The sequence below is a fragment of the Allobosea sp. P4_H5 genome (genome assembly GCF_056400825.1).
This window is the reverse complement of record NZ_JBFUKM010000007.1, coordinates 272577-328218: the sequence shown is the minus strand read 5'-3', so window position 1 is coordinate 328218 and position 55642 is coordinate 272577. Positions and strand designations below refer to the sequence as shown.

53 protein-coding genes and 2 pseudogenes (1 of these 55 running past the window's edge) are annotated in these 55642 nt (G+C 67.6%); 45 read left to right on the top strand and 10 right to left on the bottom strand.

What is annotated here, in order from left to right:
• The 4 genes from scpA to AC1DS0_RS17065 all read right to left on the bottom strand — a co-directional run.
• Positions 1-1975 carry the 5' portion of a methylmalonyl-CoA mutase gene (scpA, locus tag AC1DS0_RS17080; RefSeq protein WP_476815478.1) on the bottom strand. It extends 191 nt beyond the left edge of the window, so only the first 1975 of its 2166 coding nucleotides appear in the window; it begins with the start codon at positions 1973-1975; its stop codon lies beyond the left edge, outside the window.
• Entirely contained in the window at positions 1972-2799 is an 828-nt protein-coding gene (gene thiD / locus AC1DS0_RS17075) for a bifunctional hydroxymethylpyrimidine kinase/phosphomethylpyrimidine kinase (protein ID WP_476815521.1), read from the bottom strand. The genes scpA and thiD overlap by 4 nt, the downstream gene beginning before the upstream one ends.
• Positions 2796-4721, bottom strand: coding sequence for a methylmalonyl-CoA mutase family protein (locus tag AC1DS0_RS17070; RefSeq protein ID WP_476815477.1), 1926 nt, complete (start codon positions 4719-4721; stop codon positions 2796-2798). The genes thiD and AC1DS0_RS17070 overlap by 4 nt, the downstream gene beginning before the upstream one ends.
• Before the next feature lie 246 nt (positions 4722-4967).
• Entirely contained in the window at positions 4968-5354 is a 387-nt protein-coding gene (locus AC1DS0_RS17065; RefSeq protein ID WP_152017273.1) for a DUF2267 domain-containing protein, read from the bottom strand.
• Positions 5355-5504: 150 nt separating this feature from the next.
• Here AC1DS0_RS17065 and AC1DS0_RS17060 point away from each other — a divergent pair, with 150 nt between their 5' ends.
• The 12 genes from AC1DS0_RS17060 to AC1DS0_RS17005 all read left to right on the top strand — a co-directional run bounded on the left by AC1DS0_RS17060 (position 5505) and on the right by AC1DS0_RS17005 (position 15817).
• Positions 5505-7040 carry a helicase HerA-like domain-containing protein gene (locus AC1DS0_RS17060; protein ID WP_476815476.1) on the top strand — a complete coding sequence of 512 codons (1536 nt, stop codon included), beginning with the start codon at positions 5505-5507 and terminating at the stop codon, positions 7038-7040.
• A 71-nt stretch (positions 7041-7111) separates the two neighbouring features.
• On the top strand, positions 7112-7417 hold the full coding sequence (locus AC1DS0_RS17055; RefSeq protein WP_476815475.1) for a type II toxin-antitoxin system RelB/DinJ family antitoxin: 306 nt from the start codon (positions 7112-7114) through the stop codon (positions 7415-7417).
• Positions 7417-7710, top strand: a complete 294-nt coding sequence (locus AC1DS0_RS17050) for a type II toxin-antitoxin system RelE/ParE family toxin (RefSeq protein WP_476815520.1) — start codon at positions 7417-7419, stop codon at positions 7708-7710. Before AC1DS0_RS17055 ends, AC1DS0_RS17050 begins: the two co-directional genes overlap by 1 nt.
• Before the next feature lie 98 nt (positions 7711-7808).
• Positions 7809-9191 (top strand): M20/M25/M40 family metallo-hydrolase, encoded by a 1383-nt coding sequence (locus AC1DS0_RS17045; RefSeq protein WP_476815474.1) that lies wholly within the window; start codon positions 7809-7811, stop codon positions 9189-9191.
• On the top strand, positions 9188-9769 hold the full coding sequence (locus AC1DS0_RS17040) for an LOG family protein (protein WP_476815473.1): 582 nt from the start codon (positions 9188-9190) through the stop codon (positions 9767-9769). Before AC1DS0_RS17045 ends, AC1DS0_RS17040 begins: the two co-directional genes overlap by 4 nt.
• Before the next feature lie 1035 nt (positions 9770-10804).
• A complete protein-coding gene (locus tag AC1DS0_RS17035; RefSeq protein ID WP_476815472.1) occupies positions 10805-11203 on the top strand; it encodes a hypothetical protein in 399 nt (132 codons plus the stop codon).
• Positions 11184-12449, top strand: coding sequence for a DNA-packaging protein (locus tag AC1DS0_RS17030; protein WP_476815471.1), 1266 nt, complete (start codon positions 11184-11186; stop codon positions 12447-12449). The genes AC1DS0_RS17035 and AC1DS0_RS17030 overlap by 20 nt, the downstream gene beginning before the upstream one ends.
• A 32-nt stretch (positions 12450-12481) precedes the next feature.
• On the top strand, positions 12482-13654 hold the full coding sequence (locus tag AC1DS0_RS17025; RefSeq protein WP_476815470.1) for a phage portal protein: 1173 nt from the start codon (positions 12482-12484) through the stop codon (positions 13652-13654).
• Positions 13651-13851, top strand: a complete 201-nt coding sequence (locus AC1DS0_RS17020) for a hypothetical protein (protein WP_186418980.1) — start codon at positions 13651-13653, stop codon at positions 13849-13851. The genes AC1DS0_RS17025 and AC1DS0_RS17020 overlap by 4 nt, the downstream gene beginning before the upstream one ends.
• On the top strand, positions 13848-14021 hold the full coding sequence (locus AC1DS0_RS17015) for a hypothetical protein (protein ID WP_476815469.1): 174 nt from the start codon (positions 13848-13850) through the stop codon (positions 14019-14021). The genes AC1DS0_RS17020 and AC1DS0_RS17015 overlap by 4 nt, the downstream gene beginning before the upstream one ends.
• An 8-nt stretch (positions 14022-14029) precedes the next feature.
• Positions 14030-14542: an HK97 family phage prohead protease gene (locus AC1DS0_RS17010; RefSeq protein ID WP_476815468.1), complete on the top strand. Its 513-nt coding sequence runs from the start codon at positions 14030-14032 to the stop codon at positions 14540-14542.
• A gap of 33 nt (positions 14543-14575) precedes the next feature.
• Positions 14576-15817 (top strand): phage major capsid protein, encoded by a 1242-nt coding sequence (locus AC1DS0_RS17005; RefSeq protein ID WP_476815467.1) that lies wholly within the window; start codon positions 14576-14578, stop codon positions 15815-15817.
• An 18-nt stretch (positions 15818-15835) separates the two neighbouring features.
• Here AC1DS0_RS17005 and AC1DS0_RS17000 read toward each other — a convergent pair whose 3' ends face one another.
• Both AC1DS0_RS17000 and AC1DS0_RS16995 read right to left on the bottom strand, forming a co-directional pair.
• On the bottom strand, positions 15836-16690 hold the full coding sequence (locus AC1DS0_RS17000; RefSeq protein WP_476815466.1) for a S1 family peptidase: 855 nt from the start codon (positions 16688-16690) through the stop codon (positions 15836-15838).
• A 78-nt stretch (positions 16691-16768) separates the two neighbouring features.
• A complete protein-coding gene (locus tag AC1DS0_RS16995) occupies positions 16769-17542 on the bottom strand; it encodes a S1 family peptidase (protein ID WP_476815465.1) in 774 nt (257 codons plus the stop codon).
• A gap of 74 nt (positions 17543-17616) precedes the next feature.
• Between AC1DS0_RS16995 and AC1DS0_RS16990 the strand changes: the two genes are divergently transcribed.
• The 22 genes and pseudogenes from AC1DS0_RS16990 (at position 17617) to AC1DS0_RS16885 (ending at position 39970) form a co-directional block, all read left to right on the top strand.
• Positions 17617-18186, top strand: coding sequence for a head-tail connector protein (locus AC1DS0_RS16990; RefSeq protein ID WP_476815464.1), 570 nt, complete (start codon positions 17617-17619; stop codon positions 18184-18186).
• Positions 18186-18530 carry a phage head closure protein gene (locus AC1DS0_RS16985; RefSeq protein WP_476815463.1) on the top strand — a complete coding sequence of 115 codons (345 nt, stop codon included), beginning with the start codon at positions 18186-18188 and terminating at the stop codon, positions 18528-18530. The genes AC1DS0_RS16990 and AC1DS0_RS16985 overlap by 1 nt, the downstream gene beginning before the upstream one ends.
• Positions 18527-18937: a DUF3168 domain-containing protein gene (locus tag AC1DS0_RS16980; protein WP_476815462.1), complete on the top strand. Its 411-nt coding sequence runs from the start codon at positions 18527-18529 to the stop codon at positions 18935-18937. The genes AC1DS0_RS16985 and AC1DS0_RS16980 overlap by 4 nt, the downstream gene beginning before the upstream one ends.
• Positions 18938-19059: 122 nt before the next feature.
• Positions 19060-19470, top strand: a complete 411-nt coding sequence (locus AC1DS0_RS16975; protein WP_476815461.1) for a phage major tail protein, TP901-1 family — start codon at positions 19060-19062, stop codon at positions 19468-19470.
• 11 nt (positions 19471-19481) lie between these two features.
• A complete protein-coding gene (locus AC1DS0_RS16970) occupies positions 19482-19835 on the top strand; it encodes a gene transfer agent family protein (protein ID WP_476815460.1) in 354 nt (117 codons plus the stop codon).
• A gap of 32 nt (positions 19836-19867) precedes the next feature.
• Positions 19868-20077, top strand: a pseudogene (locus tag AC1DS0_RS16965) (phage tail assembly chaperone); the annotation flags it as partial.
• Complete coding sequence (locus AC1DS0_RS16960) at positions 20070-20678, top strand: phage tail tape measure protein (RefSeq protein ID WP_476815459.1); 609 nt, start codon at positions 20070-20072, stop codon at positions 20676-20678. The pseudogene AC1DS0_RS16965 and the gene AC1DS0_RS16960, both read left to right, overlap by 8 nt.
• 33 nt (positions 20679-20711) lie before the next feature.
• Positions 20712-21353 carry a phage distal tail protein, Rcc01695 family gene (locus tag AC1DS0_RS16955; protein ID WP_476815458.1) on the top strand — a complete coding sequence of 214 codons (642 nt, stop codon included), beginning with the start codon at positions 20712-20714 and terminating at the stop codon, positions 21351-21353.
• 10 nt (positions 21354-21363) lie between these two features.
• The gene (locus tag AC1DS0_RS16950) at positions 21364-22254 is read left to right on the top strand and encodes a DUF2163 domain-containing protein (RefSeq protein ID WP_476815457.1); all 891 of its coding nucleotides are present in this window, start codon (positions 21364-21366) and stop codon (positions 22252-22254) included.
• Positions 22251-22697, top strand: a complete 447-nt coding sequence (locus tag AC1DS0_RS16945; protein ID WP_476815456.1) for an NlpC/P60 family protein — start codon at positions 22251-22253, stop codon at positions 22695-22697. The genes AC1DS0_RS16950 and AC1DS0_RS16945 overlap by 4 nt, the downstream gene beginning before the upstream one ends.
• Positions 22697-26614 (top strand): annotated as a pseudogene (locus AC1DS0_RS16940) (baseplate multidomain protein megatron). The gene AC1DS0_RS16945 and the pseudogene AC1DS0_RS16940 overlap by 1 nt, the downstream one beginning before the upstream one ends.
• 52 nt (positions 26615-26666) lie before the next feature.
• Entirely contained in the window at positions 26667-26993 is a 327-nt protein-coding gene (locus AC1DS0_RS16935) for a PepSY domain-containing protein (protein WP_152017297.1), read from the top strand.
• A 46-nt stretch (positions 26994-27039) separates the two neighbouring features.
• Positions 27040-27702 (top strand): response regulator transcription factor, encoded by a 663-nt coding sequence (locus AC1DS0_RS16930; RefSeq protein WP_091830995.1) that lies wholly within the window; start codon positions 27040-27042, stop codon positions 27700-27702.
• Positions 27703-27710: 8 nt separating this feature from the next.
• Positions 27711-29087, top strand: coding sequence for a sensor histidine kinase (locus AC1DS0_RS16925; RefSeq protein ID WP_476815455.1), 1377 nt, complete (start codon positions 27711-27713; stop codon positions 29085-29087).
• Between the two features lie 76 nt (positions 29088-29163).
• Positions 29164-30267: a c-type cytochrome biogenesis protein CcmI gene (ccmI, locus tag AC1DS0_RS16920; RefSeq protein WP_476815454.1), complete on the top strand. Its 1104-nt coding sequence runs from the start codon at positions 29164-29166 to the stop codon at positions 30265-30267.
• A 41-nt stretch (positions 30268-30308) separates the two neighbouring features.
• Positions 30309-30782 (top strand): cytochrome c maturation protein CcmE, encoded by a 474-nt coding sequence (ccmE, locus tag AC1DS0_RS16915; RefSeq protein ID WP_476815519.1) that lies wholly within the window; start codon positions 30309-30311, stop codon positions 30780-30782.
• A gap of 10 nt (positions 30783-30792) precedes the next feature.
• Complete coding sequence (locus AC1DS0_RS16910) at positions 30793-32775, top strand: heme lyase CcmF/NrfE family subunit (protein WP_476815453.1); 1983 nt, start codon at positions 30793-30795, stop codon at positions 32773-32775.
• Positions 32776-32780: 5 nt separating this feature from the next.
• On the top strand, positions 32781-33242 hold the full coding sequence (locus AC1DS0_RS16905) for a cytochrome c-type biogenesis protein (protein WP_476815452.1): 462 nt from the start codon (positions 32781-32783) through the stop codon (positions 33240-33242).
• Between the two features lie 117 nt (positions 33243-33359).
• Positions 33360-34601: a trypsin-like peptidase domain-containing protein gene (locus AC1DS0_RS16900; protein ID WP_476815451.1), complete on the top strand. Its 1242-nt coding sequence runs from the start codon at positions 33360-33362 to the stop codon at positions 34599-34601.
• A gap of 189 nt (positions 34602-34790) precedes the next feature.
• The gene (locus AC1DS0_RS16895) at positions 34791-35474 is read left to right on the top strand and encodes a response regulator transcription factor (protein ID WP_152017303.1); all 684 of its coding nucleotides are present in this window, start codon (positions 34791-34793) and stop codon (positions 35472-35474) included.
• A 37-nt stretch (positions 35475-35511) separates the two neighbouring features.
• Positions 35512-36972, top strand: coding sequence for a HAMP domain-containing sensor histidine kinase (locus tag AC1DS0_RS16890; RefSeq protein ID WP_476815518.1), 1461 nt, complete (start codon positions 35512-35514; stop codon positions 36970-36972).
• 43 nt (positions 36973-37015) lie between these two features.
• Positions 37016-39970, top strand: a complete 2955-nt coding sequence (locus AC1DS0_RS16885) for a bifunctional [glutamine synthetase] adenylyltransferase/[glutamine synthetase]-adenylyl-L-tyrosine phosphorylase (protein ID WP_476815450.1) — start codon at positions 37016-37018, stop codon at positions 39968-39970.
• Positions 39971-39986: 16 nt separating this feature from the next.
• On the opposite strand, the gene AC1DS0_RS16880 is transcribed toward AC1DS0_RS16885, so the two are convergent.
• The 3 genes from AC1DS0_RS16880 to AC1DS0_RS16870 all read right to left on the bottom strand — a co-directional run bounded on the left by AC1DS0_RS16880 (position 39987) and on the right by AC1DS0_RS16870 (position 46875).
• Positions 39987-42257 (bottom strand): PAS domain-containing sensor histidine kinase, encoded by a 2271-nt coding sequence (locus AC1DS0_RS16880; protein WP_476815449.1) that lies wholly within the window; start codon positions 42255-42257, stop codon positions 39987-39989.
• Positions 42258-42562: 305 nt separating this feature from the next.
• Complete coding sequence (pepN, locus tag AC1DS0_RS16875; RefSeq protein ID WP_476815448.1) at positions 42563-45202, bottom strand: aminopeptidase N; 2640 nt, start codon at positions 45200-45202, stop codon at positions 42563-42565.
• Positions 45203-45420: 218 nt separating this feature from the next.
• Positions 45421-46875, bottom strand: coding sequence for a cation diffusion facilitator family transporter (locus AC1DS0_RS16870; protein WP_476815447.1), 1455 nt, complete (start codon positions 46873-46875; stop codon positions 45421-45423).
• Positions 46876-46954: 79 nt separating this feature from the next.
• Here AC1DS0_RS16870 and AC1DS0_RS16865 point away from each other — a divergent pair, with 79 nt between their 5' ends.
• From AC1DS0_RS16865 to AC1DS0_RS16830, 8 genes are all read left to right on the top strand, one after another.
• Entirely contained in the window at positions 46955-47404 is a 450-nt protein-coding gene (locus AC1DS0_RS16865) for a VOC family protein (protein ID WP_476815446.1), read from the top strand.
• Positions 47405-47461: 57 nt separating this feature from the next.
• A complete protein-coding gene (locus tag AC1DS0_RS16860) occupies positions 47462-47707 on the top strand; it encodes a type II toxin-antitoxin system VapB family antitoxin (RefSeq protein WP_476815445.1) in 246 nt (81 codons plus the stop codon).
• Positions 47707-48117: a type II toxin-antitoxin system VapC family toxin gene (locus AC1DS0_RS16855; protein WP_476815444.1), complete on the top strand. Its 411-nt coding sequence runs from the start codon at positions 47707-47709 to the stop codon at positions 48115-48117. Before AC1DS0_RS16860 ends, AC1DS0_RS16855 begins: the two co-directional genes overlap by 1 nt.
• Positions 48118-48141: 24 nt before the next feature.
• A complete protein-coding gene (locus AC1DS0_RS16850; RefSeq protein ID WP_476815443.1) occupies positions 48142-49188 on the top strand; it encodes an aldose epimerase family protein in 1047 nt (348 codons plus the stop codon).
• 5 nt (positions 49189-49193) lie between these two features.
• Positions 49194-50087, top strand: coding sequence for a PfkB family carbohydrate kinase (locus AC1DS0_RS16845; protein WP_476815442.1), 894 nt, complete (start codon positions 49194-49196; stop codon positions 50085-50087).
• Between the two features lie 124 nt (positions 50088-50211).
• Positions 50212-50556 (top strand): hypothetical protein, encoded by a 345-nt coding sequence (locus AC1DS0_RS16840; RefSeq protein WP_476815441.1) that lies wholly within the window; start codon positions 50212-50214, stop codon positions 50554-50556.
• 248 nt (positions 50557-50804) lie between these two features.
• A complete protein-coding gene (locus AC1DS0_RS16835; RefSeq protein ID WP_476815440.1) occupies positions 50805-51632 on the top strand; it encodes a DUF1003 domain-containing protein in 828 nt (275 codons plus the stop codon).
• Between the two features lie 109 nt (positions 51633-51741).
• Complete coding sequence (locus AC1DS0_RS16830) at positions 51742-52761, top strand: ABC transporter substrate-binding protein (RefSeq protein WP_476815517.1); 1020 nt, start codon at positions 51742-51744, stop codon at positions 52759-52761.
• A 71-nt stretch (positions 52762-52832) separates the two neighbouring features.
• Here the strand turns inward: AC1DS0_RS16830 and AC1DS0_RS16825 are convergent, their stop codons facing one another.
• Positions 52833-53876 carry an amino acid ABC transporter substrate-binding protein gene (locus tag AC1DS0_RS16825; protein ID WP_476815439.1) on the bottom strand — a complete coding sequence of 348 codons (1044 nt, stop codon included), beginning with the start codon at positions 53874-53876 and terminating at the stop codon, positions 52833-52835.
• 150 nt (positions 53877-54026) lie between these two features.
• On the opposite strand from AC1DS0_RS16825, the gene AC1DS0_RS16820 reads away from it, so the two are divergent.
• The 3 genes from AC1DS0_RS16820 (at position 54027) to AC1DS0_RS16810 (ending at position 55539) form a co-directional block, all read left to right on the top strand.
• The gene (locus AC1DS0_RS16820; protein ID WP_476815438.1) at positions 54027-54335 is read left to right on the top strand and encodes a putative quinol monooxygenase; all 309 of its coding nucleotides are present in this window, start codon (positions 54027-54029) and stop codon (positions 54333-54335) included.
• 23 nt (positions 54336-54358) lie between these two features.
• Positions 54359-55009, top strand: a complete 651-nt coding sequence (locus AC1DS0_RS16815; protein WP_476815437.1) for an urease accessory protein UreE — start codon at positions 54359-54361, stop codon at positions 55007-55009.
• Between the two features lie 98 nt (positions 55010-55107).
• The gene (locus AC1DS0_RS16810) at positions 55108-55539 is read left to right on the top strand and encodes a DUF3995 domain-containing protein (RefSeq protein WP_476815436.1); all 432 of its coding nucleotides are present in this window, start codon (positions 55108-55110) and stop codon (positions 55537-55539) included.
• Positions 55540-55642 lie beyond the last annotated feature (103 nt).

Sequence of the window (55642 nt, the reverse complement as noted above, 5' to 3'; positions counted from 1 at the left end):
CGAGTGCGGCTTTCAGCTCCGGCACCAGTGTCAGGTGGCCGGCCGCCAGCGAGGAGACGCCGACGATGTGGACGTCGTTTTCGACACCCTGGCGCGCCGCCTCGTCGGGCGTGGCGAACAGCGGGCCGATATCGACGTCGAAGCCGAGATCGGCGAAGGCCGAGGCGATCACCTTTTGGCCGCGGTCGTGCCCGTCCTGGCCCATCTTGGCGACGAGGATGCGCGGGCGGCGCCCGTCCGCTTCTTCGAAGGCCTCGCACATCAACTGCACGCGCGTCACGGCAGGGTTCATCTCGCCGACCTCCCGCTTGTAGACGCCCGAGATCGCCTTGATCTCGGCGCGGTGGCGCCCGAACACTGTCTCCATCGCCAGCGAGATCTCGCCGACGGTCGCCTTCGCCCGCGCCGCCTTGACGGCGAGGTCGAGCAGGTTGCCGCCGCCCTGCGCGCCATTGGTCAGCGCGGTGAGCGTCGCTTGCGTCTCCGCCTCGTTGCGCTCGGCCTTGAGGCGCCTGAGCTTGTCGAGCTGCTGGGCGCGGACCGAGGCGTTGTCGACCTTGAGCACGTCGATCGCCGCCTCGTTCTCCGGCTTGAAGATGTTGACGCCGATGATCGATTGCTGGCGGCCGTCGATGCGCGCCTGCGTCTTGGCTGCGGCCTCCTCGATCCGGAGCTTGGGGATGCCGGCCTCGATCGCCTTGGCCATGCCGCCGAGCGCCTCGACTTCCCTGATATGGCCCCAGGCCTTGGCGGCGAGCTCTGCGGTGAGCCGCTCGACATAATAGGAGCCGCCCCAGGGATCGATGATCCGGTTGGTGCCGCTCTCCTGCTGCAGCACGATCTGGGTATTGCGGGCGATGCGGGCGGAGAAGTCGGTCGGCAGCGCCAGCGCCTCGTCGAGGGCGTTGGTGTGCAGCGACTGGGTGTGCCCCTGCGTCGCCGCCATCGCCTCGATCATGGTGCGCGGCACGTTGTTGAACACATCCTGCGCCGTCAGCGACCAGCCCGAGGTCTGGCAATGGGTGCGCAAGGGCAGCGACTTTTCGTTCTGCGCCCCGAAATCCTTGACCAGCTTGGCCCAGATCAGTCTGGCAGCCCGGAGCTTAGCCACCTCCATGAAGAAGTTCATGCCGATGGCCCAGAAGAAGGAGAGCCGCGGCGCGAAGACATCGACGCCAAGGCCGGCGCGCTGACCGGCGCGGATATATTCGACGCCGTCGGCGAGGGTGTAGCCGAGCTCGAGGTCCTGCGTCGCTCCGGCCTCCTGCATGTGGTAGCCGGAGATCGAGATCGAATTGAACTTCGGCATGTTCGCCGAGGTGTAGGCGAAGATGTCGCCGATGATCCGCATCGAGGGCGAGGGCGGGTAGATATAGGTGTTGCGGACCATGAACTCCTTGAGGATGTCGTTCTGGATGGTCCCCGAGAGCTTGGCCGCCGGCACGCCCTGTTCTTCCGCCGCGACGATATAGAGCGCCAGCACCGGCAGCACGGCGCCGTTCATCGTCATCGACACGCTCATCTGGTCGAGCGGGATGCCGGAAAACAGCGTGCGCATGTCGTAGATCGAGTCGATCGCAACGCCGGCCATGCCGACATCGCCGCCGACGCGCGGATGGTCGCTGTCATAGCCGCGATGGGTGGCGAGATCGAAGGCGACCGACAATCCCTTCTGGCCGGCGGCAAGATTGCGCCGGTAGAAGGCGTTCGAATCCTCGGCCGTGGAGAAGCCGGCATATTGCCGGATCGTCCAGGGCTGGTTGACGTACATGGTCGGATAGGGGCCGCGCAGATAGGGCGCGATGCCCGGAAGCGTATCGACGAAGGGCAGGCCGTCGCGATCGGCAGCGGTGTAGAGCGACTTGACCGGGATGTCCTCCGGCGTCTGCCAGAGGTCGCCTGTGGCCTGGGGGGCGCTCGCGCCGGCCGCACCGTCGGCGAAAGCGAGTTTCGTGAAATCCGGGATCGCGGTCATGGCTTGCTCCCGTCTGGCCTGTCCCACCAATGGTGGAAATGATGCACTGGTCCGTGGCCGCGGCCAACCTTGACCGCGTCCGAGGCCGCGATCGCGGCCGAGATATAGCGTTTCGCCAACGCCACCGCCTCATTGAGAGCAAGGCCGTGGGCGAGGCCCGACGCGATCGCCGAGGACAGCGTGCAGCCGGTGCCGTGGGTGTTCTGCGTGGCGATGCGCGGCGCAACCAGGCGCTCGCGCCGGCCGTCCTTGCCGATCAGGATGTCGACGCTGTCGTCGCCCGTGCCGTGGCCGCCCTTGACCAGCACATTGGCCGGGCCGAGCGCGAGCAGAGCCTCCGCCTGCTCGGCCGCAGCATCTTCGGTCTCCGCCATGGCGGTTCCCAGCAGGGCGGCCGCCTCGGGTAGATTGGGCGTGACGATGGCGCAGAGCGGCAGCAGGCGGCGCTTCAGCGCCTCGATCGCGTCTTCGCGCAGGAGCCGGCCGCCGGAGGCCGCGATCATCACCGGGTCGAGCACGATGTTCTTCGCGTTGTGGCGCTCCAACCCGTCGGCGACGGTCTCGATCAGCTCGGCGGTGGCGAGCATGCCGATCTTCACCGCATCGACGGCGAGATCGTCGAAGACAGCGTCGAGCTGCGCGGCGACGAAATCGGCCGGGACCGGATGGATCGCGGTCACCGCAGTGGTGTTCTGCGCGGTCAGCGCGACGATGACGCTGGCGCCATAGACCTGATGCGCGGCGAAGGTCTTGAGGTCGGCCTGGATGCCGGCGCCGCCGCTGGAGTCGGAGCCGGCGATGGTGAGGGCGATCGGCATGCTTATCCCTTGCTGGTGCTGACAGGGGATATGGCGATCGCCAGCGCATCCTGCAGCACGGCGATGGCGTCGCCGCCCGCGAAGACGAAGTTCGTCACGCCTGCCTCGCGTAGCGCCGCTTCCTGCTCGCCCGGGCGGCCGGCGAGCCAAACAGTAGCGCCTGCCGCAGCCAGCGCAGTTGCGGCTGCGACAGCCTCGGCGGCATAGGCCTCGTCGGAGCCGCAGAGGCAAGCGAGCTTCGCCCCGGAAGCACGGAAGGCCGCGACGAGTGCGTCGAGATCGGTTGTGCCGGTCTTGGCGAAGCCGTCGCCGGAAGGCGCTGCGATGCCGCCGGCCTCGAACAGGTTGCGGGCGAAGCCGGCGCGGGCGGTGAAGCCGGCGATCGGCCCCAGCGTGGCGAGGAAGGCTTTCGGCCGCTCGCCGGCAGCTTCCGCGATATCGGCGCGGGCGCGCAGCGCCTCGAACGGCTCGGCCAAACGGATGCTCGGCAAAGCCTCGACCGTGATCGCATCACCGGCCGCATCGCTGCTCGGCGCAACTGCCGGCAGCGGCGCCAGCACCGAGACCGAGGCTTCCGACAGGTTGGGGAACTCGCTGGTGCCGGTGATCGGCTCGCGCCGGGTCGCGATCGCCTTGGCCCGGGCATCGCGCTCCCGCGCCAGCCCCTTCTGGATATGGCCGTTGGCGAGTGCGCCGACGATGCCGGTGAGGTTTCCGTCGCTCTCGGCTTCAAGGTCCTGGAACTTGCGCCAGCTCTGCTCGCACAGCGCCTGCGTCAGTGCCTCGAAGCCGCCGGCCCCAGCGGCCGGATCGGCGACGCGCCAGAGATTAGCCTCTTCCAGCAGGATCAGTTGCGTATTCCGGGCAATCCGGCGGGCGAAGCCGTCTGGCAGGCCGAGCGCGGCGGTGAAGGGCTGCACGCCGATCGAATCCGCCCCGCCGATGCCGGCCGAGAAGGCGGCGATGGTGCCGCGCAGCAGGTTGACCCAGGGGTCGCGCCGCGTCAGCGAGCGCCAAGCGGTCTCGGCGTGAATGAAGACAGGCTTGGGATTGAGCCCGCAGGCGCGCTGCACCCGGTCCCAGAGCAGGCGCGCGGCGCGCAATTTGGCGACGGTGACGAACTCGTCGGCATCGGCGACGAGGGTGAAGGAGATGGCGTCGCGCGCCTCGGCGAGCGGCAGACCTTCAGCTTCCAGCAGGCGCAGATAGGTCACCGCCGTTGCCAGCACCGCGCCGAGTTCCTGCGCTTCGGTCGCGCCGGCCTCGTGCCAGATCCGGCCATCGGCGGCGAGGAAGGGGCCGGTGAAGCCGCGCGCCTTCAGCGTGGCGATTGTCTCGGCAATGCGCTTGCCGAGCTCGGGCAAGGAGGGGGTGAGCGCCCCTGTACTCGCGAACGCGCCGATCGGCTCCATGCCGAAATCGATCTGGAGCGAAGAGGGCGCATGATCGCGTCGCGCGACGAGATCGGCCAGCAGCAGCGCATGCTTGCGGCCTCGCGGAGCAGGGTCGAGCCGGAGGCGAACGAGATCGAGCATGACGCCGTCGAGCGCCGCGTCGAGAGCATCTACGGAGGTCGCGTTGAGGCCGAAGCCGCGCGCTGCGGGCGCGCCGGCGAAACTCAGGCTGAGGGAATCGGCGCCGCCCTCAAGCTCGGCGAGGGCGAGCCTTGCCGCTTCGGCCGCATCCGGATGATCGACGCGCGCCGTGACGCGCCAGCGTCCGGCCTTGGCGCGCAGGGGGCGTGCGCCTTCCTCGGTTGCGGCCTCGTAGAGCGGTTCGATGCGGATGCCGTCTGTCGTCCGCCCGACCAGCTTCTTCTCGAAATCGGCGCCCTTCAGCACCTTGTCGACCGCAGCGCGCCACTGCGCTTCGCCCGGCGTGGCGAAGGCGTCCATGAAGGGCAGATCGGCGAGGACTGTCGAGGTCATCAGCAGCGAACTCCTTGCACGTGTTCCTCCCGCCATTCCCGTCAGGCGGTGGAGCACACGCCAGTTGGCGGCCCATTGTGCAACCGCGAAGTCCTGATTGCCATGGCTCGGCGCGAACGCAAATGCCCCCTTGGTCGGAAAGCCGTGCCGAAATGCCGATCCCCGCGACAGGGAACTCCTATGCCTGCAAACGAAAACGCCGCCCGATAGGGCGGCGTTCCGGAAACTTGTGGGGGTTGCGTCGGCTCAGACGAACTGGCCGAGGCCCGGGATCGCGCCGACGATCGCACCCATCGTGTCCTCGCCCGCCTGCTCGCGGCCGACGGCGAACATCTCCTTCGAGACGCTCTGGATCTGGCCCATCGACAGGCCGGCGCCCATCAGCTGGCCGCCCAGCGCCATCACGCCGCCGCCACCGCCCATCAGGCCACCGATCGTGCCGAGAAGCCCGCCCTTGGCGCCACCTTCGGTCTCGGCGAGTTCCTGCGCGCCCGGCAGCGCCGCCATCAGCTGGCCGATCTCGGCTGCAGGGCCTTCCTTCTGCAGGAAGGCGAGGATGATGCCGATCGCCTTCTTCGCCAGCGACTCGTCGAGGCCGGAAACGGCCGTGATGCGGGAGATCAGTTCTTCCATCATGCGATCCTCTTATGACGAGCCTGCTGGTGCTCTTAAGATAGTTTACACATAAACTATCTCGGATGGAAGCGATCTTCATGCTTCCGCCCAACCTCGCGTTTCGCTACATCCCTTGCACGACCTTATGGCAACGGAACAGGCGCGACCATGGCGGATGACGGCACGATCCTGATCGGCAAGAGCGAGAAGCCGGAGGTGCTGCTGCTCAAGCTCGCCAACCGCCACGGCCTGGTGACCGGCGCGACCGGCACCGGCAAGACGGTGACGCTGCAGGTGCTGGCGGAAGGCTTCGCCAAGCATGGCGTGCCGGTGTTCGCTGCCGACATCAAGGGCGACCTCTCAGGCATCGCAGCGCCGGGCAATTCCAAACCGCCCTTCGTCAAGCGCGCCGAGGAACTCGGGCTGAAATACCAACCCGACCAGTTCACCACCGTGTTCTGGGACGTGTTCGGCGAGCAGGGCCACCCCGTCCGCGCCACCATCTCCGAGATGGGCCCGCTGCTGCTGGCGCGCCTGCTCGACCTCAACGACACCCAGGAGGGCGTGCTCAATATCGCCTTCCGTATCGCCGACGAGCAGAAGCTCTTGCTGCTCGATCTCAAGGACCTGCGCGCGATCCTGTCCTTCATCGCCGAGAATGCGCAGGAGCTGACGACCAAATACGGCAACGTCACCTCCGCCTCGGTCGGCACGATCCAGCGCGCCCTGCTCGTGCTCGAGAACCAGAAGGGCGACCTGTTCTTCGGCGAGCCGGCGCTCGACATCAACGACCTGATGAAGACCGACCGCGACGGCCGCGGCGTGATCAACATCATGGCCGCCGACAAGCTGATGGCCAATCCGCGGCTCTACGCCACCTTCCTGCTCTGGCTGCTTTCCGAGCTGTTCGAGCAGCTGCCGGAGGTCGGTGACCTCGACAAGCCGAAGCTCGTCTTCTTCTTCGACGAGGCACATCTGCTCTTCAACGGTGCGCCCAAGGCGTTGCTGACCGCGGTCGAGCAGGTCGTTCGCCTGATCCGCTCCAAGGGCGTCGGCGTCTACTTCGTCACGCAGAATCCGCTCGACATTCCCGATACGGTGCTGGCCCAGCTTGGCAACCGCGTCCAGCACGCGCTGCGCGCCTTCACCCCGCGTGACCAGAAGGCGGTCAGGGCTGCCGCCGAGACATTCCGGCAGAATCCGAAGATCAACACCGAACAGGCGATCACCCAGCTCGCCGTCGGCGAGGCCTTGGTCTCGACGCTGGAAGGCAAGGGCTCGCCGACCATGGTCGAGCGCTGCCTGATCGCTCCGCCGATGGCGCAGGTCGGCCCGATCACGCCGCAGGAGCGGACGCAGTGCATGCGCGCCTCCGGCTTCACCGGCAAATACGACACGATGGTCGATCGGGAGTCGGCCTATGAGGCGCTGATGAAGCGCAAGGGCATGAATGCCGACGGCTCGCCGGTCGAAGCTTCGACCGAAGGCGGCGGCGGCATCCTCGATACGATCGGCGGCTGGCTCGGCGGCACTCGGGAGCGCCCGAAGACCGGCCCGGGCAGCCGCGGCGGGCCGCTGCCGCAGAGCATGACCGAGAAGATCATCACCTCGGCGGCGCGCTCGGCCGCCACCTCGATCGGTCGGCAGGTCGGTACCGCCATCCTGCGCGGTGTGCTCGGGAGCCTGACGGGCGGGCGGCGGTAGCGAGATCAGACGCCGTATCTGGCCATTGTCATTCAGATGCATTACATAGGGCTCCTGTAGGGAGCCTCGTCATGACTCAGAATGCCTTGGTGCAGGCGCGTATCGATGCTGACGTAAAGGACCGCGCGACGGCGGTTCTCGAGGGCATGGGCCTGACCGTATCGGACGCCGTGCGCATTCTGCTGACGCGGACGGCAAACGAGGGCGCGCTGCCTCTCGAACTCGTCAGCAATAGTGACGCGCACGACGCCTGGTTCCGCGCGAAAGTGCTCCAGGCGTTGGCGGATGAGCGTCCCGATGTCGAGGACGTCGAGGCCGAGGCCCGTTTTGCCGTGCGCCGTGCTGCGGCCCTTCGCAAGGGCGGCGGTAAAGCATGATGCGCTTGGTCTGGTCGTCGTTCGCTCTTGCCGACCGCGACGAGATCTTCAGCTACATCGAAGTCGACAATCCGAAGGCGGCTGCCGAGATCGACGAGCGGATCGCTTTCGCCGTGCGCCGGCTCCTTCGGTTTCCGGAAAGCGGTCGGCCAGGCAGGATCGCAGGGACCCGCGAATTGGTCGTTCAGCGCACGCCCTATATCGCCGTCTATGCTGTGACCGCAGACAAGATCCGGGTTCTTCGCGTCCTGCACGGCGCACGGATGTGGCCTGAGGATATGGACGAGTTGTAGACGCCGCCGCGACGCAAGCTGCTATGCGTCAGGACGGCTGGCATCGTGCGCGCGACCAGGCATGATGTCGCCACCGGAATCAGCCTCCAGTGAGTGCCATGTCCCAGCTTCCCGCAGTCCTCTCCCGCCTCGACGCCGATCTCGACGCTTCGCTGGCGCGCCTCTCCTCCTGGCTCGAGATCCCCTCGATCGGGACCGATCCCGCCTTCGATCCGCAGACGCGCCAGGCGGCCGAATGGCTCCGTCGCGACCTTGAAAGCCTCGGCTTCAAGGCCGAACTGCGCGAGACCGGCGGCCATCCGGTCGTGCTCGCGCATCGCCCGAAGCCCGGCGCGCCGCATGCGCTGTTCTACGGCCATTACGACGTTCAGCCGGTCGATCCGCTGGAGCTGTGGGACAACGACCCGTTCAAGCCGGTCGTCAAGGAGATCGAGCCGGGGCGGAAGGCGATCCTTGCCCGCGGTGCCTGCGACGACAAGGGTCAGGTCATGACCTTCATCGAGGCGATCCGCGCCACGCTCGCCGAGACCGGCGACCTGCCGATCGGCCTCACCATCCTGGTCGAGGGCGAGGAGGAATCCGGTTCGGTCAACCTGCCGGGCTTCATCAAGGCCAACGCCGCCGAGCTCAAGGCCGATTTCGCGCTGGTCTGCGACACCGGCATGTGGGACCGCGTCACGCCGCTGATCACCTCGACCCTGCGCGGCATGGTCTATCAGGAGGTCAGGCTGACCGCGGCCGATCGCGATCTGCATTCCGGCCTGTTCGGCGGCGCCGCCGCGAACCCGATCCATGTGCTGACCAAGATCATCGCAGAAATCCATGACGAGACCGGCCGGATCACCATCCCCGGCTTCTATGACGGCGTGCACGAGCCGACCAACGCGCAGAAGGCGGAATGGGCTGATCTCAACCTGACCGAGAAGGAATTTCTCGGCCAGGTCGGGCTGAAGCACTCGGTCGGCGAGCGCGGCCGCATGCTGATCGAGCAGATCCAGTCGCGCCCGACCTGCGACGTCAATGGCATCTGGGGCGGCTATACCGGGGAGGGCTCGAAGACGGTGATCGCCGCCAAGGCCTCGGCCAAGGTCTCCTTCCGCCTCGTCGGCGACCAGGACCCGGCCAAGATCGCCGCCGCCTTCCACCAGTTCGTGCGCGAGCGCCTGCCGGAGGACGTCACCGCCGAGTTCATCAGCCATTCCGGCTCGCCGGCGCTCGCGGTGCCGGTCGATTCCCCAGTGTTGCAGAAGGCGCGCAAGGCGCTGGCCGAGGAATGGGGCGGCCGCGTCGTCTCGATCGGCAGCGGCGGCTCGATCCCGGTCGGTGGCGACTTCAAGCGCACGCTCGGGCTCGATACGCTCTTCGTCGGCTTCGGCCTCGACGACGATCGCGTCCATTCGCCGAACGAGAAGTACGATCTGTCCTCCTTCCACAAGGGCCAGCGCTCCTGGGCCCGCATCTTGCAAGCACTCGCCTCATGAAATCCGTCTGTGTCTTCTGCGGCTCGAGTCCGGGCCATGATCCCGTCCATGCCGAGGGCGCCCGCGCCATGGGCACGGCGATCGCCAGGCGCGGCCTGACGCTGGTCTATGGCGGCGGTGCCGTCGGCCTGATGGGCATCGTCGCCAATGCCGCGCTCGAAGCCGGCGGCGAGGTCCATGGCGTGATCCCGCGGGCGCTGCGCGAGAAGGAGGTCGGCCACAACAAGCTGACCCGGCTCGAAGTGGTCGAGACCATGCACATCCGCAAAGCGCGCATGGCCGAGCTCTCCGACGGCTTCATCGCCATGTCCGGCGGCATCGGCACCTTCGAGGAGATCTTCGAGATCTGGACCTGGAGCCAGCTCGGCATCCACGGCAAGCCGCTCGGCTTCCTCAACATCGACGGCTTCTACGACGCGCTCGCCGCCTTCCTCGACAACACGACGAAGGCCGGCTTCATGTGGCAGGCCCATCGCGACATGGCGATGATGGAGACCGATCCGGCGGCGCTGCTCGACAAGATGGACGCCTACAAGCCGCAGACCCAGATCAAATGGGTGGAGAAGTCGGAGGTTTGATAATGCGTTTCTCGGACGGCTGTTGTCGTGCCGGAAAGGGCTAAGCTCAAGCCTCCCGGGCGTTGCATATATTGCGCGGGCGGGAAGCTATCCAAAGCCCATATTTGGCCTGCTTGGCTAAAGCAGGTTCTGCCCACGTTCAGTAACACTCACGAGAATGTTGTGGGTGAGTTTAGGACGTTCAAGAGCGTTGTACCAGGTCCTGCGCCTTCAGTGGAGATTCGGCAGGGATCAACCTTCAGCCGAAAGCTTCGGATCGTATGTCAGGATTGCAATAGCGGCTGGTGCGGAAACGTCGAGCACGAAGCAAAGTCTATATTGCAGCCACTGATAGCTGGTGATCCAGTGGAAATTTCTCCTGCTGATCAGCAGAAGATGGCGCTCTGGTTTGCATTAATTATCGTGCTTCTCGATCGTATCGATTTGAGGATGGCTGCGATACCTCAAGAGGATCGCTCCTACATAAAGATAAATTTGAGCCCGCCGCCTCACTGGCAGATGTGGATTGTGAAATATGATGGTGCTGCGGGGGGATGAGTTCGTATGCGCTACCACTGGTTTCCTGATGGTAAGCGACTCCAACCAAATAACTATCGACCCGGAGCGCATTGAAAGTGGGGAAAGCGTTTGTAATTCGAGAGTTGTGACATTCTGCGTGGGACGCCTTTGTATGCATGCGCTTGTCAGTGGCAGTGGATACAAGATTGGAGGCTACGAGGGCATCAACTTGATGCGGGTTTGGCCTTCGAGTTCTGTTTGGTATGACTGGAAGGCTGCCGTACAGGTTTCTCATCGTGAGATCATCGAGTTGGCAGAAAGTGTGCCGCGAAGCGCGCCGCCTGGGTTCCCGACACCGCCTCCGTTTCAGACCTACCAACCTTGAGCGCATCAAATGCGGGTAGGAATTTTTTCTTGACATCGTGACGCTGATCGGGTAGAGATCAGGAACGCTCACGAATTGCGCCTGAGACGAACGAAGCCGCCGCGTTGCCCAGCCGGCGGCTTTTGCGTGTCCGGGCCGAGCCGAGGTTTCCGATGACCGACGAGACTGACGAGAGCGCCCCGGCTCGGCCGGCGGCGAAGCGCAAGCCTGCGCCGCGCGGCCGCAAGGCTGTGATCAGCAAGCTCTGGAAGGCCGCGCAGACGCAGCTCGAAGCCCATGAGGCGCATCTGGCCGAATTGCCGGCCGGCACCGCCGCGAGCGAAGTCGACGCGAAGACGCTGGCGACGCTGGCTCGCACCGTGCGCGAGCTGGTCGCGCTGGATTCTGCTGCAGCGAGGGAGGGAGGAAAATCCGAGGATGAGCCCAGCCCCGCCGAAGGATTGCGCCGGGTCGATGAGCTTCGCAGCGAGCTTGGACGCCGTCTTGCGGTCCTTGCCGCCGAGGAAGCGGGCACGGCTGGTGCGCCGCCTCATGGAGACAGCCTCGCCTGAAGAGCAGCAGATCATCCTGACAACTTGGGCCACTTGGGCGCGCGCGGATCAGTTTCCCGCCCAGCAGGATGATTGGTTCAGTTGGCTCGTTCTTGGCGGACGAGGCGCCGGCAAGACACGAACTGGTGCCGAATGGGTGCGTGGCACGGCGCTGGGGCGTTGGCCGTTCGCAGTCGAACCCGTCGGCCGCATCGCCCTCGTCGGTGAGACGCAGGCTCAAGTTCGCGACGTGATGATCGAGGGCGTTTCCGGCCTGCTCGCGATCCATCATCGCTGGGAGAAGCCGGTCTGGTCGCCGTCGCGGCGGCGGCTCGAATGGGGCAATGGCGCGATAGCGCAGGTGTTCACTGCCGAAGATCCGGAAGGGCTGCGCGGGCCGCAATTCGGCGCCGCCTGGTCGGACGAACTGGCGAAATGGCCGAACCTTCAGGAGACCTGGGACATGCTGCAACTCGGCCTGAGACTCGGCGACCGGCCGCGCCAGGTGGTGACGACGACGCCGCGGCCGCTGCCGCTGATCAAGCGGCTGCTCGACGATCCGCGCGTCGCGGTCAGCCGGGCGGCAACCAGCGCCAACCGCTTCAACCTGGCGCCGAGCTTTCTCGACAGCGTGAGCCAAGCCTATGGCGGCACCCGGCTCGGCCGGCAGGAGCTCGAAGGCGAGATCGTCGAGGAGAGCGCGGATGCGCTCTGGAGCCGGGCATTGATCGAGGAGTGCCGCGAGGGTGAAGCGCCGCCGCTGGCGCGGATCGCGGTGGCGATCGATCCGCCGGCCTCCTCGTCGAAGCGAGCCGATAGCTGCGGGCTTGTCGCGGCCGGAGTCGACCGAGACGGTATCGGCCATGTGCTGGCGGATGCGACGCTCGCCGGGGCCAGGCCGCATGAGTGGGCGGCGGCCGCGGTCGCGCTCTATCGCCGGCTGGAGGCCGATGCACTCGTCGTCGAGGTCAACCAGGGCGGCGAGATGGCGGGAAGCGTCATCCGCGAGGTCGATCCGGGCGTTCCGGTGACGCCGGTTCGCGCCTCGCGTGGAAAATTCCTGCGGGCCGAGCCGGTGGCGGCACTCTATGCGCAAGGCCGGGTCCGCCACGCCGGCGCCTTTCCGGCGCTGGAAGACGAGATGTGCGACTTCGGCCCGACAGGGCTGACTTCCGGACGCTCGCCCGATCGGCTCGACGCGCTGGTCTGGGCGCTGACGCATCTGATGCTCGGGCCGAAGGGCCGGCCGCGGGTGAGGGGGCTGTAGCGCCCGACGATTGCAACAACAGCGAGAAACCCATGCTCAATTTCCTTCGCAGCCTGCGCGGTCCTGCCGCGCCGGAACAGAAGCGCTCGCGCATCGGGCCGCTGATCGCCCTGCACGAAGCTGGGCGACCGGTCTGGACGCCACGCGACTACGGTGCCCTGGCGCGCGAGGGCTATCAGCGCAATCCGGTGGTGCATCGCTGCGTCCGGTTGATCGCAGAGGCGGCGGCGCAGACCCAGCTGATCGCCAAGGTCGGGGACCGGGAGGTGCCGGAGCATCCGGCGCTGGCGCTGATCGAGCGGCCTAATCCGCGCCAGGGCGGCATCGCCTTCCGCGAGATGCTCTACGGCCACCTGCTCGTCGCCGGGAATGCCTATGTCGAAGCGGCGAGCATCGGCCGCGAGCCGCGCGAGCTTTATGCGCTCCGGCCCGACCGGATGCGGGTGGTGCCTGGCCGCGATGGCTGGCCTGAAGGCTATGACTACGCGGTCGGCGCCCAGACCATCCGCTTCCGCCAGGACGAGGGTGCGCTGCCGCCGATCCTGCATTTGTCGCTGTTCCATCCGGTCGACGACCATTACGGCCTCTCGCCGGTCGAGGCGGCCGCCTGCTCGCTCGACGTCCACAATGCTGCCGGCGCCTGGCACAAGGCGCTGCTCGACAATGCGGCCCGGCCCTCCGGCGCATTGGTCTATGACGGCCCTGAAGGCGGCACGCTGACCGAGGCGCAATTCGAGCGGCTGAAGCAGGAGCTGGAGGACGGTTTCCAAGGCGCGCGCAATGCCGGGCGCCCGCTGCTGCTCGAAGGCGGGCTCGACTGGAAGCCGCTGTCGCTATCGCCGGCCGAACTCGATTTCGTCGCCGCCAAGGGTGTCGCGGCGCGCGAGATCGCGCTCGCCTTCGGCGTGCCGCCACTATTGCTCGGCCTGCCCGGCGACAATACCCACGCCAATTTCGCCGAGGCCAACCGGGCCTTCTGGCGCCAGACGCTGATCCCGCTGGTCAGGCGCACGGCGCAGTCCCTGGCGCAATGGCTTGGCCCGGCCTTCGGCGATGCGCTCATTCTCGAACCCGATCTCGATGCGGTCGAGGCGCTGGCGGATGAGCGGGAATCACTGTGGCGGCGGGTGTCCGCCGCCGGTTTCCTTAGTGAAGACGAGAAACGTGAGGCGGTCGGTTATGGCCGCCGGGAGGTGTCGTCATGAGTCCGTTCGACGAAGCCGCGGCGGGGATCGTCGCGCGCGGCGATCTCGGCCATCTCGCGCTGCTGCTCTGGGCCTTCTGCGCCTCGGGGCTCGCCCTCTTCGCCCTGCGCGAGCTGATCGCCGCCAACCGGCGCTTCGACGAGTTCGTGCGCGAATTCGCCCGCTTTAACGCCCGCTATGAGGGAGGGGATTCATGAGCAAGTCCGGTGGCAAGCCGCCGCCCAGGCCGGCTCCGGCAGCTGTCAGATCGAGCGCCGCGGCGCCGCGTCCAGGCCGCCAGCCGCCGCGCGACGTGTTCGGCCGCTTCTTCGAGACGCTCGGGCAGCTCGACGCCAATGGCCGCGGCGGACGGGGAGGGGCGCGATGAGATCCGCCGTGCCCCGCTATCCCGCATTGGCGCGGGAGGCCAAGTTCCTGGCTCAGCCCTTGGCTCGGATCGAGCCGGACGGCGCTTTCGAGGGTTATGCCAGCCTATTCCGCATCGCCGATCTCGGCAGGGAGGTGGTCGAGCCCGGCGCCTTCCGCGACAGCCTCGCCCGCCGCGGTGCCGGCGGCATCCGGATGCTCTGGCAGCATGACCCGACGCAGCCGATCGGCCGCTGGCTCGAACTGCGCGAGGATTCCCGTGGCCTCTATGTCCGCGGCCGGCTCTCGCTTGCCGTGGCGCGGGCCCGCGAGCTGCACGCGCTGATGCGTGACGGCGCCGTCGACGGGCTCTCGATCGGCTTCCGCTCGCAGCGCGCCCGAACCGAACCACGCACCGGTCTGCGCCGCCTGGAGAAGGTCGACCTCTGGGAGATCTCGCTCGTCACCTTCCCGATGCTGCCGCAGGCCCGGGTCAGCGCCGTCAAGGCGCTGAGTTCACCTCGCCGCGCCGCCTTTGCCTGAAATCCACCTGAAGCCGCAACCACAGGAGATTCCATGACTGCGCTGAACCAGGCTCCCGAGACCAAGGCGACCGGCGAGGCCGCCGCCATTTATGACGATCTGCGCTATACGCTGGAGGCCTACCGCTCCACCAATGACGAGCGCCTGGCCGAGCTCGAGACCCGCATGGGCGGCGATGTGCTGACCGGCGAGAAGCTCGCCCGCCTTGACGATGCGCTCGACGAGACCCGCCGCCGGCTCGACCGGCTGAGCCTTGACAGTCGCCGCCCGGCCCTGGCTGCGAGCGAGGATCGCGATCCGGCCGTCGCCGAGCACAAGGCTGCTTTCGCGTCCTATGTCCGTCATGGCGAGGCCACCGGCCTGAAGTGGCTCGAAGCCAAGGCGCTGTCGACCGGCTCCGGCCCGGACGGCGGCTATCTTGCGCCCTCGACCGTCGAGGGCGAGATCCTGCGGCGCCTGGCGAGCGTGTCGCCGATCCGCTCGATCGCGACGGTGCGCACGATCTCCTCCGGCACCTATAAGAAGGCGTTCTCGACCACCGGCCCGGCTTCCGGCTGGGTGGCGGAGACGGCAGCGCGTCCGCAAACCGGCACGCCGACGCTGGCCGAGCTCTCCTTTCCGGCGATGGAGCTCTATGCCATGCCGGCGGCGACGCAGACCCTGCTCGACGACGCCATCGTCGACATCGACCAGTGGATCGCCGAGGAGGTCGAGAGCGCCTTCGCCGAGCAGGAGGGAGCCGCCTTCGTCACGGGCGACGGCGTCGACAAGCCCAAGGGCTTCCTGGCCTATCCGACTGTTGCTGACACCAGTTGGACCTGGGGCAATATCGGCACGCTGAAGACCGGTGTCGCCGGCGCCTTCACCGCGTCGAACCCGTCCGACATCCTGGTCGATCTCGTCTATGCGCTGAAGGCCGGCTATCGCCAGAACGCCAGCTTCGTGATGAACCGCAAGACGCAAGCTGCGGTGCGCAAGTTCAAGGACTCGACCGGCCAGTATCTCTGGCAGCCGCCGGCCGCTGCGGGCGCGCAGGCGACGCTGCTCGGCTTTCCGGTCGTCGAGGCCGAGGACATGCCGAATGTCGCGACGGACTCGGTCTCGATCGCCTTCGGTGACTTCCGCCGCGGCTATCTCGTTGTCGACCGGGCGGGCGTGCGCATCCTGCGCGATCCCTATTCCGCCAAGCCGCACGTGCTGTTCTACACGACCAAGCGCGTCGGCGGCGGCGTGCAGGACTTCGCCGCGATCAAGGGGCTGAAGTTCTCGGCCTGAGCGCTCGTCTCGGCCGCGTCAGCGGCCGAACCACCAGCTGTAGCTTGCGCTCGGGCGTGCGTTCTCGCCCGCCTGGCGCGGTTCGTCGCCGTAGTGGAGCAAGCGCTCGCTCGCCTCGGCGATCCAGGCGCGGTGGTCGTTGATCGGGGTGATCGCGGTGAAGCCGCCGCAGATCATCTTGACGCGCGAGCTCAGCGGCCCGCTCGACCAGGAAACGATGCCGACGAGATCGCGCGATCCGGGCGGGCCACGCAGCACGGGCCCACCGGAATCGCCGCGGCAGGCGCCGGCACCGAGGATCTCGCCACGGTTCTCGGTGTCGACCGCGACCTTGACCGTGTTGGCGGTGGTATAGTTGCCGGCGTTGACCAGGGTGACTTCGCGCAGCGTGCGCGCGGTCTTCTTGTTCGTCTCCGAGGCGAGCCCGAAGCCGGCCATGGTCACGGTCTCACCTTGCCACAGCCCGCTGCCAAGCGTCAGCGGCTGGATGTCGGCCGGCAGCGGCGAGGCAAGGCGTAGCAGCGCGAGGTCCGCGCCCGGCTGGGTGCGTGGCGTCGTGCCGGGCACGAAGGTCGGGTGCGGCAGCACGGCCGCCACGGCATGGGTGCGGTTGCGGAAGCGCTTGTCGAGGCTGATCACGCGGACCGCGCCGCCGGTCATCAGGCAATGCGCCGCCGTGAGCACGAGCTCGGAAGAGATCGCAGCGCCTGAGCAGAGCTCGCCGCGGCTGGTCTCGACCCGCAAGGTCGAGGCGCGCACGCCGTCGACGGCTCGGGACTGTACGCCGCCGATCACGGCTTGGGCCGGCGCAGTCATCTGCAGGCCGGCGCAAAAAGCGATTGCGACAGTCGCGGCGCGCTTCGAAGTGGTCATGGTCGAGGCCATCATTGCCATGGTGCCAGTCTAGGGTTTGCTGCGGCGCAGTCCAGTGCTCTTCGCGTGAACGGGATGTCAGGGCGCGGTAGCCCAGTCGGCGCCCTCGCCCCAGCTCGATAGCGTCCGGTCGATCCAGCTGCGCTGCGGCGCGACCAGCACGCCCTGGCTGAGCAGGCCGCATTGTTTGCCGGCCGGGCCGGTCGACCAGCTGGAGACGGCGACCACGCCGTCCGAGCCGGCGACGATCGGCCCGCCGGAATCGCCCTGGCAAGCTCCGGCGCCGGGGCGCTTGCCGCCGGTCGCCGGATCGGACGCCCAGAGCAGGATCTTGCCGGGCCCGTAAGGCTCGACGGTGGCAAGTGCGGCCGAGCGATAAGTGCCGGTCGTCTTCGCATCGCCCTCGCGGGCGACGCCATAGCCTGACAACGTCACCGGCGAGCCGGCGCGCGGCAGGCCGCTATCGACCAGCGTCGCGGTCGAGAAGCGCGCCGGCAAAGGCGCGCTGAGCCTGACCAGGGCGAGATCGATCGAGCGCTGCCGGTTCGTGACGGATTTGGCGTTGAATTCGGGGTGCAGCGCGATCGCCGCCGGCTCGACCAGCATCGGCTCGCCGCCTTCGCGCCAGTGGATGCGCAGGTCGACGCGGGAGTCGGCACAGTGAGCGGCGGTAAGGATCGCCCGGCGGGACAGCACGATGCCGGTGCAGACGCCGCCGCGCGCATTGAGAACCATCACGGTCGCGCCGGCGACAGGCCCGCCTTCGCGCCCGCCGACAACGGCCGAGGCGGGGCAGGCCGCGGCAAATGCCGTTGCCAGGGCCGCCAGTGCAATCGCCGTTCTGCCACGCATCGAGCTGCCTCCGCTGTCGGGCTGGGCTCGATAGCGCATCAACGGCGCCGATCAAACCCGAAAGAGGAGGGATCATGACGCCGCTCGCTTTGACGCCGCCGGCCATCGAGCCGGTTTCGCTGTCGGAGGCCAAGGATTTCCTACGCATCCTCGTCGCTGACGAGGACGAACTGCTCGGTACCTTGATCACGGCGGCCAGGCTCATGATCGAGGCGGCGTCCGGCCGTCTGCTGATCGAGCAGGGCTGGCGAATCGTGCTCGACGCCTGGCCGCAGGGTGGCGAGATCCGCCTGCCGCTCTCGCCGGTGCGCGGCCTCACGGTGGCATGCGTCTATCCCACGAGTGGCCTTGCAGAGGCCGTTGCATCTTCTTCGCTGACGCTGGTCGAAGGCTCCGACCCGCCGCTGATCAGGATTGCAGGTCCGGTCCCTGCACCTGGCCGTGCCCATGCTGCGATTGAGATCGATCTCGTTGTCGGCTTCGGCGCGACGCGTGACACGGTGCCGGCGCCGCTGCGGCAGGCCGTGCTTCGCTTGGCCTGCCGCTGGTCCGAGCATCGCGGCGACGTGGTCAGCCGTGATGCGACGCGGCTACCGGTCGAGATCGCTGCGCTGGTCGCTCCGTTCCGCCGCGTGAGGCTGTGATGACCAGGGAGATCGGTAAAGGCCGCCCCGTCGGCGCATTGCGCCGCCGGCTGGTACTGGAGGCACCCGTCGAGACGCCGGACGGCGCCGGCGGGCGGCTCACCGGCTTCGAGACTGTCGCTGCGGTCTGGGCCCAGGTCGAATGGCTTTCGGGGAATGAACGCTGGCGCGGCGAGCGGCCCGAGCAGGCGGTGAGCCACCGCATCACCCTGCGCTGGCGTGCCGGCGTCGATGCCGGCCAGCGCCTGCGCGATGGCGACCAGGTCTTCGACATCCGCGCGGTCGGCGATCCCGATGGCGGCCGCCGGCGCCTGATCTGCCTGGTCGAGGAGGTCAGCCGATGAGCGACGCCATCCTGCCGCTGCGGCGCGCCATCCACGCGCATCTCTCGATTGATGCCGGGCTGACGGCGCTGATCGGAGCTGGCCGCATCCATGACGAGCCGCCGCGCGCCGCGAGCGGGCTCTATGTCGTCCATGGCGAGGTCGCAGCCGAAGATTGGTCGACCGGGAGCGATCGCGGCTGCGAGCAGAAGCTCTCGCTCGTCGTCTGGGCCGGGGAGAGCGCCTCCTCGCGCAAGGCGCTCGAGGCTGCGGCGCGCATCGTCGCCAGCCTGGAAGGCGCCGCGCTCGCGCCAGAGGGCCACCGGCTGGTCAATCTCAGCTGGCTGTCCTCGAAGCTCGCCCGTGATCCCAAGACCCATCTGCCGACGGTGACGCTGACCTTCCGGGCCGTCACCGAGGCGCTCTGACGCTAGATCGCCGCGCGTCCGGCAGGACGCAATAGCGGCGATCTATCTAATTGTTATCGCATCCGATTTTTCCGAAAAGTGGATCCCACTTTTCGGTCCGATGCCAGACGAAAGGACCGCCCATGCCTGCCCAGAAAGGCAAGGACCTCTTGCTCAAGGCCGCCGATGCCGGCGGCAGCTTCGTCACCGTGGCCGGCCTGCGCGCCCGCCAGATCGCCTTCAATGCCGAGGCGGTCGACGTCACCCATGCCGAGTCGGCCGGGCGCTGGCGCGAATTGCTGGCGGGAGCCGGCATGCGCCGCGCCAGCATCAGCGGCGCCGGCATCTTCAAGGACGAGGCTTCGGACGCACTGGTGCGCCAGATCTTCTTCGAAGGCGCGATCCGCGACTGGCAGGTGATCGTGCCTGATTTCGGCGTGATCACCGGGCCGTTCCAGCTCTCGACGCTGGAATATCGCGGCGACCACGCCGCCGAGGTCACTTTCGAGCTGTCGCTGGAATCAGCGGGCCAGCTCAGCTTCACGCTCGCCTGAGGGGAGGCCGCATGGTCAATCGCTACAGGGGCGAGGTCGCCCTGATGGTCGAGGGGCGGCCGCTGCCGATGCGGCTCACCCTCGGCGCGCTCGCCGAACTTGAGGATGCGTTTTCGGTCGAGAACCTGCCGGCGCTGGGCGAGCGCTTCGCCGCCGGCCAGCTTTCGGCCCGCGATATCACGCGCATTCTCTCTGCGGGTTTACGCGGCGCCGGCGGCGCGCTGGCCACGGATGAGGTCGCGGCGCTGCCTTTCGATGGTGGGCTCAACGGCGCCATCGCCGCGGCGATCGCTTTGCTCGACGCGACCTTCGCGCCGGCAGGTGAGGGGACGGAAGCCCGCCCTCCGTCGCCGCCGGTCGCCTAGGGGCACCGGCGGCGGCTCCCTTCCCCTGGCGCGAGGTCATGGCCTTCGGGCTCGGGCGCTTGCGCTGGACGCCGGACGCCTTCTGGGCGGCGAGTCCACGCGAAGTCATTGCCGCGATTGAGGCCCATCGGCCGGCCGAGGCAGGCGAACCGCCTTCGCGGCTGACGCTGGACGCGCTGATGCGGGCTCATCCGGACCCCGTTTCCCGTAACGATGAGTGGAAAGGCTGCGCCGATGGCTGACGAAGACGATTCGTCCACTTACTCCTCCTCTTTCGACGTCGGTGGCCTGCGCTCCCTCAACACGCTGACACAGAGCCTGAGCAAGTCGGCGCAGGCCTTCGGCAAGTCGATCACTTCGGCCTTCGCCAGCGGGATCATCGAGGGCAAGCGCTTCGAGGACGTGCTGCGCGGCATCGGCAACTCGCTGAGCCAGAGTCTGCTGAAATCAGCGCTGAAGCCGCTGCAGAACACGATCTCGAGCTGGCTCGGCTCCGGCATCAACAGCCTGGCCGGGCTCTTTACCGGCGGCATGGGCGGCGGCGGCGGTGGCGGCTCGCCGGTCTCGTTCTTCGCCGATGGCGGCGTCGTCGCTGCTCCTTCCTATTTCGCCATGGGGCGTGGGCTAGGGCTGATGGGCGAACGCGGGGCGGAGGCGATCATGCCGCTGTCGCGCGGTCCCGACGGCAAGCTCGGCGTGCGGGCCGGCGGTGGCGGTGATCGGCGCCCGGTCAGCGTCACCGTTCAGGTCTCGACGCCCGATGCCGACAGCTTCCGCCGTTCCGAGGCTCAGGTCTCAGCGGCAATCGCGCGGGCCGTGGCGCGCGGCAATCGCGCGCTCTGAGGCGCATATCATGACTGGACGGGGAGAGTCGGCATGAGCGGCTTCCATGAGGTGCGCTTTCCCACCGGGATCGCCCGCGGCGCCCGCGGCGGGCCGGAACGGCTGACCCAGGTCGTGACGCTGGCCTCGGGCCGGGAGGTCCGCAACAGCCGCTGGGCCCATTCGCGCCGGCGCTACGATGCCGGCTTCGGCATCCGCACGCTTGACGCCCTCGCCGAGGTCGTCGCCTTTTTCGAGGAACGGCGCGGCCGGCTCTACGGTTTCCGTTGGCGCGATCGGCTCGACTGGAAGAGCTGTGCGCCCTCGGCGACCCCTGCGGCGAGCGACCAGCAGATCGGCGTCGGTGACGGCGCCACGCGGGTCTTCCAGCTCTGCAAGCTCTATGGCGGCCTGCACGCGCCCTATGTCCGCCGCATCACCAAGCCGGTCGCGGGAACGGTGCTGATTGCCGTCGACGGAGTCGCGAAGCCGCAGCCGGCGGTCGTCTCCTGCGATCACGCGAGTGGGCTGATCACCTTCGCCGTCGGCCATGCTCCGCCGGCCGGCTCTGTCGTCAGTGCCGGCTTTGCCTTCGACGTGCCCGTTCGCTTCGACACCGATGCGATCGAGGTCGATCTGTCGGCCTTCGAGGCCGGCGACATCCCCAGAATCCCGATCGTCGAGATCGCCGACTGAAGGTTTCGCCATGCGGACATTATCCTCGGGACTCGCCGCGCATGTCGCCGGCGAGGCGACCACGCTTTGCCGGTGTTGGAGCCTGACGCGCCGCGACGGCGCAGTGCTCGGCTTCACCGATCACGATCGCGATCTCTCCTTCGACAGCATCCTGTTTCGCGCCAATGCCGGCCTGGAAGCCGCAGAGGCCAGCTCGGAGCTCGGCTTTGCGACCAGTGGCGGCGAGGTGCTCGGGGCCCTCGCAGCAAGCGGCCTCAACGAAGAGGATCTGTCGCGCGGCCTCTATGACGACGCCCGCGTTGCGCTCTGGCTGGTGAACTGGGCCGATCCAAGCCAGCGCACCCTGCTGGAGGCCGGTTTCGTCGGCGAGGTGAAACGCAGCGACAGCAATTTCACCGCGGAGGTCCGGGGTCTCGGCAAGGCTTTCGACGAGGAGCGCGGCCGGCTCTACACCGCGGGCTGCTCCGCCGATCTCGGCGATGCCCGTTGCGGCGCCGTGGCGCTTCCGGCGCTTGGGACGGTCTCTGTCACCGATGGCCGGCTCACGATCACGGCGCCGGTCCTCGGCAGTTTCCAGGACGGGCGCTTCAGCGGGGGGCGGCTGGTTTTCGAGGCGGGTCAGAACACTGGCTTTTCCACGGAGATCCGCAGCCATCGCAATGCCGACGGTGCCGTCATCCTGCAGCTTTGGCAGGCCGCACCGCGCCCGATCGCTGTCGGTGATCTCTTCACGGCGTTCCCAGGCTGCGACAAGCGCTTCGCCACCTGCCGTGACAAGTTCGGCAACGGCGTCAACTTTCGCGGTTTCCCGCATCTGCCGGGCAACGACTTCATCATCGGCGGCACCGGGGCAGGCGATCCCGGCGCGGGGTCGTTCGATGGGGGGAGCCTGTTCCGATGACCGGCGCAGATGCGACACGGGGGCGTGTCATCGCAGCAGCGCGCGGCTGGCTCGGCACACCCTATCACCACCAGGCCTCGCTCCGCGGCGTCGGCTGCGATTGCCTCGGCCTGGTGCGTGGCGTCTGGCGCGATCTCTATGGCGGCGAGCCGGAGCCGACGCCGCCTTATTCGCCTTATTGGGCGCAGCAGGGCGCGGGCGAGACGCTGGCACAGGCTGCGGAACGTCATCTGGTCTCGGTCAAGCCGGAGGAGGCATGTCCCGGCGACGTGCTGCTCTTCCGCTGGCGGGCGCATCTGCCGGCGGCGCATTGCGCCGTCCTGACCGAGCCGGACCGCATCCTGCACGCCCATGATGGTGCCGCGGTCGGCGAAGCCGCCTTCACCGGCTGGTGGCGGCGCCATCTCAGCCATGTTTTTGCCTTTCCGGAGCTCGACGCCTGATGGCCACGCTCGTTCTGCAGGTCGCCGGCTCGGTATTGGGTGCCGCCGTCGGCGGCCCGTTCGGCGCCATGATCGGCCGTTCGCTCGGCGCGATCGCCGGCGCGAGCCTCGACCAGAGCCTCTTTGGCGGTGGCGGCGGCACGCGCATCGTCGAAGGCCCGCGCCTCAAGGAGATCGACGGCCTCGCCTCGACTGAGGGCGCGCCGATCCCGCGTGTCTATGGCCGGGCCAGGCTGGGCGGTCAGCTGATCTGGGCGACGCGCTTCGAGGAGGAGGTGACGACCACCGTCACTCGCACCAAAGCCGGAGGCAAGGGCGGACAGAAGGCGCAGAAGACCTATGAGACCACTTACAGCTACTACGCCAATCTCGCGGTCGCGGTCTGCGAGGGGCCGATCGCCTTCGTGCGCCGCATCTGGGCCAATGGGCGCGAAATCGACTTCAACACCGTGGGGCTGCGCATCCATCGCGGCTTCGAGAACCAGGAGCTCGATCCGCTGATCGCGGCCAAGGAAGCCGGCGCCGCGCCAGCTTATCGCGGTACGGCCTATGTCGTGTTCGAGCGCTTCCCGCTCGCCGACTACGGCAATCGCGTGCCGCAATTCTCCTTCGAGGTGGTGCGCGCGGTGCCGGGCCTCGGCCAGATGATCCGGGCGGTGACGCTGATCCCGGGCGCGAGCGAATTCATCTACCAGCCGACCCTGGTCAACCAGGAGCCCGAAGCCGGCGTCACCATCGCCGAGAACCGGCATCAATTGCACAGCGCCACCGATATCGATGGTGCGATCACGCATCTGCTGGCGCTCTGCCCGAACCTGCGGCGCATCTCCCTTGTCGTCAGCTGGTTCGGCGACGATCTGCGCGCCGACCATTGCACCATCGCCCCGCGCGTCGAGATCGCCGACAAGAATACGCCGGACATGCCCTGGTCGGTCGCGGGACTCGACCGGACGAGCGCGCGCCTCGTGAGCCAGTCGAACGGCAAGCCGGCCTATGGCGGCACGCCTTCGGACGGCAGCGTCATCGCCCTGATCCGGCGGCTCCGCCATGTCTACGGACTTGAAGTGGTGCTCTATCCCTTCGTGATGATGGATGTGCCGGCCGGCAATGCGCTGCCCGATCCGCACACCGGCAACGCTTCGCAGCCACCTTATCCCTGGCGTGGCCGGATCTCCTGTTCGCCGGCTCCGGGCCAGTTCGGGTCACCCGACGGCACGCCGATCGCGATCGGGCAGATCGCGAGCTTCCTCGGCTTGGCCACGGCCGCGGATTTCTCGCTGGACGGCGATACGATCGCCTGCGCGCGGCCCGCGGAGTGGAGCTTCCGCCGCGCGGTGCTGCACGCGGCGATGCTCGCCAAGGCGGCCGGCGGCGTCGAGGGCTTCATCATAGGTTCCGAGCTCGTCGGGCTGACGCGGGTGCGCGGCGCGCCCGGCCATTATCCGATGGTCGCTGGTCTGGTTGCGCTCGCGGCCGAGGTCCGCGCCATCCTGCCGCCGCCGACCAAGCTGACCTATGCTGCCGACTGGACCGAATACGGCGCCCATGCGACCGATGGCGGGCTGGAGGTGCGCTTTCCGCTCGATCCGCTCTGGGCAAGCGTGCATATCGACGCGATCGGCATCGACTATTATGCGCCGCTCTCCGATTGGCGCGACACACCGGATCATGCCGATCTTTCCATCGCTCGCGGCCCTGCCGATGTCGACTATCTGCGCAATCGCCTGACTTCGGGCGAGGGGTATGACTGGTATTATTCCAGCCTGTCGGGCCGCTACGCGCAGACGCGCCTGCCGATCGCCGACGGCGCCTTCGGCAAGCACTGGATATTCCGCCCGAAAGACCTGCCGAACTGGTGGTCGAACCCGCATGTCGAGCGTTTCGCCGGCATGGAGATCGGTGCGACCGGCTGGCTGCCCGGTTCGAAGCCGATCTGGCTGACCGAAATCGGCCTGCCAGCCGTCGACAAGGGCGGCAATTCGCCGAACGTCTTTCCCGACCCGAAATCGATCGATGGCGGCTATCCGCATTTCTCGACGAAGGCGCGTGACGATCTCGTCCAGGCGCGCGGTATCGAGGCGATCCTGTCGGGTTTCGACCCCGCGCTTCCCGGTTTCGATCCGCAGCGCAACCCGACCTGGCTTTCGCTCGGCCCGCGCATGGTCGACCCGGCAAACATCTTCGTCTGGACCTGGGACGCCAGGCCGTTCCCGGCTTTCCCGGATCTGACCTCGGTTTGGGCCGACGGAGGGAATTAGGAGACCGGCCACTGGATCAACGGCCGACTGGAGGGCGTGACGCTCGACCGGCTGGTCCGGGCGGTCCTGGCCGATTACGGCCTGCCTGCGCCGGACGAGCTCGCCATCGACGGCTATGTCCTGGATCGACCAATCTCCGCGCGCCAGGCGCTCGAGCCGCTGGCGCAGGCCTTCGGCTTCGATGCCGTCATCTCGTCCGGCAGGCTCGCCTTCCGTGGCCGCGCCGCGACGATTGCGCGGGCGTTGTCGGCGGATGACCTCGTGCTCGATCGCAACGGCCAGCCCTTCGAATTGCGCCGGGCACAGGAGAGCGAACTGCCGCGCGAGTTGCGCCTCGTTCATATGGACGGCAACAACGACTACCGTCAGGCGACGGTGCGCTCGCGCCGCCTTGCCGGGGCGGCGCGGCGGGAAAATGCCGTCGAGCTCCCGATGGTCACGCGCCGGGCCGAAGGGCAACGGCTTGCCGATCAACGGCTGCAGGAGATCTGGGCCGGCCGCGAAACGCTCGAATTGGAACTGTCGCCGCGCTGCATCGACCTCGAGGCGGGCGACGTCGTCTCCCTGGAGGTGGCCGGCCAGCCGCGCCTGTTCCGGCTGACGCGCATCAGTGATGGTCCGACGCGGCGCGCCGATGCGCGCTCGGTCGAGCCCGCGATCTATCGCGGTGCGGCGTCGGGAGCGGCAGAGATACGCCGGCCGAAGGTGACGCCGCGGATCGCCGGCCGACCGGATGCGCTGATCCTCGACCTGCCGGTCGTGCAGGACACGCCGCCGCCCTTGCAATCGCTCGCAGCCTTCGCCGATCCGTGGCCCGGCGGGCTCGCGATCTGGCGCGCCACCGAGGGCATGCCGTTCGCCTTGGCCGGCATCGTCGCGGCACCATCGATCATGGGCGAAACCTTGAGCGCGCTGAGGCCGGGGCCGCTGTGGCGGACCGATTGGCATGCCTTCGTCGATGTCCGCCTGCGTGGCGGGGGTCTTGCCTCGGTCGCAGCGGAGGAGACGCTCGCCGGCGCCAACGCGCTCGCCTTCATCGATCCTGCCGGGCAGGTCGAGATCGTGACGGCGGCGCGGGGCGAACTTATCGGCGCGCGGACATTCCGGCTGTCGCAGATGGTGCGTGGGCTCGGCGGTTCGGAGGCGGCGGCGGCGCGGACATTGGCAGCCGGAGCGCGCGTGGTTGTTCTCGACGGCGCGGAGGTCGCGCTGACCACGAGTCTCGACGATGTCGGCCGGCAACTGCGCTACCGGATCGGGCCGCCCAATGCCGATGCCGCGTCGGCCTCGATGCGCGAGCTCTCCGCCATTGTCGGAACAGCACCGCTGCGGCCACTCGCCCCGGTGCGCCCGCGCGCCAAGCGCCTGCCGTCCGGCATCGCCTTGAGCTGGGTTCGGCGCAGCCGCGTCGGCGGCGATTCCTGGGAAACTGTCGAGGTACCGCTGGGCGAGGAGATCGAGCGCTATCGCGTCACGATACGCGCCGGCGGCGAGGTCATCAGGATCGTCGACGTCAGCGCACCGGCGGTGGTCTACGAAACGGCGCAGGAGCTCGCCGATTTCGGCAGCGCCCAGGCTGTGTTGGACGTCGAATTGGTGCAACTCAGCATTGTTGCCGGTGTCGGCCTTTCCCGGCGTGGACACATCGCCGTGCGCTGAGCTAGCCTCACGCCGATGTTCATGGCGCATTCACGCATGCCGGGCTAGCCCAATGGCGATGATGCTGCTCGACCCCAATGTCGCGTTTCTCGCGCTCGTGACTGCGACTGCCTCGCCGGTGGAACCGGTCGATGCGGCGCCGCCGATCGCCTGCCTGTCAGCTCAGGAAACGCGTGAAGCGGTGTCGGACGGCAAGGTCATGCAGCCGGCGGTGGCCTCCCGCCATGCCCGCGAGGCCGCGCCTGGCGAAGTCCTGCGGATCAGGCTCTGCCGCCAGGGCGACGAGTTCGTGTATGTGGTGACGACGATGAAGCGCGACGGCCGCGTCGCCCGGGTCACGCTCGACGGCGCCTCTGGCAAGGTGGCGGATATCCGCTAGTTCCGCTATTTCCCGTTCCTGATCCGCCAATCGGAGAAAAGCCGCCGTGCGACTGCTCGTCGTCGAGGACGACAAGGACCTCAACCGCCAGATCGTCAATGCGCTGGAGAATGCCGGCTATGCCGTCGACAAGGCGCTCGACGGTGAGGAAGGCCTCTATCTCGGCGAGACCGAGCCCTATGATGCGGTGATTCTCGATCTGGGCTTGCCCAAGGTCGACGGCGTCGCCGTGCTGCAGGGGTGGCGCCGGGCCGGCAAGACCATGCCGGTGCTGATCCTGACGGCGCGCGACCGCTGGAGCGACAAGGTCTCCGGTTTCGACGCCGGCGCCGACGACTATGTCGTGAAGCCCTTCCACATTGAGGAGCTGCTGGCTCGCGTTCGTGCGCTGCTGCGTCGTGCGGCCGGCCATGCGACAGCCGAGCTGATCTGCGGCCCGGTTCGCCTCGACACCCGCGCCAGCCGCGTCGTCGTCGACGGCAACCCGGTCAAGCTCACCTCGCACGAATACCGGTTGCTCGCCTATCTGATGCACCATCAGGGCCGCGTGGTCTCGCGCACCGAGCTGGTCGAGCATCTCTACGACCAGGATTTCGACCGCGATTCCAACACGATCGAGGTCTTCGTCGGCCGCCTGCGCAAGAAGCTCGGCGTCGACGTCATCGAGACCGTACGCGGCCTCGGCTATATCGCTGCCGCGAAAGCCTGAGGGGCGCCATGCCGGTCACGCGGCAGCGCTTCTCGCTTGGCGCGCGGCTCTTCATCTCGGCTGCGATCTGCTGCGCGCTGGTGCTGATCCTCGCTGGCTTCGGCCTTACGACCTTCTATCGGCGGACGGCCGAACGCGGCTTCGACGAGCGCCTCAGCGTCTACATCAAGGAATTGGTCGCCGACCTCGCCGCGCCGCCCGAGGCCGAGCGCCAGGCGATCGGTGATCTCGGCGAGCCACGCTTCGACCTGCCGCTCTCCGGCTGGTACTGGCAGATCATCCGGCTCGACGGCGAGCGCCCGAGCGTGCGCACGTCGCGCTCCCTGGTCGGCGGGCAATTGCCGAAACTGCTCGATCAGAACCTGCAGCCGAATCCACGCGGCCTGCGCGAGAGCTATATCTCGGGGCCGGACGAGCGGCGTCTGCGCGTGCTCGAACGGGAAATCGATGTCGGCGAGGATGGCCGCTTCACCGTCGGGGTCGCCGCGCCGGCCGACGAGATCGAGGGCGATATCCGCGATTTCCGCTTTGCCCTGACGCTGACCTTCCTCTTCCTCGGGCTCGCCCTTGTCGCCTCGACGATCGCCCAGGTCCGCTTCGGCCTGCGTCCGCTGGCGCGTTTGCGCTCGGCAGTCGGCACAGTGCGAACCGGTGAGAGCACCCGCATCGCCGGGCGCTATCCGCCCGATCTTGCCCCGCTTGCAGGCGAGCTCAACCAGCTCATCGACGCCAATCGCGAGATCCTGGAGCGCGCCCGCACCCAGGTCGGCAATCTCGCCCACGCCCTCAAGACGCCGCTCAGCGTGATGCAGAACGAGGCCGAGGCCAGCCAGGGCGTCCTCTCCCAGACGGTCCGCCACCAGACCGCGATCATGCGCGACCAGGTCCAGTATTATCTTGACCGGGCCCGGGCTGCGGCCTTGTCGGGTGCGCTTGGCGGCATCTGCGAGATTTCTCCCTCGCTCGACGCGCTGATCCGCACCTTCGAGAAGATCGCGCAGGGCAGGGCGATCGAGGGCAGCCACAGTGTGCCTGCCAGCGTCCGCTTTCGCGGCGAGAAGCAGGATTTCGAGGAGATGCTCGGCAACCTGCTCGACAACGCCTTCAAATGGGCGCGTACCGAAGTCCAGGTCAGCCTGGTACCGGAAGCGCAGGCCCCGGAAGGACGCCTCGTGCTGCTGATCGACGATGACGGGCCAGGCCTGCCCGACGAGGCGATGGCCGAGGTCCTCAAACGCGGCCGCAGGCTCGACGAGACGACGCCGGGCTCAGGGCTTGGCCTCTCGATTGTCGTCGATCTTGCCAAGCTTTATGGCGGCGGTCTCTCGCTGGAGCGTTCGCCGCTTGGCGGTCTGCGCGCCCGTCTCGTCCTGCCGGCGGTCTGACGTCGCATTGCCCGCGTGACCCTTTGTCGCCATCTTCGGACATGAACCGGCACCTTCGAACGGCTATGAACGGCGAATGCTGATCTGGATCATCTTCGCGGCCATGACGGGGGCTGCGGTCATGGCGGTGCTCTGGCCGCTCGGCCGCCGGGCGCCGGCCCTCTCCGCCGACACGGCCGGAGCGACCGCGCTTTACCGCGCCCAGCTCGCCGAGATCGATCGCGATCTCGGCCGCAGGCTGATCGGCGCCGCCGAGGCCGAGGCAGCCAAGGCCGAAGCCGCGCGCAGGCTTTTGCGCGAGACGGCATCGGAGATCGCTCCCGCCGGTGAGAGCGAGCCGGCACTGCGTCGGCGCCGAGCGGCCTCCGCCATCGCGCTGTCCTGCGTGCCCCTGCTGGCTCTGCTTATCTATGGCGCCTATGGCTCGCCGACGGTTCCGGATCAGCCGCTCGCGGCGCGGATGCAGGGCAATCCGGCACAGGATTTCGAGCTGGCGCTGGCGCGGATCGAGGCGCATCTCGCCGCCAACCCCACCGACGGCAAGGGCTGGAACGTGCTCGCTCCCGTCTATCTCCGCCAGGGCCGCTTCGAGGATGCCGCGAAGGCCTTCGTCAATGCTGTCCGATACGATGGTGCGACGACCGAGCGGCTTGGCGGCCAGGCCGAGGCCCAGATTCTCGCTGCCGGCGGCGTCGTCACGGCGGCTGCGCGCGAAAGCCTCGCCGAGGCGCTGAAGCTCGATCCGGCCAATCCGCGGGCTCGCTTCTTCATGGCGATCGCGCAGGAGCAGGACGGCCAGGTGCCGGCCGCGATCACGTCGCTCAAGGCTCTGCTCGCCGACGCGCCGGCCGACGCCCCCTGGACTGCGACCGTCCGGGCTCGTCTCGAAGGGCTGGAGCGTTCCTCCCCACCGTCCGACGCGATCGCCAGCCTGCCGGAGGCCGAGCGTATGGGTGCGATCCGCGGCATGGTCGACGGCCTCGCCGCGCGACTTGCCGAAGGCGGCGGCAGCCTCGCCGACTGGTCTCGCCTGATCCGCTCGCAGGCGGTTCTTGGTGAGCGCGAGGCAGCCCAGAGATCGCTCTCCACAGCGCGCCAGCGCCTGGTTTCCGATCAGGCGGCAGCGTCCGCTCTCGACGGCTTGCGCACCGAACTCGGCCTGCAGGAGGCCACTCGATGACCATCCAGGCTGGTATCCCTGCCTCGCCCCCGCGCAAGCGCCTGACCCGCAAGCAGCGTCGCCTCGTCGTGATCGCCTCGGCCGGCGTCGTCCTCGGCCTTGCGGCCGGCCTCGTCGCCTATGCGCTGCGGGATTCGATCGTCTTCTTCTACGGCCCGACCGAGATCGTCGAGAAGGGTCTTACGTCCGGCACACGCCTGCGCCTCGGCGGCCTGGTCGAGACCGGCTCGGTCGAGCGTGGTGCCAACCAGCGCGTCAGCTTTGCCGTTACTGACGGCAAGACCAGGACAATGGTCAGCTATACCGGCCTGTTGCCCGATCTCTTCCGCGAAGGGCAGGGCGTGGTCACCGAAGGCGTGCTCGAGGGGCCAGGACGGTTCCGCGCCGATTCCGTGCTCGCCAAGCATGACGAGACCTATATGCCGCGCGAGGTCGCCGACGCGCTGAAGAAGCAGGGCCATTGGCAGCCCGGCGAAACCAAGCCCGGCGCGCCCGCAGCGCCGGCCACGAAATAGGGCCGCGCCTGTGTTCGTCGAGATCGGTCATTTTGCCCTGGCATTGGCGCTCGGCGTCGCGGTCGTCCAGACGATCGTGCCTCTCTGGGGCGTGGCCCGGAACGATCCGGCCCTGGCATCGGTCGGTCCTGCGGCCGCGATCGCCAACTTCCTGCTGGTCGCGATTTCCTTCGGCTGCCTGATGGCGTCCTATGTGGCGTCCGATTTCTCGGTCGAGAACGTCGCTGCCAACTCGCACTCGACGCAGCCGCTGATCTATAGATTGACCTCTGTCTGGGGGAACCATGAGGGCTCGATGCTGCTTTGGGTCCTCATCCTCGTGCTGTTCGGCGCGCTGGTCGCGCTGTCGCGCCGCTCGCTGCCGCCGAAGCTGCGGGCCGGTACGCTCGCGGCGCAAGGCAGCGTCAGCGTCGCCTTCCTCGCCTTCACGCTGCTGACCTCGAACCCGTTCCGGCGGCTCGTCCCAGCACCGGGGGAGGGGCAGGATCTCAACCCGATCCTGCAGGACCTCGGCCTCGCCATCCATCCACCGCTGCTCTATGTCGGCTATGTCGGCTTCTCGATCACCTATGCCTTCGCCGTCGCGGCGCTGATCGAGGGCAAGATCGATGCAGTCTGGGCCCGCGCCGTCCGGCCCTGGACCTTGCTGGCCTGGACCTTCCTGACGCTTGGTATCGCCATGGGCTCCTACTGGGCCTATTACGAGCTCGGCTGGGGCGGCTGGTGGTTCTGGGACCCGGTCGAGAACGCCTCGCTGATGCCCTGGCTCGCCGGTACGGCGCTGATCCACTCGACCGTGGTGATGGAGAAGCGCGACGCGCTCAAGGTCTGGACGATCCTGCTCGCGATCCTGACCTTCTCGCTCTCGCTGCTCGGCACCTTCATCGTCCGCTCGGGCGTGCTGACCTCGGTGCACTCCTTCGCCAGCGACCCGCAGCGTGGCCTCTTCATCCTTGGCATCCTGATCGCCTTCATCGGCGGCTCGCTGGCGCTGTTCGCCTGGCGCGCGCCGCTCTTGAAGCAAGGCGGCCTGTTCGCACCGGTCTCGCGGGAGAGTGCGCTCGTCGTCAACAACCTCTTCCTGGCGACGGCCTGCGCCACCGTCTTTATCGGCACGCTCTATCCGCTCGTGCTGGAGATGGTCACCGGCGACAAGATCTCGGTCGGCCCACCCTTCTTCAACGCCACTTTCGTGCCGCTGCTGGTGCCCCTCCTGCTACTGTTGCCGATCGGCCAGACCCTGGCCTGGAAGCGCGGCGATCTGCTCGGCGCCGCCCAGCGCGCCCAGGTGGCCTTCGGGCTCGGCGTCGTCACCACGCTGGCGATCTTCGCCTTCGTGCGCGGCGGCCCCGTGCTGGCGCCGCTCGGCATCGGCCTCGGCGTCTTCCTCGTCGTCGGAGCGTTCTGGGAAGTTGGCGAACGTGTTGTCGGCCGCGCCAGCGGCGCATCGGCAATCCTGTCGCGGGCGAAGGGCCTGCCGCGTTCGGCCTGGGGCACGGCCCTCGGCCATGCCGGCGTCGGCATCAGTGTGATCGGCATCGCCGCCGTGGCCTGGGGCACCGAGTCGATCGGCATGCTCAAGGTCGGCGAGAGCCTGACCAGTGGCCGCTACACCGTGACGCTGGAGGCGGTGACGCCGCGCACCGGCCCGAATTATCGCGAGGATGCGGCCCGCTTCCGCATCGTCGCCGACGGCCGCGAGCTGAAACCGGTGGAGGCGATGAAGCGCATCTACACCGCTCGCGCCATGCCGACCACCGAGGCCGGCATCCGTACCGTGGGGCTTGGGCAGGCCTATATCAGCCTGGGCGAGCCCGAAGCCAGCGGCGCCATTGCGGTCAAGCTGCACGACAAGCCGCTGATCCTGCTGATCTGGATCGGCGCTCTGGTGATGGCGGCGGGCGGAGCGCTTTCGCTGACCGATCGGCGCTTTCGGTTGGCTGCGCCGCGGCGTGTGGCGGCACCGTCCGCGCTTCCGCAGCCGGCCGAGTGAGCTCGATGCGCAAGCTTCCGCTCCTCCTCGTCGGGGTGCTGGCCCTCTCGGCGCCGGCCATCGCCGTGCAACCGGACGAGGTGCTGAAGAACCCGGTGTTGGAGCAGCGCGCGCGGGGGATTTCCTCAGGCCTGCGCTGCCTGGTCTGCCAGAACCAGTCCATCGACGATTCCGACGCGCCGCTCGCCAAGGATCTGCGTGTCCTGGTGCGCGAGCGGCTCACCGCCGGCGACAGCGACAGGGCCGTGATCGATTTCATCGTGGCGCGTTATGGCGATTTCGTCCTGCTGCGCCCGCCGATGAACGCGCGCACGATCGCGCTCTGGGCCGCGCCTTTCCTGATCGTGCTGTTTGGCGCTGTCTTTTTGTGGCGTCGCCGCAATCGCGCTGCGGCACCGGCTGGTGTCACGCTGACGGCGGAGGAGCAGCGCCGGCTCGATGATCTCCTGCGCGAGGACCGCGGCTGACGACGCGCCAACCTTACGAAACTGTCATCGTCGGGCGAAATCCAGGTAAGGCGCCGCCCGTCATGGTCCATCTCACGAAGCAGGGAAGGCCCTGCCTCCCGCATCGAGGTGAGATCCATGACCGCCCAAGAGAACAACACCCCCGACACCACGACCCGCTCGCCGGCCACCGCCCGCTCGATCCTGAAGCGCGGCGCGATCGTTGCCGGCGCCGCGACGCTGAGCATCGGCCTGATGGCCGGCCTCGCCGACAATTTCCTCAATACCCATGGCGCCGCCAATGCGCAGCCTGTGCAGCTCTCCGGCCTGCAGCAGACGCAGCTGCCGGCCTTCGCCGATGTCGTCGATCGGGTTAAGCCCGCTGTCGTCTCCGTTCGCGTCAAGGCCAAGGTCGTTGCCACCGCCGACAACGAGGAGAGCGGTCCGGCTGGTGTCGAGGGCCTGCCCCCCGGCCATCCGCTCGAGCGCTTCCTCCGCCGCTTCGGCGAAGAGGGCATGGGCCCGCGCGGGCCGCAGCAGCAACAGCCGCGCGTGCAGCTTTCGCAGGGCTCGGGCTTCTTCATCAGCCAGGACGGCTATGTCGTCACCAACAACCACGTCGTCGCCAACGCGACCGAGGTCCAGCTCGTCACCGACGCCGGCAAGACGCTCTCGGCCAAGGTGATCGGCACCGATCCGCGCACCGATCTCGCGCTGCTCAAGGTCAACGAGTCCGGCAACTACCCGTTCGTCCAGCTCGCTTCCGGCAAGCCGCGCATTGGCGAGTGGGTGCTGGCGGTCGGCAATCCGTTCGGCCTCGGTGGTACTGTGACGGCAGGCATTGTCTCGGCCCAGGGGCGCGACATCGGCTCCGGTCCCTATGACGACTTCCTGCAGATCGATGCGGCGGTGAACCGCGGCAATTCCGGCGGCCCGACCTTCAATCAGAAGGGTGAGGTCATCGGCGTCAACACCGCGATCTACTCGCCTTCAGGCGGCAATGTCGGCATCGCCTTCGCGATCCCCGCCGCCACGGTCCAGAGCGTCGTCGAGCAGCTCAAGGAGCACGGCTCGGTCGCCCGCGGCTTCATCGGCGTGCAGATCCAGCCGGTCACCGCCGAAGTCGCCGACGCGATCGGCCTGAAGGATGCCAAGGGCGCACTGATCGCCGAGGCGCAGGCCAATGGTCCGGCCGCCAAGGCCGGCCTGAGGCGCGGCGACACCATCCTCGCGGTCAATGGCGAGAAGATCGCCGATGCGCGCGAGCTGTCGAAGAAGATCGCGACCTTCGCGCCGGGCGCCAAGACCAGCCTGACGATCTGGCGCGACGGCAAGGAGCGCGAGGTCTCGTTCGAGGTCGGTCGCCAGCCGGCGGCCTGACCGGGCCTATCCAGATCGGGGCATGCTCGGGCGCGTAGCGTCAGTCCACCTTGCAAGAGCATGTTCCGGGCGGATGGTTTCTCCCGGCTGTCACGTCGCCCCCTGCCGGGAATACCAGCCGTCACGGCGGCAGGTCGGATCGTCACCTCCGACCTGCCGCTTTTCGTTTTGATGAGGTAGCGTGCCGTCATGCGACTCCTGATCGTTGAAGACGACGCCGAAGCGGCAGCCTATCTGGTCAAGGCCTTTCGCGAGGCCGGCCATGTCGCCGACCACGCCCCGGACGGGCTCGAGGGCTATGCCATGGCGCAGGGCGGCGGCTATGACGTGCTCGTGGTCGACCGCATGCTCCCGCGCATGGACGGGCTTTCGGTGATCCGCTCCCTGCGCGAGCAGGGCGAGACCACGCCGGTGCTGATCCTGTCCGCACTCGCCCAGGTCGACGACCGGGTGAAAGGCCTGCGCGCCGGCGGCGACGATTATCTCCCCAAGCCCTATGCCTTTTCCGAGTTGCTCGCCCGGGTCGAGGTGCTCTCGCGCCGCCGCGGCGCTCCAGCCTCCGAGCCGACCACCTATCGCGTCGGCGATCTGCTGCTCGACCGGCTGGCGCACCGCGTCACCCGCGCCGGCGAGGAGATCGTGCTGCAGCCGCGCGAGTTTCGCCTGCTCGAATATCTGATGAAGCATGCCGGCCAGGTAGTGACCCGCACCATGCTGCTCGAGAACGTCTGGGACTATCACTTCGACCCGCAGACCAACGTCATCGACGTCCATGTCTCGCGCCTGCGCGCCAAGGTCGACAAGGGCTTCGAGCATCCGATGATCCATACCATCCGCGGCGCGGGATACATGGTCCGTGACACAGCTCGCTGATGGCCGGGCGGCCGAGGGGCAGCAGCCGGCCGGCCGCCTGCGCTTCCTGCCGCATCTTGTCCGCACGACCGCCTTCAAGCTGACGGCGATCTATCTCGTCGTCTTCGCGATCTTTGCCATCTTCGTGCTGGGCTATGTCGCCTGGAACGCCAAGAACCTGCTCGACGACCAGATCCGCTCGACCATCGATGCAGAGATCCAGGGACTGGCCGAGCAGCAGCGTCTCGGCGGCATCAGGCGGCTCGTCCAGGTCATCGAGCGGCGCTCGCGCGGACCAGGCGCCTCGCTCTATCTCGTCACCACCCCGCTGGGCGAGCGCATCGCCGGCAACATCGAGGCCTTGCCGCCAGGCACGCTCGACCGCCAGGGCGAGAGCGAGATCGAATACGCTCGCTCCTCCGAAACGCTGGACCAGACCAACCACGCCATCGTCCGTGTCTTCATGCTACCGGCCGGCTTTCGCCTGCTGGTCGGGCGCGATGTCGAGGAGCGCGAGCGGCTGCGCGTCGTGATCAAGCGCGCCGCAGCCTGGTCGGTCCTGCTCGTCGTCGTGCTCGGCTGCTTCGCCGGCTGGTTCGTGGCGCGGCGGGTGCTGAAGCGCATCGACGGCATGAACGACACCGCCCGCTCGATCATGGCCGGCGACCTCAAGGGCCGGCTTGCGATCGCCGGCACCGGCGACGAACTCGACCGGCTGGCCGGAAACCTCAACGCCATGCTCGACCGTATCGGAGAGCTGATGAGCGGCATGCAGCAGGTCTCGGACAATATCGCCCACGACCTCAAGACGCCGCTGACCCGCCTGCGCAACCGTGCCGAGGAGGCGCTGCGCACGGCGCAGTCGCCCGAGCAGTTGCGCAGCGCGCTCGACGGCGCGATCGAGGAGGCGGACGGGTTGATCCGCGTCTTCAACGCGCTGCTGATGATCGCCCGGCTCGAAACCCGCCAGATCAGCGACAGCATGGCGCCGCTCGACCTCGCCGAGATCGTCGACGGGCTCTCCGAGCTCTACGAGCCGCTGGCGGAGGAGGCAGGCCTCACTCTGTCGGCTTCCGTCGAGCCCGGCCTGTCGCTCACCGGCAATCGCGAGCTGATCGGCCAGACACTCGCCAATCTGATCGACAATGCGCTGAAATACGGCAAGCCGGAGGGCGATGCGCCGGCGACGGTCGTGGTGACGGCGCGGTGTGTCGGCGACATGGTCGAGCTCGGTGTCGCCGATCACGGCGCCGGTATCCCCGAGGCCGATCGCGGCCGCGTGCTGGAGCGTTTTGTCAGGCTCGACCAGAGCCGCAGCAAGCCGGGCTTCGGGCTCGGCCTCGCCTTGGCGTCTGCCGTCGCGCATCTGCATGGCGGTGCGATCCGCCTGTCGGACAACGCGCCCGGGCTCGATGTCGTGATGTCGCTGCCTGCCGCGCCTCCTGTGGACAGGCCTGCGGTGGAGGCGCCTGCAGGCTCGACATCGCAACCGGATGGGGCAGGGTTCCAGTCGGCTTGACGAAGGGCTAAGGCTCGCTCAGCCAGTCGACGCGGAGGTCAGTGTGGGCGAGCCCTTATGCGAACGCCTGAAGGCGGCGCCCGTCCTGCCGGCCCGCGGCAAGGTCGAGGCGCTCTGGCGCGAGGAGCTGATCGAGCGCCTGTTCGATGCCGATGCCGGCGAGCGGCTCGTCGCGCATCTGACGGGCAATGAAGCCTCGGCCGCTCTGGTCGCTGGCATCCTCGCCCATTCGCCCTTCCTCACCCAGATCATGCGGCGCGATCCGGAGGGGCTGTTCGCCTCGCTGACAGTCGCTCCGGAGGAGCGCCGCGATGCGCTGCTCGCCGACATCGCCGCCTTCGCCACACCGGAGACCGCGACCGCCGACCTGATGCGCGAATTGCGCCGCTTCCGCCAGGCGATGGCGCTGTTGATCGCGCTCGCCGATATCGGCGGCGCCTGGCCGGTCGAGACAGTGACAGCGGCCCTCAGCGCCACCGCCGACATGGCGGTGAAGCTCGCCAGCGAGCATGCGCTGCACCAGGCCGCCGGCCTCGGCCGGATCGAGCTTGCCGACGCCGCCGAGCCCGGCAAGGGTTCGGGCCTCGTCGTGCTGGCGCTCGGCAAGCATGGCGCCGGCGAGCTGAACTACTCCTCCGACATCGACATCGTCGTCTTCTTCGATCCGGAGATGGCCGAGGCGGCCGGCGTCGGCGAGCCCACCAGCTTCTTCGTCAAGCTCACCCAGCAGATCGCCCGCATCATCCAGGAGCGCACGCCGGACGGATATGTCTTCCGGGTCGATCTGCGCCTGCGGCCCGATCCCGGCTCGACCCATGTCGCCGTCGCCCTGCCGACGGCTTATGCCTATTACGAGACGGTCGGCCAGAACTGGGAACGCGCCGCAATGATCAAGGCGCGGCCGGTCGCCGGCGACCTCGACCTCGGCCGCCGCTTCATCGCCGATCTCGCCCCCTTCATCTGGCGCAAATATTTCGACTTCGCCGCCATCGCCGACATCCATGCGATGAAGCGACAGATCCAGTCGGTGAAGGGTTTCGAGACGCTCAGCCTGCCCGGTCACAACGTCAAGCTCGGCCGCGGCGGCATCCGCGAGATCGAGTTCTTCGTCCAGACCCAGCAGCTCGTCTTCGGCGGCAGGCGTCCAGCGCTGCGCGGGCCGCGCACGCTCGAGATGCTGGGCGAGCTCACCAAGGAGAACTGGATCAGCCCGCAGGCGCGCGACGAGCTGACGGAGTCCTATTGCTGGCTGCGCACCATCGAGCACCGGCTGCAGATGCGCCATGACGAGCAGACGCAGACCCTGCCGACGGACGCTGCCGATCTCGACGCCTTCGCGCGGTTCTGCGGCTACCCCTCGGCCAAGGCCTTCGGCAAGGATCTGGAGGCGCATGCCAGGCGCGTCGAGGGCCATTACGCCCTGCTGTTCGAGGACGCGCCCAGCCTCGCCAGCGAAGCCGGCTCGCTCTCCTTTACCGGCACCGAGAACGATCCCGAGACGCTGGCGACATTGGGCAAGCTCGGCTTCCGCCAGCCCGCGACCGCAGCCGAGACGGTGCGCGGCTGGCATTTCGGCCGCCGCGCCGCCGTCACCAGCGCCCGCGCCCGCGAGGTGCTGACCGAGCTGACGCCGGCGCTGCTCGTCGCGCTCGGCCGCACCACCGACCCGGATGGCGCGCTCGCCCATCTCGACAACGCCTTCGTGCGCATGCCGGCGGCGGTCGAGCTTTTGACCCTGCTGCGCTCGCATGAAGCCCTGCTGCAGCTCTTCGCCGAGATCCTCGGCAGCGCTCCGCGTCTTGCCAAGGTCGCGGCGCTCTATCCGCATGTGCTCGACGCGGTGATCGACCCCGCTTTCAGCGCCCCCCGGCACGATGCCGAGCGGGTGGCGCAGCGCGTGCGCGCCGTGGTCGGCACGCCGCCTCCCAGCGTCGAGGACGGGCTCGACCGCATGCGCGACGCCGCCCGGCAGGAGAATTTTCTGGTCGGAGCCCGGCTGCTCTCCGGCGTGATCAATGCCGAACAGGCGGCGCAGGGCTATGCCGCAGCCGCCGCCGCCAGCATCCGCGTCGCCTTCGACGATACCCGCGCCGCCTTCGCCGACGACCATGGCCTCGTGGCGGGGGCGGAAGCCGTCGTGCTCGGCATGGGACGTCTTGGTGCCGGCGAGCTCACCCCATCATCCGATCTCGACCTGATGCTGCTCTACGACCGGCCGGAGGAGGCCGAGGCCAGCGATGGCAAGCGTCCGCTCGATCCGGTGACGTGGCATGTCCGCTTCACCCAGCGCTTCGTCGCGGCGCTGACCGTGCCGACGCGGCGTGGCACGCTCTACCAGGTCGACATGCGTTTGCGGCCCGCTGGCAACAAGAGCCCCGCGGCGACGCAGTTCGGCGGCTTTACCGCCTATCATCAGGGCGAAGCTGAAATCTGGGAGGAGATGGCGCTGACCCGCGCCCGCGTCGTCGCCGGCGATGCCGGCTTGCGGGAAAAGGTCGAAGCCGCGATCCGCGAGATCCTGTTGCGCAAGCGCCAGCCGGCCAAGGTCGCTGCCGCCGTCGCTGAGATGCGGGCGCTGATCGCCAAGGAGAAAGGCGAGGGCAATGCCTGGGATCTGAAGCTCGCCGCCGGCGGGCTGACCGATCTCGACTTCCTGGCCCAGTTCCTGGTGCTCGCCTACGGCCACGACCATCCGCAGCTCCTCGCCCGCACGACCTCGGGGGTCTTCGCGGCGGCGCGCGACACCGGCGTCATCGCCGCGGGGGAGGCGGAGCGGCTCGCGGCTGCGGCGCGCTTCATCGGCGACGTGCAGCTCTGGCAGCGTTTCGCGGTGGAAGAGGACTTCGACCCCAAGGCGGTGCCGGAGCGCGTCCTGCGCCGGATCGCGACGGCGGTCGGCCTGCCGGATGCCAAGGTGCTGAAGGCGGAGCTCGACGAGCGCCGGGCGATGGTCCGTGGCCTGTTCAAGCAGATATTGGGCGCGGCGCAGAAGGCCTGAGCGCGGGACGCTCTCCTCAGGCCGCCTGTTCCAGCTCCGCGTTCGCCGGGCCCTTCAACGGCAGGTGGACCATCACGATCGTGCCCGAGCCCATGATCGAGCGGACACGCAGCGAGCCGCCATGCAGTTCCGCCAGCGAGCGCGCGATGGCAAGGCCGAGGCCGGAGCCGCCATGGCTGCGGATGAGATCGCCCTCGACCTGCTCGAACGGGCGCCCGATCCGGCCGAGCTTCTCGCGCGGGATGCCGATGCCGCTGTCCTCGACATAGAGGTTGAGCGCGTCGGGCGCCGGCTTGACCCGGACCGCGATCCGGCCGCCCTCGGGCGTGAACTTGATGGCGTTGTCGACGAGGTTGCCGACGATCTGGAAGAGGGCGTGCGCATCGGCCTCGAGGCGCATATCGCTGCCGAGATCGCTGGTGAGGGAGAGCCGTTTGCGCGTGATCTCCTCGCGGTGGCAGCCGATCGCCTCGCCGACCACGAGGTCCAGTGCGATTTCGGTCTTCTCGAGCTCGATCTTGCCGGCCTCGATCCGGGCCATGTTCAGGATGTCATTGATCACGGCGAGGAGGTAGCCGCCGCTGGAGCGGATGTCGCGGACATATTCGACATAGCGCTCGGAACCCAGCGGGCCGAACAGCCCGTCATCCATGATCTCGGAGAAGCCGAGGATGGCATTGAGCGGCGTGCGCAGCTCATGGCTCATATTGGCGAGGAATTCGGACTTGGCGCGGTTGGCGCTTTCGGCGGCGGCCTTTTGCTCCAGATAGAGCTCGGCCAGTTCGGCGAGTTGTTGCGCCTGCGCTTCGAGCTTCTGGCGCGAGGCCTTGACGTCGGTGACGGTCTTGAGCAGCTCGTGCTCGGAGCGGGTCAGGCGCTCCTCCTGCTGCTTCAGCATGGTGATGTCGGTGCCGACCGAGACCGAGCCGCCATCCTTGGTGCGGCGGCCGTTGATTTGCAGCCAGCGCCCGTCCGAGAGCTTCGCCTCGTAGGAATGGCTGCCGGAGCCGGCGCGCACGCTGCGGACCGGCTCGCGGTCGATGCTCGGCTGGGCGCTGTGGCTCATGATCTGCTCATAGGTCGTGCCGGTGCGCATCAGCTCCGGCGACAGCATGTGCAGCTGCTGGTATTTGGCGTTGCAGAGCACGAGCTTCTGCTCGGCATCCCAGAGCACGAAGGCTTCCGAGATCGCCTCGACCGCGTCACGCAGGCGGGCGTCGGCGGTGGCGGTGCGGGCAGCCATGCGGCGCTGCTCGGAGATGTCGACGACGATGCCGACGAGGTGCTGGGCATGGGTGCGGCGATCGGTGACGAGTTCGGCTCGCGCCTTGAGCCAGACCCATTCGCCCGAGGCGTTGCGGACGCGGAATTCCTGGTCGAGATGATCGGTCTCGCCGCGGCTGACCGCATCGGCCAGGCCATAGAGGTCGGCATCCTCGGGGTGGATGAAGGCATTGACCTCGCCGAAGGACATGAACTCGCCGGCGCGGTCATAGCCGAGCATGGCGTACATCGAATCCGACCAGTACATCCGGCCCTTGGCGAGGTCCCAGTCCCACAGGCCGCAATGGCCGCGGCTCAGCGCGGTGTCGATGCGGTCGCGCACGCAGTCGCAATCCTCGTCGGCGGCGCGGGCGCGGCGCGATTGCAGCACGAAGGCGGCGGTGATGCCGGCGAGCACGATCGCGGCCGAGCCGAACAGGACGAGGATGGAGCGCCGGCGCTCGTCCCAGACCGAGAGCGCGCGCTTCACCGGATGGAGCACCGCGACCTGGCCGAGCGGGGCGGCAAGGTTGCGCACGGTGGCGAGTGTCTCGATCCCGCCGGGCAGCGTGATCGGCATCACGCCGGCGCGGTCGGCGAAGACGGTCAATGCCTGCCCGGGGCCGAGCACGTCGACCAGGCTGCGCTCGCTTGCGCCGATCGCCGGCTCGCCGGCGACCAGCCGGCCGCCAGCGTCGCTGACATAGACGACGCGGCCGCGGCCGGCGATATGCTTGGTCGACAGGGGGGCGAGGACGCTGTCAGGGCGCTTGTCGTCTTTCGAGGCTAGATCGAGTTCGCGCACAAGCAACGCGGCGAGTGCTTCTAGGTCGATTGCGGCATCGTCGAGCGCATCATCACGCAGCGCCGAGGTCTGGACGTAGGCGCCCAGGGCGAGGAGCAGGACAAAGCCGGCGACAAGCGTCGGAATGACTTTCCGGAAGATCGGTTCCAGCTGCTCGAAGCGCTGATAGAGCGGATGCGTCAGGGATCGTGCTACGCCCAGAACTGAATTTGCGCGCACGTGTGCGCAAGCCGCGTCTGCACGCGTCATGCCCGTCCCCCTTCGGAAGCGATGTACCGACAGTAAGATCGAGAGACGTGCCGCATCCCCGAATCACAGTCAGTTGAATCCGCGGGACTCGCTTTGTCTAGCGGAAACTACGTCCTGCTCGTTGTTTTGCGCGCGCTGGTTGTGGTGGCGAATCGGTTGAATCCTGCGCGCGCAGGACTTCGTTAACCTTTGCTGGCGTGGCCGGTTAACGCGCGATTCTGGCGAGGGTGTCGGGGCCTCGAAAGGAGGCACAGAAGCCCTCCGAGGCCATCCCTTCAACCCAGCGAGCGAGCGGCGATATCGGAGACATCGCGCGACAGGTTGGGCGTCGCCCCAACCATGCGCAGCGCCGCCTCCGCCTTTGTCCGGCGGCCCGCCTCCAGCATGCGCCAGCTCTTGAAGGAACCGAGCAGGCGCGAGGCGACCTGCGGGTTGGTCCGGTCGAGCGCGATGACGATGTCGGCGACGAAAGCGTAGCCCTCGCCATCGGCGCGGTTGAATTGCGTCAGGTTCGCCGCGAAGCCGCCGATCAGGCCGCGCACCCGGTTCGGATTTCCGAGCGAGAAGGCTGCGTGGTTCATCAGCCCCTTCACGCGGGCGAGCGTGCCGTCTTCGGCGATCAGCGCCTGCGCCATCAGCCATTTGTCGAGCACCAGCGGCTCGCGGGCATAGAGTTCGCCGAAGCGGGCAATCAGCTCCTCGCGCTCGGCGCCCGGGATCAGCGTCATCGCCGCGAGCGCCGCGAGACGGTCGGTCAGGTTGTCGGCTTCGGCGAATTGGGCCAGCGAAAGCCGCGCGCCCTCGGCTGGAGCGCCGAGCGCGATCAGGCCGAGCGCTTCGTTGCGCAGGGCGCGTCGCCCGGCCGGCTCCGCCGCCGGCGAATAGGGGCCTCGTTCGGCGAGGTCTTGGCGCAGGGCCGCGAGCTGGTTCGCAACCGCGGCGCCGATCGCAGCGGAAAGCCGGCGATGGGCGCCATGCACGACATCCGGGTCGACATCACGGCCGATCTCGCGGGCGATGTCGGCCGGGGCGGGCAAGCGCAGCACCTGCGCGGCGAAGGCTGGGTCGGCCAGTGCCGGGCCGGCGAGGAAGCCGGAGAGCGCCTTGGCGAGCGCCGTCGCGGTCGTATCCAGCGTCGACTGATCGCCCTTGCCGGCACGCACCAGCGCCCGTGTCGCGACCGTCTGCAGCGCCTGCCAGCGGTTGAAGGAATCGCTGTCGGCGCTGAACAGCCGCAGCAGCTCGCCGTCGCCGAGATCGAGTTCGAGCCGGACCGGCGCCGAGAAACCGCGCAGCAGTGACGGCGTCGGCGCTTCCGGCAGGTCGGTGAAGGTCACGGACAGCGAGGGCTGGTCGAGCACCACCACGCCGCCGGCCTTCAGCGCCGGCGAGATGCTGGTCAGCGGCAGGTCGCCGCCTTTGCCGACGAGGCCGAGTGCGACGGGGATGACCACCGGCTTCTTCTCGGATTGGCCAGGCGTCGCCGGCGTCGATTGCGCCAGCTGCAGCGTATAGCTCTTCGCCTGGGCATCGTATTTGCCGGAGGCGACCACGGTCGGCGTGCCCGCCTGCTCGTACCATCCGGCGAAATGGGCGAGGTCCTGGCCGGAGGCCTCGACGAAGCAGTCGAGGAATTCCTCGATCGTCGCGGCCGTGCCGTCGCAGCGCTCGAAATAGAGATCCATGCCGCGGGTAAAGGCGTCCTCGCCGATCAGCACCTTGAGCATGCGGATCAGCTCCGCGCCCTTCTCGTAGACTGTTGGCGTATAGAAGTTGTTGATCTCCTTGTAGGCGCGCGGCCTGACCGGATGGGCGAGCGGGCCGACATCCTCGGAGAACTGCGTCGAGCGCAAGGTGCGCACATCGGCGATGCGCTTCACCGGGCGCGAGCGCTCGTCGGAGGAGAATTCCTGGTCGCGGAAGACGGTGAGGCCTTCCTTCAGGCAGAGCTGGAACCAGTCGCGGCAGGTGATGCGATTGCCGGTCCAGTTGTGGAAGTACTCATGCGCGATGATCGCCTCGATCGAGGCATAGTCGCCGTCGCTCGCCGTCAACGGGTCGGCGAGGACATATTTGTCGTTGAAGATGTTGAGGCCCTTGTTCTCCATCGCGCCCATGTTGAAGTCGGAGACGGCGACGACATTGAACACGTCGAGATCGTAGTTGCGGCCGAAGACGCGCTCATCCCAGCGCATGCAGCGCACGAGGGAATCGAGCGCCCAGCCGGCGCGCCCGGCCTTGCCCGGCTCGACATAGACGGCGAGCTCGACCTTGTGGCCATCGGCCGTGACGTAAGGCTGCCGGACATGGTCGAGCTTGCCGCCGACCAGCGCGAACAGATAGGCCGGCTTCGGGTGCGGGTCGTGCCAGACGGCGAAATGCCGCTCGCCGCCGGGCAGTTCGGCCGCAGCGACGAGGTTGCCGTTGGAGAGAAGCACCGGCGCCTGCGCCTTCTCGGCTTCGAGGCGGACCGTGTAGACGCTCATCACGTCCGGCCGGTCGAGGAAATAGGTGATGCGGCGGAAGCCGTCGGCCTCGCATTGCGTGCAGTAGACGCCGCTGGAGCGGTAGAGCCCCATCAGCTTGGTGTTGGCGCCGGGGTCGAGCGTCGTCTCGATCCTGAGCGAGAACGCCCGCGCCGGCGGTGCCTGGATTGTCAGCCCCTGCGGCGAGAGGGAGTACAGGGAAGGATCGAGTGGGACCTCGTCGAGCAGGATGGAATCCGGCGTCAGCTCGTCGCCATCGAGCACCAGCGGCGCGCCCGCATGGCCGGCCGGGTTCGGCCGCAGCTGCAGCTGGGAGCGCACCCTGGTCCGCGTCGGATCGAGGACGATGTCGAGATCGATGGTGTCGATCAGCCAGTCGGAGGGGCGGTAATCCTCGAGGCGGATCAGCGGGGCGTCTTCGGCGCGCATGGCAGGCTCGGTCGTTTCGGTTGGTTGTCGTCTTAGAGCACGGATTTGCGGCAGAACCACCCCGTCATTCCGGGGCAGGCCGCAGGCCTGAGCCCGGAACCCAGAAACGATGCCCCGGCCGAGAGAATCTAACGGCTACCGCGTTTTGCTGGAGATCGGCATCGGTTCTGGGTTCCGGGCTCTTCGCTGTGCGAAGCCCCGGAAAGACGGGGCGCTTCTCACAACCTGTCGGTCGTAACCGCCGGCTCGGCATGGCTGACCAGGCGGCAGACATCCGGCCGAGCCTCGCGAACCTTGCGCTCGATCTTGTCGACAGCGAGATGCACGGCGGCGACATCGAGCGCCCCATCGGCCCGGCAGTGATAGTTGACCACGAGGCCGTTGCGGGTCTCGCGCACGCGGACGCTGTGGATGTCGCGGATCGGGCCGCCGGCTTCGGCCAGGTGGGCCGCTTCCTGCGCGATCGCCTTGCCGATCGCCTCGACCACCTCCCAGGGCGCGTTGTGCCCGGAAGGCTGGCCGGTTTCCATCGGCTCGATATGGGTGTCGACCTCGGTCTCGCCGCCGAACTCGGCGCGGATCGCGTTCTCCAGCCGCGTGGCGATCTCATGCGCCTCGCCGAGGGGCAGAAGCGCGTCGACCTCCATGTCGAGCGAGACGGCGAGCCGCCCGCCGATCGTGTGGACGCTGACATGGTGCACCGGCACCTTCATCTTCAGCGCGATCAGCAGCACGCGTTCCAGCGCCGTCTCGTCGTCGACCTGGACCGGGTTGGCGGTGACGGTCAGCGCCGAATCCGGCTCGACAACCGCCAGAGCCCGCAGGAGATCGTCCTTGATCGCGCTGACGCGGTCGAGCGGCAGGGTCCGCGAGACCTGGATGCCGATCTCGCCCTGAACGACGCCGCCGGCAGGCCGCAGCCGCAGCCATTCGACATTGACGACGCCGGCAACGCCCTGCGCCGCCTCGCGCAGGCGCTCGGCGACGCCTTTCGGTGCGGCGTCGATCAGCGTGTCGACCGTGCGCCGCCCGAGCTTGACCGCAGTGGCGATCATGAACACGGCGAGTGCCAGCGCCGTCGCGCTGTCGGCCATCGGCACGCCCATCCGCGTCAGGATCAGGCCGAGCAGCACCAGCGCCGTGCCGACGAAATCGGTGGCGAAGTGCAGTGCCTCGGCCGAGAGCGCCTCGCTGCGGGTTTCCTTGGCGACCATGGTCAGCGTGCGCCAGCGCGTCGCGTCGACCATCAGCGAGAACAGCAGCACGCCGATGACCAATGGTGTCACCGCGACATGCGGCTCGGTTCCGCTCCAGAGGCGGTTGGCGGCCTCCCACAGGATCGCGCCGGACAGGCCGAACAGGATTGCGGTCTCCAGCAGCGCCGCCAGCGCCTCGAACTTGCCATGGCCGTAATGATGCTCGTCATCGGCCGGCTTGTCGGCGGCGCGCACGGCGAACCATGTGAACATGGTCGAGCCGATGTCGATCAGTCCCTGCAGCGCGTCGGTCATCAGGGCGAGCGAGCCGGAGAGGATCGCCGCGCCGAATTTGGCGAGCGTCAGCACGATGCTGGCGAGCACCGACAGCGTCGCCGCCTTCTGCTTGACCCGGGAGACCTCGGTGGGCGACACCGAGCCGGTCGGGTTCGGCGTGCGATCCTGCGTTTCGCTCATGATAGGTCCGCGCGAGCCCTCTTGGAATGGCGCCGGTTTGGCCCGATCCATCGACCAGATCAACCCCGGGAGACAAACTGTGCGCTATCTCCACACCATGGTCCGCGTCACCGACCTCGATGCCGCCCTCGATTTCTACGTAACCAAGTTCGGCCTGGTCGAAACTCGCCGGATCGAGAATGAGAAGGGCCGCTTCAGCCTCGTCTTCCTCGCTGCGCCGGACGATGCCGCGACGGTGAAGGAGCAGGGCAGCCGTGGCCGCCCGACGCTGGAGCTAACCTATAACTGGGATCCGGAGGTCTACACGGGCGGGCGCAATTTCGGCCATCTCGCCTATGAGGTCGACGACATCTACGCGACCTGCGACAAGCTGATGAAGGCTGGCATCACCATCAATAGGCCGCCGCGCGACGGCAACATGGCCTTCGTCCGCTCGCCTGACAACATTTCGATCGAGATCCTGCAGAAGGGCGAGCCCAAGGCGCCGGCCGAGCCCTGGCTGAGCATGCCGAACACTGGCGCGTGGTGAGCTGATTGCGAGCAGACATACTCCCTGATATCATAAGTTGATATCAGGGAGGCTCGCATGGGCATTCTGGTGCGTGATGAAAAGATCGATCGGCAGGTGCGCGAGCTCGCGAAGATTTCGGGCACGACGCTGCAAGGCGCGATCGGCATCGCCGTCGAGAACGAACTGAAGCGGCGCGAGGAGCGACGGGAACGGATTGACGAGGCGTTTCGGCGTGCGCACGCCTATCTGGCCCAGCATCCGGTGGTCGACGACGGGATGACGCACAAGGAATTCTGGGACCGCGAGCACGGCGACGCCTGATGTTCCTCGACGCCTCAGTCATCGTCGCAGCCATGACGGATGAGCCCGAGGCCGCTGCGATCAGGGCTGCGATGGTGGAGCAGGAAAAGCTTGCGACATCGGCGATCGCTGTTTTCGAGGCATCGTGCCGTATCGCCAGATTGCTCCGAATACCGATTGATGCCGCGCATCGGCGCGTCATGGAGTTTGCCGAACTTTCAGGAATCGAGCTTTTGCCTATTGAGGCGGCGATGTCGCTCGAGGCCCATAACTGTGCGGCCCGTTATCATCACCTGACCGGCCATGCCGCCCGCCTCAACATGGGCGATTGCTTCGCCTACGCTGCGGCACAAACCTCCGGCCTCAAGCTCGCCTACAAGGGCAATGATTTCGTCCACACTGACATCGACGGCATCCGCTTCGGAGCCTGATAGACGCAGCGGAGCTTTCGGACATTGACCAATATCCTTTTCGGCCACCTCGACGACGGCACGCCGATCCACGAAGCCGTGCTCCGTTCCCCTGCCGGCGCCGAGGCACGGGTGATGGAATGGGGCGCGGTGCTGCGCGATCTCGTCGTGCCGCTGCCCAATGGCGGGCGCCAGCGCGTCGTGCTCGGCTTCCCCGACTTCGCCAGCTACCCGAAGCACTCGCCGCATATGGGCGCGATCGCCGGCCGCTTCGCCAACCGCATCGGCGGCGGGCGCTTCATACTCGACGGCGCCGAATACCAGACCCCACTGAATGAGCACGGCCGGAATTCGCTGCATGGCGGCGGCCAGGGTTTTGGCAAGCGGCCCTGGACGCTGGTGCATCATGACGAGGCGAGCGCGACGCTGGCGCTTGTTTCTCCCGCGGGCGATGCCGGCTATCCCGGCACGCTGAATGTCCTCTGCCGCTACAGCCTCGCAGGCGCGGCGACGCTACGGATCGAACTCTCCGCCACCACCGATGCGCCGACGATCGTCAACCTGGCGCACCATTCCTATTTCCGCCTCGACGACGCCCCGGACATCCTCGATCACGAGTTCGAGGTCCGCGCCAATCTGATCACGCCGATCGATGCCGATCTGATCCCGGATGGCTCGGTCGCTTCGGTCGCGGGCACGCCCTTCGATTTCCGAAAGAGCAGGCCGATCCGCTTCGCCAATCCGGACGGCTCGCGCTTCTGGTACGACCACAATTATCTTCTCCGGCGCGACCGCCGCGAGCCGGCAGCTGCTACCGGCCTTGAGCTCGCCCATGCCGCGACTTTGCGCTCGCGTCGCTCGGGCCTTGCCATGGAGGTCTGGACCACCGAGCCGGCACTGCAGGTCTATGACGGCTTCAAGCTCGATACGCCGGTCGCGGGGCTGGATGGCGTCCGCTATGGCGCCTGCGCCGGCATCGCGCTCGAGCCACAGCATGTGCCGGATTCGCCCAATCTGCCGCATTTCCCGTCGACAGTGCTGCGCCCCGGCGAGGTCTATCGCCAGATCAGCGAATTCAGGTTCGGAGCGTAAGTCGTATGGCCGGCGTCTTCTGTCTCGGTATCGCGACGCTCGACTATGTCTACAGCGTCGAGCGCGTGCCCAATCCCGGCGAGAAGGATCGGGCGCGCGATCTCGTCGTCACTGGCGGCGGCTGCGCCGGCAGCGGCTCGGCTGCGATCGGCCGGCTCGGCGGCAAGGCCTGGCTGGCGACCCGTCTGGGCGATGACGCGGTCGGCGACACCATCGTCGGGCAACTCCAGCAGGACGGCGTCGACACTTCGCTCTCGCCGCGTTTCCCGGGCCTGCGCTCGCCGGTCTCCTCGATCCTGATCGACGCCCAGGGCGAGCGCATGGTCGTCTCCTATACCGACCCGAAGACGCCGCTCTCGCCCGACTGGCTGCCAGACGCGCTGCCAGCCGGCTGTGACGGCGTGCTGGTCGATACGCGCTGGGGCGAGGGCTCGCTTGCGGCGCTTAAGCTCGCCCGCAAGGCCGGCGTGCCCGGCGTGATCGACGGCGACCGCCAGCCGACCCATCCGGAAATGGTCACCACCGCCAGCCACGTCGCCTTCAGCGAGAAGGCGCTGAGCGAGATCTCGGGCGGGCAGGAGCCGCGGGCGGCGCTGGAAGTGCTGGCGCGCGATGCCAGGAACTGGCTGGCAGTGACCCTCGGCCCGCGCGGCGTGCTCTTCATGGAGCATGGCGGCATCGCCCATCTGCCATCCTTCCCGATCGAGGCTATCGACACGCTCGGTGCCGGCGATGTCTGGCACGGCGCCTTTGCGCTGGCGTTGGCCGAGGGGCAAAGCGAGCGCCAGGCCGTGCGCTTCGCCTCGGCTGTGGCGGCGATCAAGTGCACCCGCTTCGGCGGCCGGGCCGGCACGCCGAACCGCGAGGAAGTCGAGCACTTTCTCGCGGCGCATCCCTGAGGGAGCTTCAATTCAATCGCTGCTGTCGTCGATGCGTCAGTGCCGCGTCGCGCCCTCGTCACGCTGCTCGGGCATGTGATCGGCGGTGCGCTCCCGCGCACCCGATCAATCTGAGGAGAGCGTCATGCTGGCGATCCAGGGACTGAAATGCGTCTATGATACCGGCTCCCGCGGCTGGGCGATCGAGCTCGCGCTGAAGGGCGAAGGCGAGGAAGCCGTGCGTCGCTTCGATGTCGATGGCCCCGAGGATGCCGAGATGCTGATCGAGGCCTTCGACGAGTCGACCGCGAGCAGCTTCGACCCGGCAACGGGCGAGATCGTCTTCGCCTATGAATACGCCACCCTCGACGATGAAGACGAGGATGAGGACGAGGCGGAGAGCGACGACGAAGACGAGGAAGAAGACGAGGACGCCGAGGACGACGAAGACGAAGTCGCCGAAGACGAGGGCGAGAAGGTCAAGGCCTGAGGTGGAGGCCGCGCGAGACCATCGCGCGCGGCGCCACGTCCAGTCATCCCGAAGCCGCCGCGCCGGTCCGCGACCTCATGGGCAAGGGCGCGCGGCGGCAATGCCTGCCCCGACAGATGAGGACGAGGTGGCCCGCAACGACGTATTTGCGACGCGATCCTGTTCCAGCGTAACGATGCGTTGCTGCTGGTCCTTATCTCCGCAGGTGCCGGCCGCCGCACAATCGAACGATCCCAGGCCAGGCCGCGATGCAAGACGACGTTGTGTTCCCGTCTCTCCCGACGCTCGAGACCGGCAAGCTCAAGCGCGGTGTCTGCGCCATCAGCGGCGTTGAGCTCAGCCGCAAGAACCTGATTGCGCTCGGGACGCTGCGCCCCTCGCTGGTCGAGCATATCCGGCGCGACTTTCCCGATCTCGACGACAACAGCCTGATCAGCCTCAAGGAGCTGGCGCGCTACCGCACCCGCTATGTCGAGGAGATTTTGCGCGAGGAGCACGGCGAGTACACCGATCTCGACCGCGAGGTCGCCGAGAGCATCGCCCGGCAGGACACGATCGCCGAGAATATCGAGGACGATTTCGAGGAGCATCGCACTCTCGGCGAGCGCCTTTCGGACGGGCTCGCCAGCTTCGGCGGCTCATGGGCCTTCCTGATCAGCTTCGGCGTCGTGCTGGCGGTCTGGATGGTGGTCAATGTCGTTGCCGGGACGGGCGCTTTCGATCCTTACCCGTTCATCCTGCTCAATCTCGTGCTGTCCTGCATCGCCGCCATCCAGGCGCCGATCATCATGATGAGCCAGAAGCGGCAGGAGGCGAAGGACAGGCTGCGCTCCTTCAACGACTACCAGGTCAACCTCAAGGCCGAGCTCGAGGTCAGGCATCTGCACGAGAAGATCGACCATCTGATCACGCGGCAATGGCAACGCCTTGCCGAGATCCAGCAGGTCCAGCTCGAACTGCTGCAGGAGGCGCAAGTGCCGCGCCGCAAGCCGAAGCGGCGCAAGAAGCCGGCGGCGAAGAAGAAGGTGGTGGTGGCAGTTCCGGCGGAGTTGCCGGAGCCGGATTCCGCAGCCTGACGCCTGCTCGAACCTGATCAGGCAGCAGAGGGTGGTTGACAGGTCGAGGTGCGCTCTTTCTTGTGTCGGCTAACAAAATCGGCCGTCCAGGGAGGTTGCCTTGTTCCGTCTGTCTTATGCCGCCGCGCTCGCCGGCACCGCTTTCGCTGCCCTCGCGACGCCCGCTGCCGCGCAGGGGCAGGTCACCGTCTACTGCTCGATCCTCGAGGAGCAGTGCCGCGAGGGCGCCTCGATATTCGAGAAGGCGACGGGCATCAAGGTCCAGATGGTCCGCAAGTCGACCGGCGAGGTCTATGCCCAGGTCAAGGCCGAGGCCACCAATCCGCGCGGCGACGTCTGGTGGGGCGGGCCGGGCGAACCGCATCTGCAGGCCGCCGACGAGGGCCTGCTCGACGAGTACAAGTCGCCGAAGCTGGCGGAGCTGCACGACTGGGCCAGGCGCCATGCCGAGCAGTCGAAGTTCCGGACGTCGGGCATCTATCTCGGCGTGCTGGGCATCGGCTACAATCTCGAGACCCTGAAGGGCAAGAAGCTCGCCGAGCCGAAATGCTGGGCCGATCTGCTCGACCCCAAGTTCAAGGACGAGGTCCAGGTCGCCGATCCCAGTTCGTCCGGCACAGCCTATGTCTTCCTCGCCACTACCGCCCAGCGGCTCGGCGAGGACAAGGGCTTCGCGTTCCTGAAGAGCCTGCACAAGAACATCAGCCAGTACACCAAATCCGGCATCGCCCCGGTCAAGGCGACGGCACTCGGCGAGAGCGCGGTCGGCATCGCCTTCATGCACGACATGCTGACGCAGAAGCTGCAGGGCGCTCCGATCGGCATCGTCGCCCCCTGCGAAGGCACCGGCTACGAGACCGGCTCGGTCTCGGTGATCAAGGGCGGCAAGAACCCCGAGGCCGCGCGCAAATTCGTCGACTTCACGCTCTCGCCGGAGGCGCAGGACATCAACGCCAAGCTCAAGATCAATTCGATCCCGTCGAACAGGAACGCGAAGCTCTCGCCCGACGCGCCGAAATTCGAGGAGATCAAGCTGATCGACTACGACACCCCGCGCTGGGGCAGCCCGGCCGAGCGCTCGCGCCTCCTGAAGAAGTTCGACGACGAGGTGAAGGCGTTGCCGCGTTGAGGACGGTTGCGTTTAGTAGCACTAGCCTGAGCCAGTGCTACTAAATCGCTGTTGTTGCTAGGCGCAGGAGATTATCGCACCGGCGGCGCGTATTGCAGGCCGCCCTGCGTCCACAGCTTGTTCATCCCGCGCGGCAGGTTGAGCGGCGACTTGGCGCCAAGATGCCGGTCGAAGCTCTCACCGTAATTGCCGACCGCCTTGACGATCCGCACCACCCAGTCGTTGGTGAGGCCGAGGCCCTCGCCGAACTTGCCTTCGCTGCCGAGTAGCCGCTTGATCTCGGGATTGGCCGATTTCACCATCTCCTCGACATTGGCCTGGGTGATGCCGAATTCCTCGGCGTTCAGCATGGCGTAGACGGTCCAGCGCACGATATCGAACCAGGCGTCGTCGCCCTGGCGGACCCAGGGGCCGAGCGGCTCCTTTGAGATCATCTCGGGCAGGAGGTCATGCTCGGCGGGAGCCTTGAGCTTCATCCGGTTCGCGGCCAGCTGCGACAGGTCGGTGGTGTAGGCGTCGCAGCGTCCAGCCTCATAGGCCTGGATGGTCTCATCGAGGCCAGCATAGGCGATGACCTCGTACTTCATGCCGTGATTGCGGAAATAGTCGGCGAGGTTGAGCTCGGTCGTCGTGCCCTGCGCGACGCAGATCGAGGCGCCGTTGAGCGCCTTGAGATCCTTCACGCCCGTGCTCTTGCGCACGAGGAAGCCCTGGCCGTCGAAATAGTTGATCGCGGTGAAGTTGAGGCCGAAGCCGGCGTCGCGGCCGAGCGTCCAGGTGGTGGTGCGTGACAGCACGTCGATCTCGCCGCTCTGCAGCACCGTCAACCGGTCCTTCGAGGCGAGCGAGATGTATTTCGCCTTTTCCTGGTCGTTGAAGATCGCCGCTGCCAATGCCCGGCAGAGATCGGTGTCGAAGCCGCGCCATTGTCCCTGCGCATCAGGCAGCGAGAAGCCGGCGACGCCCTGGCTGGTGCCACAGATCAGATGGCCGCGCTGCTTGATCCGCTCCAACGTCGTCTGGGCCTGGGCCGCGAGCGGAAGCGCCGCGGCGAGGCAGAGGCCCGCCAGGGCGCTGCCGAAATTGCGGGCATGTCGTGCTGAAAGTCTGAGCATGAGTTCCCCTCGTTTATTGGTCCGCTGATCTAACAGTCTGAACGTCGGACGAGCCAGAGATATTTATGCGGCTAATTGATTTGTCGGTGCATCCGGAGGTGCATCCGCCGCGTAATCAACGGGCCTGTAACTGTGGAGACCCGTCCCGGCATGTCCGATCCCGTTCTTGTCATCGCCCGCGCCAGGGTTCTTCCCGCCGAGCGCGAGCGCTTCATCGCGGCAGCGCACGACTGCATTGCGGCGACACGCCGCGAGCAGGGCTGCCTCGCCTACGACATTTGTGAAAACCTGACGGATCCCGGCCATTTCATCAGCGTCGAGAGTTGGGAGAAGCGTGCCGACGTTGACCGGCATATGCAGCAGGCTCACCTGAAGACCTTCCTCGCCATCGCCGGGACTTGCGTCAGCGCCGCTCCGGTGATCGAAGTGGTGGAACCGCGATCGGTCGATCGCCTCTGATCCATCACGCCACGGGTTTCTCCATGCAGCGCGCCATCTCCGTCGTCCGCAAGGCCGCGGTCAAGCAGGACCGGGTCGTCGAGACCCTCACCCTCGACCATCATGGCCGCAATGCTCGCCATGCCGCGCTCAAGGGCGATGGCGGGCAGGAGATCCTGCTCGACCTCGACAAGCCGACCGCGCTGAACGACGGCGATGCGGTCAAGCTCGAAGACGGCGGGCTGGTGCTGATCAGGGCCGCGGCGCAGAAGCTGATCGCGATCACCGCCGAGAATCCGCTGCGGCTGACGCGTCTCGCCTGGCACCTCGGTGGCCATCATGTCCCGGCGGAAGTTGCGGCCGATGCGATCTATGTCGAGCACGATGCCGCGCTGGCCGAACTGGTTCGCGGCCAAGGCTGTACGATGAGCGAAATCGAGCGGCCGTTCCAGCCCGAGCCCGAAGTCCATCACCACGACCATGGTGATGCCTGCGGCCATGATCACGGCCACGATCACGGCCATTCTCATGCCGGTCATAAGCACGACCACGGCCACGAGCACCATCATGCGCATGAGCATGGTGCGTCCTGCGGCTGCGGCCATGATCACCACCATGACGACCATGGCCACAAGCATGACCATGGCCATCACGGTCACGAGCACGGTCACAAAGGTCACAAGCACGATCACTGAGGCATGCAGCGCGTTCGGGCGGAAACCATGGCGCTCCAAGTCCTCGACGGCCGTGCCTTCTGGTTAGAATTCGCCCTGCGGCTGGCCCGCGCGTGATCTTGGTCATCGCCACCACGCTGACACTGCTCCTGGCCGCGATAGCCGGCCTGCATGCCTATTGGGGCAGCGGAGGCCGCTGGCCTGCGGCGAGCGAGGACGAACTGATCGCGACCGTTATCGGCAATGCGAGCGCGCGACGCATGCCGTCCCCGGGCCTATGCCTGCTCGTCGCGTTGGCCATTGCCATAGCGGCGATCTGGCCGCTGCTGCTGGTACAGGGATCGAGCCTAGGCACCACGCATTTGCTCATCCTCCTCGCTGGCGTCGCGATCATGGCCGTCTTCCTGCTACGGGGTATCGTGGGCTTCCTGCCGGCTTGGCAGCGGCTGCATCCGCGCGAGCCCTTCGCCAGCAATGATCGGCGCTACTATTCGCCGCTCTGCCTGCTGATTGCCGCAGGCTATGCGATTCTGCTCCTGCGGGGCTCTTGAGTGATGAGCATTTCCCTCTCGCTTCGCTGTTGTGGGCATAGGCGGCCGGTTCCGGACAGCTTTGACTTGCCTGCCATCGACAAGGCCGATCTCGCCCCATACC

What these genes read in the sequence shown, in the direction of transcription:
- AC1DS0_RS17005 (WP_476815467.1), top strand. Translation starts at nt 14,576, where the DNA reads ATGACTGCGCTGAACCAGGCTCCCGAGACCAAGGCGACCGGCGAGGCC.
- AC1DS0_RS16860 (WP_476815445.1), top strand. Translation starts at nt 47,462, where the DNA reads ATGGGCATTCTGGTGCGTGATGAAAAGATCGATCGGCAGGTGCGCGAG.
- AC1DS0_RS17015 (WP_476815469.1), top strand. Translation starts at nt 13,848, where the DNA reads ATGAGCAAGTCCGGTGGCAAGCCGCCGCCCAGGCCGGCTCCGGCAGCT.
- AC1DS0_RS16950 (WP_476815457.1), top strand. Translation starts at nt 21,364, where the DNA reads ATGCGGACATTATCCTCGGGACTCGCCGCGCATGTCGCCGGCGAGGCG.
- AC1DS0_RS17025 (WP_476815470.1), top strand. Translation starts at nt 12,482, where the DNA reads ATGCTCAATTTCCTTCGCAGCCTGCGCGGTCCTGCCGCGCCGGAACAG.
- AC1DS0_RS16975 (WP_476815461.1), top strand. Translation starts at nt 19,060, where the DNA reads ATGCCTGCCCAGAAAGGCAAGGACCTCTTGCTCAAGGCCGCCGATGCC.
- AC1DS0_RS17030 (WP_476815471.1), top strand. Translation starts at nt 11,184, where the DNA reads ATGGAGACAGCCTCGCCTGAAGAGCAGCAGATCATCCTGACAACTTGG.
- AC1DS0_RS17020 (WP_186418980.1), top strand. Translation starts at nt 13,651, where the DNA reads ATGAGTCCGTTCGACGAAGCCGCGGCGGGGATCGTCGCGCGCGGCGAT.
- AC1DS0_RS16945 (WP_476815456.1), top strand. Translation starts at nt 22,251, where the DNA reads ATGACCGGCGCAGATGCGACACGGGGGCGTGTCATCGCAGCAGCGCGC.
- AC1DS0_RS16835 (WP_476815440.1), top strand. Translation starts at nt 50,805, where the DNA reads ATGCAAGACGACGTTGTGTTCCCGTCTCTCCCGACGCTCGAGACCGGC.
- AC1DS0_RS16840 (WP_476815441.1), top strand. Translation starts at nt 50,212, where the DNA reads ATGCTGGCGATCCAGGGACTGAAATGCGTCTATGATACCGGCTCCCGC.
- AC1DS0_RS16985 (WP_476815463.1), top strand. Translation starts at nt 18,186, where the DNA reads ATGACCAGGGAGATCGGTAAAGGCCGCCCCGTCGGCGCATTGCGCCGC.
- AC1DS0_RS17050 (WP_476815520.1), top strand. Translation starts at nt 7,417, where the DNA reads ATGCGCTTGGTCTGGTCGTCGTTCGCTCTTGCCGACCGCGACGAGATC.
- AC1DS0_RS16995 (WP_476815465.1), bottom strand. Translation starts at nt 17,542, where the DNA reads ATGCGTGGCAGAACGGCGATTGCACTGGCGGCCCTGGCAACGGCATTT.
- AC1DS0_RS17055 (WP_476815475.1), top strand. Translation starts at nt 7,112, where the DNA reads ATGACTCAGAATGCCTTGGTGCAGGCGCGTATCGATGCTGACGTAAAG.
- AC1DS0_RS16990 (WP_476815464.1), top strand. Translation starts at nt 17,617, where the DNA reads ATGACGCCGCTCGCTTTGACGCCGCCGGCCATCGAGCCGGTTTCGCTG.
- AC1DS0_RS16955 (WP_476815458.1), top strand. Translation starts at nt 20,712, where the DNA reads ATGAGCGGCTTCCATGAGGTGCGCTTTCCCACCGGGATCGCCCGCGGC.
- pepN (WP_476815448.1), bottom strand. Translation starts at nt 45,202, where the DNA reads ATGCGCGCCGAAGACGCCCCGCTGATCCGCCTCGAGGATTACCGCCCC.
- AC1DS0_RS16905 (WP_476815452.1), top strand. Translation starts at nt 32,781, where the DNA reads ATGCGCAAGCTTCCGCTCCTCCTCGTCGGGGTGCTGGCCCTCTCGGCG.
- AC1DS0_RS16855 (WP_476815444.1), top strand. Translation starts at nt 47,707, where the DNA reads ATGTTCCTCGACGCCTCAGTCATCGTCGCAGCCATGACGGATGAGCCC.
- AC1DS0_RS16845 (WP_476815442.1), top strand. Translation starts at nt 49,194, where the DNA reads ATGGCCGGCGTCTTCTGTCTCGGTATCGCGACGCTCGACTATGTCTAC.
- AC1DS0_RS17065 (WP_152017273.1), bottom strand. Translation starts at nt 5,354, where the DNA reads ATGGAAGAACTGATCTCCCGCATCACGGCCGTTTCCGGCCTCGACGAG.
- AC1DS0_RS17035 (WP_476815472.1), top strand. Translation starts at nt 10,805, where the DNA reads ATGACCGACGAGACTGACGAGAGCGCCCCGGCTCGGCCGGCGGCGAAG.
- AC1DS0_RS17060 (WP_476815476.1), top strand. Translation starts at nt 5,505, where the DNA reads ATGGCGGATGACGGCACGATCCTGATCGGCAAGAGCGAGAAGCCGGAG.
- AC1DS0_RS16960 (WP_476815459.1), top strand. Translation starts at nt 20,070, where the DNA reads ATGGCTGACGAAGACGATTCGTCCACTTACTCCTCCTCTTTCGACGTC.
- AC1DS0_RS16815 (WP_476815437.1), top strand. Translation starts at nt 54,359, where the DNA reads ATGCAGCGCGCCATCTCCGTCGTCCGCAAGGCCGCGGTCAAGCAGGAC.
- AC1DS0_RS16870 (WP_476815447.1), bottom strand. Translation starts at nt 46,875, where the DNA reads ATGAGCGAAACGCAGGATCGCACGCCGAACCCGACCGGCTCGGTGTCG.
- AC1DS0_RS16820 (WP_476815438.1), top strand. Translation starts at nt 54,027, where the DNA reads ATGTCCGATCCCGTTCTTGTCATCGCCCGCGCCAGGGTTCTTCCCGCC.
- AC1DS0_RS16925 (WP_476815455.1), top strand. Translation starts at nt 27,711, where the DNA reads ATGCCGGTCACGCGGCAGCGCTTCTCGCTTGGCGCGCGGCTCTTCATC.
- ccmI (WP_476815454.1), top strand. Translation starts at nt 29,164, where the DNA reads ATGCTGATCTGGATCATCTTCGCGGCCATGACGGGGGCTGCGGTCATG.
- AC1DS0_RS17000 (WP_476815466.1), bottom strand. Translation starts at nt 16,690, where the DNA reads ATGACCACTTCGAAGCGCGCCGCGACTGTCGCAATCGCTTTTTGCGCC.
- AC1DS0_RS16935 (WP_152017297.1), top strand. Translation starts at nt 26,667, where the DNA reads ATGGCGATGATGCTGCTCGACCCCAATGTCGCGTTTCTCGCGCTCGTG.
- AC1DS0_RS17070 (WP_476815477.1), bottom strand. Translation starts at nt 4,721, where the DNA reads ATGACCTCGACAGTCCTCGCCGATCTGCCCTTCATGGACGCCTTCGCC.
- AC1DS0_RS16900 (WP_476815451.1), top strand. Translation starts at nt 33,360, where the DNA reads ATGACCGCCCAAGAGAACAACACCCCCGACACCACGACCCGCTCGCCG.
- AC1DS0_RS16980 (WP_476815462.1), top strand. Translation starts at nt 18,527, where the DNA reads ATGAGCGACGCCATCCTGCCGCTGCGGCGCGCCATCCACGCGCATCTC.
- AC1DS0_RS16970 (WP_476815460.1), top strand. Translation starts at nt 19,482, where the DNA reads ATGGTCAATCGCTACAGGGGCGAGGTCGCCCTGATGGTCGAGGGGCGG.
- AC1DS0_RS16825 (WP_476815439.1), bottom strand. Translation starts at nt 53,876, where the DNA reads ATGCTCAGACTTTCAGCACGACATGCCCGCAATTTCGGCAGCGCCCTG.
- AC1DS0_RS16895 (WP_152017303.1), top strand. Translation starts at nt 34,791, where the DNA reads ATGCGACTCCTGATCGTTGAAGACGACGCCGAAGCGGCAGCCTATCTG.
- AC1DS0_RS17045 (WP_476815474.1), top strand. Translation starts at nt 7,809, where the DNA reads ATGTCCCAGCTTCCCGCAGTCCTCTCCCGCCTCGACGCCGATCTCGAC.
- AC1DS0_RS17040 (WP_476815473.1), top strand. Translation starts at nt 9,188, where the DNA reads ATGAAATCCGTCTGTGTCTTCTGCGGCTCGAGTCCGGGCCATGATCCC.